This is a genomic window from Enterobacter cloacae complex sp. 2022EL-00981 (genome assembly GCF_028737495.1).
Taxonomy (GTDB): Bacteria; Pseudomonadota; Gammaproteobacteria; order Enterobacterales; family Enterobacteriaceae; genus Enterobacter; species Enterobacter cloacae.
In genome coordinates this window covers 1-43,589 of sequence record NZ_JAQZRK010000039.1, presented here as the reverse complement: position 1 = coordinate 43,589, position 43,589 = coordinate 1, and the positions used below count along the sequence as shown (strand labels likewise).

The window sequence follows — 43,589 nt, the reverse complement described above, 5'->3', positions numbered from 1 at the left end:
GATCTACGATACAGGTTCGTGGCCTAAGGCCGGGTACGGCATGTGGACTGCCTGACAGAAAGAACTGGCCGGTTCTTTCTGTACGGGAGGATAATACAAGGCCGGGTAAGCGCAGCGCCACCCGGCACTCTCTCACAACGGCACGAAGAACCTGAATCGCGCCCCGCTCACCGACTCCATCAGCCTGATCCCTCCCCCGTGTAGTTCCAGCATCCGTTTGACAATCAACAACCCTAACCCACCGCGATTCTCCCGCGATGCTTGCGGATTCAACGCGGAAGGCCGCTGGAACAGATCGTCGCGCAGCGCGGCATCCACACCGGTTCCTGAATCGGCCACCTCAACCTGTAGCTTTTCATTCTCCTGCCATACGGCGAGACGGATCTTGCCGCCGGTAGGGGTATGGCGGATGGCGTTATCCAGCAGATTGGTCACCACGCGCTCTATCATCGAGACATCGGCATACACCAGCGGCAGCGGCCCGGGAACGTCTATCTGGAGCTGAAGCTCGCGCGTGCGCGCCGTGAGCTCAAACTTTTGCGCCACGTCGGAAATAAGCTCTCCCATCGCAAAACGCTCGCGCTGGGGCTTGATGCCGCCGTGCTCAAGACGCGCAAGCTCAAACAACTGCTGTGACAGATGACGCACCTTTTGCCCCTGACGCAACGCCGTGGTGAGGTATTGCTGATGCTCCTGCGGCGTCAGGGTGGCGGATTTCAGCGACAGCGTTTCCAGATAGCCCAGCAGCGAGGTCAGCGGCGTGCGTAAGTCGTGGGAAATATTGGCGATAAACTCCCGACGCTGGCGGTCGCTGTCGGCCAGCTGATCCCACTGGTGGGTGATTTTGCGTGCCAGCTCGATAAAACTGTTACGCAGGAGCGCCACTTCATCTTTTGCTGCCACATCCGGCTGTTGGACCGCCAGCGCGCGTATCGCGCTCATGCTGTCATGCTCCAGCCCGGCCACTTCACGCGTCAATCGTTTAACCGGACGCGTGACCCAGTACCAGATCAGTAAGCCCGCCAGCAGGCCAAACAGCGCCACCCACAGCATTGACCAGAGCACCGTACTCCACAGCGCCTTGTGCCAGGCCATGTCCGCCAGCGCGTTCGACTCCTCGCCCTGTAAAATAATATACAGATAGCCTTTAAGCTCGCCGTCCTGACGTAACGGCGTCGCGCTGAACACTTTCTTGTTCTGGCTACGCGGATCGTCGCCAAAAACCGGCATGGCCGCACCGCTGAGGAACTCCTGTACCGGCGCGAGATCGATGCTTTGTCGCTGAATATGGCCAGGCGGGGCGGCATCGGCCAGAATATCGCCATCCGGGGAGACGACGTACAGTTCCACGCTCGGGTTGAAGGTCATCAGCCTGTCAAAGAGCGGTTTCAGCGCGGTACGGTCGACCCTGCCCTGGGCGTTCAGAATTGGTTCGCGCTGCACGATCTGTTGCGCCAGGCCGCCAGAGAGACGCTGAACCATGGCGTTACCATACTGCATGCTGCTGTAGAGCTGGACGGCGCAGGCGACGACGGCACAGAGCATCATCAATAAAATAAACAGCAGCGTCAGGCGCTGGCTCAGGCTAAAGCGGCGCATCATGGTGCGGCTCCGCAAATTTATAACCTTTGCCCCAGACGGTGCGAATGATCTCCGGCTCGGCAGCGTCTTTTTCAATCTTGATGCGCAGGCGGTTGATATGGGTGTTAACGGTATGCTCGTAACCTTCATGCTGATAGCCCCACACCTGCTCCAGCAGCGCCAGACGCGAGAAGACCTCGCCAGGATGGCGGGCAAAGAAGTACAGCAGTTCAAACTCGCGCGGCGTGAGATCCACTATCTGGCCGTGAAGCAGCACGCTGCGGGCCAGCGGGTCGATCGTCAGGCCATGCGCCTGAATATTCCCGGCACTCTGCGCCTGCCCCATCGCCTGCTGGCGGCGGAACAGCGCCTTAATGCGCGCAATCAGCTCCTGCACCGAGAACGGTTTTGCCAGATAATCATCCGCGCCGGTTTCCAGGCCGGTGATCCGATCGGTTTCGCTGCTGCGGGCGCTAATAATGATCACCGGCAGGTAGCGGGTCATCTGGCGAATACGACGGCAAATCTCCAGGCCGTCGACGTTGGGGAGCATGAGATCGAGGATCACCGCGTCCCACGGCTGTTTTTCAAGGCAATGTAGCGCGTTGCCGCCGTCGGGCTCGTGGGTGATGGTGTAGCCTTCATCTTCTAAATTGAGTCGCAGAAGTGCCGCGATATCGTGGTCATCTTCCACCAGCAGGATCTGCTTCATGGGTAAGCCTTATTTCATCTCTTATGACGTAAGCTTACCTGATTTCGCAGGGTTGAAGAGTTCACATTTTGTTGAAGATTTTGCGGATGTCATGCCGGGTGGCGGTTACGCCTTACCCGGGATGCGGGTTAACAACGTCAACACTTCATAATGCGCGGTATGCGGGAACATATCGAAAAGCTGAACGCGTTCAACGCGGTAGCCCGGCAGATGAGCGATATCTGTCGCCATGGTACGGGCGTTGCAACTGGAGTAAATAATGTAATCCGGCGCCATCTGGCTCAGATAGTCGCACAGCGCCTTGCCAATGCCCCGGCGCGGCGGGTTGACCAGCACCAGCTCCGGCACGTTGCCCTGGCCGGTCGCGAACTGCGTGGAGTCCAGCGCCTGGAAGTGCAGATTGGTTAATCCGAGCTCAGCGGCAGACTGTTTCGCGCAGGCAATCGCTTCGGCGGCGATCTCAATCCCGGTCAGCTGCATCTCGGGCGTGGCGCAGTGCAGACCAAATCCCCCGACACCGCAGAACAGATCCCACATATGATGGATGTTTAACGCCCACACCCAGTCGCGGGCGGTGGCATATAACGCACTCGCCACCGTCGGGTTGGTCTGGAAGAAACTTTGCGGGCGGATCCACAGCGGCACGTCGTTGAACGTTTCCGCCAGTGCATGCTGCCCGGTGAAGAAGATCTCTGTCTCCCCCTCCATAATCGCCATATGCACCGGCTGAATATTGGCGGTAATGACCTTCAGCTGCGGAAGCTGCTCCTGCAGCCACGGCAGCGCCGCGCGCAGTTGTTCCAGCTTGGCTTGCGAGCGCAGCACGAAACGCAGCATCATACCGCCGTCCATCTGGCTCTCGGTCAGGAGGAGATATTTCAGCTCGCCGCGCTTACGGGCGACGTTATAAGGCGTTAACCCCGCGCGGGCAATCAACGGTTTAAGCGCCGCAAAGACCGGCTCAAACGAGGCAGGATAAAGCGGGCAGCCGGTGAGATCTTCCGGCGTACCGTCGCGATGCAGCATGCCCAGTAGCGGTTTTTCTACGCTGCCGCTGACCACCATTTTGGCTTTATTACGAAAACCCTGCTCCGGGCCGCTGACGGGGGCGCACCACTCACCCACCGCATGTTCAGCCAGCAGCTGTTGCAGGTCGGCCATTTTGGCGGTGAGTTGTTGAGAGACCGGCTGTTCTATCCACTGACAGGAGCGGCAGCGTCCGGCGTCATAGAGTGCGCACTGCATAGGAAAACCTTAAGAATAACGAGGGCTGCGATTATACACATTATTGCAGGCGGAAGAACCGCCGGCTTGAGGCTGGAGCAAAGAGCAGCAGGAGCACCAGCATATCGGGTAATTTCTGCATGACCAGCGCATGGAAGATCTCACGTTTGGATCCACCGGCAATGCTGAACAGCTCCGGATAACCATAGCCCAGCGAGGCGGCCCACAGATAGCTGGCGGCGGTCACCTGCGTCAGCAGATAGACCCAGCGCGCCCAGTTGCGCCCTTTAACCAGCGAAAACGCGCAGTAGATTTCGATAAACACCAGCACAAGGCTGCTGAGGAATACCAGCGTGAGGTTCCAGGTTTGCACGCTGCGGTGAATGAACTCACCGATGCCGCGCGCCCCCAGGGTGTTGAGGATCATCAGTACATCAAGACAGCGGATCATAATAATAGCGAGCGCCGCCACCTGCACCAGCGCAGGTACGTTTGGACGAGCGTGCGTAAGACGTGATTTTTTTAATAATCCCAATGTTTTACTTCCCTGAAAAACAGTGCCGCGTCATGCGCGGCACATCACTGGAAATAATAATTCCTTCAGCCGCGTCTTGCACGCTGGATATCGCGCACGCGCTGCTTTTCCGCGCGCGCCATCAAATACCAGGCGATAAATCCGACAATTCCGACCACGCCGAGGATAATCGACGCCAGGGCGTTGATCTCCGGGTTCACCCCCATGCGCACGCTGGAGAAGACCAGCATTGGCAGCGTCGTCGCCCCTGGCCCGGAAACAAAGCTGGCGATCACCAGATCGTCGAGCGACAGGGTAAAGGCCAGCAGCCAGCCGGAGATCACCGCAGGCATAATCATCGGCAGCGTGATGATGAAAAAGACCTTCACCGGCGTGGCACCGAGATCCATCGCCGCCTCTTCAATGGAGCGATCCAGCTCGCGCAGACGCGAGGAGATGACCACCGCCACGTACGCGGTACAGAAGGTCACATGCGCCAGCCAGATGGTGAGCATGCCGCGATCCGCCGGCCAGCCAATGGCATGCGCCAGCGCCACAAACAGCAGCAGCAGCGACAGGCCGGTGATCACGTCCGGCATCACCAGCGGCGCGGTGATCATAAAGGCAAAGCCGTTCGAGCCGCGAAAACGCCCGAAGCGCACCATCACCAGCGCGGCAATCGTGCCCAGCACGCAGGCCATTGTGGCCGCCAGCGCCGCGATGGTCAGGCTCAGCCCCACCGCGCTCATCATCGCATCGTCGTGGAATAGCTCGCTGTACCAGCGCGTCGACCAGCCAGCCCATACGGTGACCAGTTTGGAGCTGTTGAACGAGTAGATCACCAGCATCAGCATCGGCGCATACAGGAAGGTAAAGCCGATCACCAGGATCGCAATTCGCCACGGAGAGCGCACTACCGGTAAGTTGTTCATCCGTGGTCTCCCATCTGTTTCTGCTGATGTTTGTGGAACCACATGATCGGCACGATCAGCAGCAGCAACATCACGATCGCCACCGCGGAGGCCACCGGCCAGTCGCGGTTATTGAAGAACTCCTGCCACAACACGCGGCCAATCATGATGCTGTCCGGGCCACCGAGCAGTTCCGGGATCACAAACTCCCCAACCGCCGGAATGAACACCAGCATCGACCCGGCGATAATCCCGCCTTTGGTCAGCGGCACAATCACGCTGAAGAAAGTCTTCAGCGGACGGGCGCCCAGATCCAGCGAGGCTTCCACCAGCGAGTAGTCGATACGCGTCAGCGCCGTATAGATCGGCAGCACCATAAACGGCAGGTAGGCGTACACAATCCCGATATAGACCGCGAGATTGGTGTGCAGAATAGTCAGCGGCTGATCGATAACCCCTAACCACATCAGGAAGTTATTCAGCACCCCGTTATTTTTCAGGATCCCCATCCACGCGTAGACGCGGATCAGGAACGAGGTCCACGACGGCAGGATCACCAGCAGCAGCAGAATGTTGCGCGTCGAGGGCTTACTGTGCGCCACCGCCCATGCCAGCGGGTAGCCCATCAGCAGACAGCAGAGCGTGGAGATCGCCGCCACCTGCAGTGACTGCAGATAGGCTTCGACATAAAGCGGATCTTCCGTCAGCTGCAGGAAGTTGCCAAGGTTAAGCGTCAGCGTCAGCTGGCCGTCTGCCCAGTCCAGCAGATTGGTGTAGGGCGGGATCGCCCGCGCCATTTCCGCCAGGCTTATCTTGAAAACGATCAGGAACGGCAGCATGAACAGCAGGATCAGCCACACGTAAGGCATGGCAATCACCAGCTTGCGGCCGTGGTTCATCTGCATGCGCGCCAGCCAGTGCGCAAAGCCGCCCGGTTTTTCGACGCGGGCTGGCGGTTCAAGTGTACTCATTGGCCGCTCCTTATACCGTCAGCACGACACAACTGTCCGCATCCCAGCACAGACGCACTTCGTCGCCCCAGGTCGGCAGTCCTTTACGGTAGCGATGTTCGTTTTGCAACTGGGCGCTGAGCATCTGCCCGCTCTTCAGACGGACGTGGTAGATAGAGAGATCGCCCAGATAGGCAATGTGCACCACTTCGCCCACGGCAAAGTTAAAGCCATCGGCCGGAGGATCTTCACAGAGCATGATTTTCTCCGGTCGCAGGGCGATATAGACCGGCACGTTGTCTACCACGGAGTTATCCGGGTCGACCTTCAGCGGATGCTGCAGCCCCGGCGATTCGATGATCAGCCCGTCTTCTTCACGCGCTTTCAGCAGCCCTTCAAAAACATTCACCGAGCCGATGAACTCCGCGCTGTATCGGGTAGTCGGGTGTTCATAAATCTCTTCCGGCTCGCCAATCTGCACGAACTTACCGCGGTTCATGATCGCGATACGCCCGGCCATGGTCATGGCCTCTTCCTGGTCGTGGGTGACCATCACGCAGGTCACGCCTACGCGTTCGAGGATATCCACCACTTCGAGCTGCATACGGTCGCGCAGTTTTTTATCCAGAGCACCCATCGGCTCATCAAGCAGCAGCAGTTTCGGGCGTTTCGCCAGGCTTCGGGCCAGTGCCACGCGCTGACGCTGACCACCAGAAAGCTGGTGCGGTTTACGCTTCGCGAACTCCTGCATGTGCACCAGACTCAGCATCTCCGCCACACGCGCGGTGATTTCGGCTTTTGGCAGCTTGTCCTGCTTCAGGCCAAACGCGATGTTCTGCTCCACCGTCATATGCGGGAACAGTGCGTAAGACTGGAACATCATGTTAATCGGACGCTGATACGGCGGTACGCTGGAGAGATCCACGCCATCCAGCACAATCTGCCCGGCGGTAGGTTGTTCAAACCCGGCCAGCATGCGCAGCAAGGTTGATTTACCGCAACCAGACGCCCCGAGAAGGGCAAATATTTCGCCTTTGTAGATAGTCAGGCTGACGTCGTCCACGGCATGCTGGCCATCGAAAGATTTGGTGAGGTTACGAATTTCAAGTAGCGGGGTCAGCGCTTTACGGACTTTCGCCTGCGGGCGGGGGATCGCGTCATTCACGGGGTGTTCTCCGGCATAGATCAAAACTGGTGCAAACGCACCGTCAGGGTGCGCATCGCCGGGCGGCGCGAACGCTTGCCCGGCCTACGGGTTGTGTCGGCCCGGTAAGCGATAGCGCCACCGGGCAACGTTACCAAACGCCGTTATTTCCCGCTTTTCACCTTGGTCCACGCACGGGTACGTACGCGGTCAATTTTTGGATCCTGTACTTTCAGGGTGAAGAGCTTGGCAAACACATCCGCTGGCGGATAGATAGCCGGATTATTACGGATCTCTTCGCTAATCAGTGGCAAGGAGGCCTTGTTACCGTTGGCGTAGTAGACATGGTCGCTGATATGAGCAATCACTTCCGGACGCATCAGGTAGTTTAGGAACTGATACGCTTCATCTTTGTTTTTCGCATCGGCAGGCATGGCGAAGACATCAAAGAAGGCCAGCGCCCCCTCTTTCGGAATGAAGTAGGAGACATTCACGCCGTTTTTCGCCTCTTTCGCGCGGTTAGCCGCCTGCCAGACGTCCCCTGCCCAGCCAATTGCCACGCAGATATCGCCGTTAGCCAGGTCGTTAATGTACTGTGAAGAGTGGAAGTAACGGATATTCGGACGCAGCTTCAGCAGCAGATCGGTCGCCGGGCCGGTGTAATCATCCGCCTTGTTGCTGTTCGGATCTTTGCCAAGATAGTTCAGCACGGTAGCGAAAATCTCTTCCGGGGCATCCAGGAAGGAGACGCCGCAGCTTTTCAACTTGGCGAGGTTCTCCGGCTTCAGCACCACGTCCCAGCTGTCCAGCTTGACGTCCGGGCCCAGCGCCGCTTTGACTTTATCCACGTTGTAGCCAATACCGGTGGTCGCCCACAGATACGGCATGGCGTATTTGTTCTCCGGGTCATGCTTAGAGACCAGCTTCAGCACTTCCGGGTCGAGATTTTTCCAGTTTGGTAACTTGCTCTTGTCCAGCGGCTGGAAAACGCCTGCGGTCAGCTGACGCTCCAGGAAACTTGCGGACGGTACCACCAGGTCAAAACCGGTGCTGCCTGCCATCAGTTTGCCTTCCAGCACTTCGTTGGAATCAAACACGTCGTAGACCACTTTAATGCCGGTCTCTTTTTCAAAATTAGCCACCGTGTCCGGGGCAATATAGTCAGACCAGTTATAAACATGCAGCGTTTTTTGTTCCGCAGCGAGCGTGCCGGCAGAGACGGCCATCAGAGCACCCGCAACCAGACCCGATAACCATTTTTTATTCAAGGCGATCATAGTGTTATTCCTTCTGAAAGCTCGTTAACAAACGAACTAAAACTGTGCAATCTGGATATATGCAAAAATCATGCATAGTTTGTCGCTCTGCTCAAAATAAAAAGAAACCTCTTTACCCGGCAGGATCCGCTCGCTTTTTTAAGCATCGCAAGAATAACTGTAGCCCGTGTCTCCGGCTATAGCCCAGACGAAAAAACGCCTTTTATCAATTTTTTATGCAGGTTATGTCTACGTGATAAGCCGAAATGGCCTTTGGGGAGGTGAAAAATTCTTTAAAGAAAGGTTAAAAGCAGCAGAATAAATGGCGTTATGCAGCCGCTCTGGCAGCGACTGCGCAAAAGTCAGACAGGCTTAGTGAAGAAAATTGGGAGATGCATCATTATTCTCTGCATCGTCTTCCGCGCTGTACAGCAGATGGTGTGCATTGGCTTCCATCATTACCATTGAAATTTGCTCTTCACTCAAACGCATAAACCAGGCGAACTGCTTGAAGGAGAGCCCCGCGCCGGAGAACAAAGACTGGCAAACGACCAGTTTTGGCAGATTATCATCCTGTATATCGAGGAATGCTTTCACCGTCAAAGAACTGGCGTTGATCGCAGAGAGGTCAGAGGCCAGCGCCAGCAGCGCAGACGGCTTAACTTCTGCCAGCGCAGAGAAGAGGATCACGTCGTTAATGAGATCGATTTTGGCATCAAAAATGCCGTCGAAATTCTGCATGTGAGGCAGATGCAGCGCCTGGCAGGAATCACATTCAAAGAAGGTGATACCGGCATCATCAAGCCATTGACGTAACGTATCCAGTGTTGGAACGACCTGTAAATCCATCGCGGTGGAGCCTCTTTAGTAAAAACTTCGCATAGGGTACTCAAAAAGTGCGCGGTAATCCATTTAACCACCCGTTTTAAGACAGTAGCCCGGCGTGGCATGACGCTCAATCCATGCAATCATTTTACCTGCAATATCGACACCGGTGGTTTTTTCTACCCCTTCCAGCCCGGGCGAGGCATTCACTTCCATCACCAGCGGCCCGCGCGTCGCCCGCAGAAGGTCTACGCCTGCCACGTCCAGCCCCAGCGTTTGCGCCGCTTTCACGGCAATCTCCCGCTCGCGCTCGCTGATATCAGCAACCCGCGCAACGCCGCCCCGGTGGAGGTTGGAGCGAAAATCGCCCTCTTTCGCCTGACGCTCAATGGCCGCCACCACCTCATTGCCCACCACGAAACAGCGGATATCGCGCCCTTTGGCCTCTTCGATGTACTCCTGCACCAGAATGTGCGCATTCAGGCCGCGGAAGGCGTCAATCACGCTCTCTGCCGCCTGTCGCGTCTCTGCCAGCACCACGCCAATACCCTGTGTGCCTTCCACCAGCTTGATGACCAGCGGCGCGCCGCCCACCATGTCGATCAGATCGCTGGTGTCGTCCGGGGAGTGAGCGATACCGGTGACCGGGAGATCGATCCCCTGGCGGGCGAGCAGCTGCAGCGAGCGCAGCTTATCCCGGGCGCGGGAAATGGCGACAGATTCGTTGAGAGGATAGCTGCCCAGCATTTCAAACTGGCGCAGCGCGGCCGTACCGTAATAGGTGATCTGCGAGCCGATGCGGGGGATCACCGCATCAAAATGCGGTAGCTTGCGGCCTTTGTAATGGATCGAGGAAGCAGCAGGGTCAATGTTCATATAGCAGGACATCGGATCGAGGATCTCAATCTGATGTCCGCGTTTTGCCGCCGCTTCTCGCAGGCGTTTGCATGAATAGAGCGTTCCATCCCGGGACAAAATGGCAATTTTCACCCTGCACCTCTCTAAAGACATGGGAAAAGCCTGCGTATCATACCGAATGGACTAGCGCGTCGCCCAGCCCTGTTTATGCAGATAATCGAGAATAAACGGGCGATTTTCTTTAATAATGGTGCGGCGGATGTGGTCGCTCCAGGTATCGCGGCGGTTATTGCTGCCGCGCGTCATGTAATAATGCGCCAGCTCTTCATCGTATTGATTCAGAACATCCTGGTCGACCGGCTGGTAGTGGTTTTCATGGACCAGCATCGCCGCAGGCAGGCGCGGCTTGAGATCCGGGTTGTCAGCCGGCCAGCCGAGGCAGAGACCGAACAGGGGCAGGACGTGTTTCGGCAGCTTCAGCAGCTCGGTTACGCTTTCAATATTGTTACGCAGCCCGCCGATATACACGCCGCCTAATCCCAGCGATTCCGCCGCCGTAAAGGCGTTTTGCGCCATCAGCGCGGTATCGACCACACCCAGCAGCAGCTGTTCTGCCAGCCCCAGTTCAGCTTCGGGGCAAATTTGCAGGTGGCGGTTAAAGTCAGCGCAGAATACCCAGAACTCGGCGGCCTGGGCTACATGCTTCTGCCCGCCCGTGAGCGTCACTAGCTGCTCGCGCATGGCCTTGTCGGTAATACGAATAATCGAACTGCACTGCAGGAAGCTGGAGCTGGAGGTGGCTCTGGCGCTGTCGATGATGGCCTCACGCTGCGCCTCGGTAATGGGCTCATCGGTGAAGTGGCGGATAGAACGGTGGGAACGGAGCAGGTCAATTGTTGGCGTCATCGTCTCTCTCTTTGTCTTGCTTAATACGTGTGGCAGCCAGTATAGGCAATGATGCGCGGCATGTAATTGGCGAAACATAGCTCAAGGGTATTAAAGCGACAGGCGAAACCTACTTTAATGACGGCAGGTTATCGTGCACTATACGTGTCATTCGCCGTCAGGCTTGTTTTTTGAGGAGAGAGAAATGTTTGCAGTAATTTTTGGTCGTCCAGGATGCCCTTACTGTGTGCGCGCAAAAGAGCTGGCTGAAAAACTGACTGAAGAGCGTGATGACTTTAACTTCCGCTATGTGGATATCCACGCAGAAGGCATCACCAAAGCCGATCTGGAAAAAACCGTGGGTAAACCGGTTGAAACCGTACCGCAGATCTTCCTCGATCAGAAACACATTGGCGGCTGCACCGATTTTGAAGCTTACGCTAAAGAACATCTGGGGCTGTTTGCCGCTCAGTAATCACTAAGCAAACCCCGCGCCCTGACGTGGGGTTTTATCTATTTGCCAGTTATTGCTTTTTCACTTCATTCAATAGAATTGAACCATATGATGCATGGATTAGCCTGTTAATCCAGCGCGCGTCTTGCGTTTTGCCCTACGATAAATAATGCAATTACTTGATATTAATGCCGATTGTAGGCCGGGTAAGCGCAGCGCCACCCGGCAAGAAAGACGGCTTAAGGGCATTGGGCGCACTACGCGGGATGCTGTCAGTCACGACTGGAAAAGGTAGGTATGGACTGGAATACCGGGCAATCCGTACACAGTACCGTATTTGACGACAATATCTGCGGCAACGGCGTTCTCATTCTTTTTTATTATGTAACCGTTGATGCCGTATCAGAGTGCGAAGAAACAGGAAAAACAGCGCACCGAGCGCGCACCAGAATACGCCGCTCAGCAGCCAGGCCAGCTCCTGCCAGAGGCTTCGCGTGGACACAAAAAGCAACCGCATCAGCACCAGACACAGCGGTGCCGCCAGCATTGCCCCTAACAGCGGCTTAACAACCTCGCCCTCGCGAGAGAGAAAACTCGCGGCCACGCCAGGCAGAATGAAAAAGAGCAGTCCCAGTTCCGGATGCCCGGAGGCTCTGAATGCCCCCTTAACATTAAACGCTAATGACATACAGACAACGGTGAACAGTAAGAAACAGCTTATCGCCCCTGCCCATTTTCCTTTAATGTTCAAATTATCCTCCTGACTTCTCTATCAAATAAAGTTTCGTCGCGTGGACACCCGATCGGATAAAGTTATGCGGCAATCCTTGCCAAAACCCGCATACGGTTATGCGATAATGAGTAGCCGTTGGTAGCTAATGCGATTAAACTATCCAGCTGCTATTGTCTTAGGGAATTTTTTTGGCCGCAGGGAGTGTAGAAGTATTCCTGGCACTGAAAACAGTAGCCCAAAATGTCCTTTCATTCAACAACTTACTGGTAAACAAGAAGTTAGCCTCCGTGAATATAAACGTCGCAGACTTGTTAAATGGGAATTACATCCTGTTATTATTTGTGGTACTGGCGCTGGGCCTTTGCCTGGGTAAATTGCGCCTGGGTTCAGTACAACTTGGTAATTCCATTGGCGTTTTAGTCGTCTCCTTATTATTAGGTCAGCAGCATTTCAGCATTAACACAGACGCGCTTAACTTAGGTTTTATGCTGTTTATTTTTTGTGTTGGTGTGGAAGCGGGTCCTAACTTTTTTTCCATTTTCTTCCGCGACGGCAAAAATTATCTGATGCTGGCGCTGGTGATGGTCGGCAGTGCGCTGCTGATCGCGTTAGGGCTGGGTAAACTGTTTGGCTGGGATATCGGGTTAACGGCCGGTATGCTGGCAGGCTCCATGACCTCGACACCGGTTCTGGTGGGTGCAGGCGATACCCTGCGCCATTCTGGTATGGCCGGGTCACAGCTTTCTACCGCACTCGATCACCTGAGCCTGGGCTATGCCCTGACCTATCTGATTGGTCTGGTGAGCCTGATTGTGGGCGCACGCTACCTGCCGAAACTGCAGCATCAGGATCTTCAGACCAGCGCCCAGCAAATCGCCCGCGAGCGTGGTCTGGACACGGACTCCAAACGTAAAGTCTATCTGCCGGTGATCCGCGCCTATCGCGTCGGGCCAGAGCTGGTCGCCTGGGCGGACGGTAAAAATCTGCGCGAGCTGGGGATTTACCGCCAGACGGGTTGCTATATCGAACGTATCCGCCGTAACGGCATCCTGGCGAACCCGGACGGCGACGCGGTACTGCAGATGGGCGACGACATCGCGCTGGTGGGTTACCCGGATGCCCACGCGCGGCTGGACCCAAGCTTCCGTAACGGTAAAGAGGTATTCGACCGCGACCTGCTCGACATGCGTATCGTCACCGAAGAGATTGTGGTGAAAAACCACAACGCCGTCGGCCGTCGTCTGGCGCAGCTGAAGCTGACCGACCACGGTTGCTTCCTGAACCGCGTGATCCGCAGCCAGATTGAGATGCCTATCGACGATAATGTCGTCCTGAATAAAGGTGACGTATTGCAGGTCAGCGGCGACGCACGCCGCGTGAAAACCGTCGCCGACCGTATCGGCTTTATCTCCATTCACAGCCAGGTCACCGACCTGCTGGCCTTCTGCGCCTTCTTTATTGTTGGCCTGATGATTGGGATGATCACTTTCCAGTTCAGCAACTTTAGCTTTGGCATCGGTAACGCTGCCGGGCTGCTGTTTGCCGGTATCATGCTGGGCTTCCTGCGAGCGAACCATCCAACCTTCGGCTACATTCCGCAGGGCGCGCTGAACATGGTGAAAGAGTTCGGTCTGATGGTCTTTATGGCGGGTGTCGGCTTAAGCGCCGGTAGCGGCATTGGCCACAGCCTGGGTGCCGTCGGCTGGCAAATGTTGGTTTCCGGACTTATCGTCAGCCTGGTACCGGTGGTGATCTGTTTCCTGTTCGGCGCCTACGTGCTGCGCATGAACCGCGCCCTGCTCTTTGGGGCAATGATGGGTGCGCGTACCTGTGCGCCAGCAATGGAAATCATCAGCGATACCGCCCGCAGCAACATCCCGGCGCTGGGTTATGCGGGCACCTACGCTATCGCTAACGTACTGCTTACGCTGGCGGGTACGCTCATCATCATCATCTGGCCTGGACTCGGATAACTCTTAACTTTGCGCGTAACGAAAAAATTTTCGTTATGCGCAGAACTTTTTTATCAGGGGGCAGTCATAACTAGTGCCACTGCTTTTCTTTGATGTCCCCAATTTGTGGAGCCCATCAACCCCGCCGTTTTGGTTCAAGGTTGATGGGTTTTTTGTTGCCTGAAATTCTCTGGCTCGGAAAAACAACCACTTACAATCACATTTTCAGATATCCGAAGATTTCGAAAAATCCGTCTGTTCAAAATCAGCATCCCATTTAATTTTTTTGTCCCTTCCTCATGAAAATCATCGCCCCCTGCCAGCAAAAGAATAAAATCACTAAACAGATCAGCAAGGAAAGCCGCATGTTCGATTTTTATCCCGAGAAAATCTACAGTAGAACGGAAGTGATGAGCAAACCATCACCAGTTCCGCCAGTAAATGGCATCTACTTCTGGTGGTTTAAGGAAATTCCTCCAGGTGTACCGACAGAGGGGTGCGTTACCTCTGACGGCTACACACTGCTGTATGTGGGCATCTCACCCGACCAGCGAGGGAAACCTAACAGCCGTTCGAACTTAAAGAAACGTATCAAAACGCACTATAGCGGCAATGCTGCTGGCTCAACGCTCAGGCGCACGCTGGGTGTGTTATTGAGTAGTTCTAGTGGCTTTCCGCTGCGCCGTGTGGGATCTGGATCCAGAATGACATTTACTCATACTGGCGAGCAGTGGCTTGATGTCTGGATGGAAAAGAATGCCAGGGTTCACTGGATACCTGTCGAAGCGCCCTGGGAGCTTGAGGATAAACTGATCGCATCTATTCCCCTTCCATTAAATATTCAGGGGAATGCTCATGAATTTAAAATTACGCTTTCGGAAATGCGGAGGCTGGCTGCTACCGAGGCAAGATTGATGGAGATTGCTGATGAGAAAGGATTCAAAAGACGTTTAATTACGTGATGAACAGACGGCACGACAATTAGCTGTGAGGTAGTAATAAGCAAGTATAATGTTCCATTTATACTTTTTGTTGAAATGGTGTGTCTCAAAAAGAGTACCAACTCGTTAGTGCTTAAAAAAATACGTTACGTGCCATCTCAGAGAATAGCAATGATAGTGATTAATTGCTAATTTTCGTAAGTTTTTAGAATCCAATGTGTATTTTCGCAATTAATAAATGCTAATAAAATCAAGAGATAGATAAACAAAAAAAGATAACCAGACATCCTGGCTATCTTTTTTCATAATATTGACGAGTAATATTTTTATTTACCACTCATCAAAACATGAGCATACTTTATTAAATCCTGCTCTCTCTGGGCTATAAAGTCCTTATAATCAGCCTTACCATCTCTAAGTCCAGAAGAAATCAAAGCCGAGTCAAATATCTTATCTCTTTCCGCCTCATGAATGTTAGAGAAATACAATGAGGGCTCTGAATCAGATATTTGATTGTTGTCTTGAGCCGTCAGGAAAGCTATATTAGCAATAATATTAGACTCGTGGAAACCGATCCCTTTTTTATTTAAAAAAGCTTTTGGATATATATGATGGAACTGTCTTGCGTTATAAGCTGCGAGTGCAGAACCTAGATCAACGACTTTCCCAGTAATAAAGCTTCGAGGGTTTAATTGCGCAAGAAGACAAATTGTTGCTTTAGCTGCTGAAGAATTGATCCTCCATGCTTTCCTAAAGAATCCAGTCTCAACCTTCATAGGAAATAATATTGCAGCATTAGACTGTAAAAGAGCAGTATCCATCAATTTAATGTCTTCCATTACAAAAGCATTTGTACCTGCTTTGTAACGTTGGGAAAAAGCACAACACCAAAACCATCTTTTAATTGACGTATATTGATAACCTGTAGGCCGTTCAACTTTAGAAAAGAAGTAGACGAGTGGTACTAGCATAATAGGGAAAGGTAAAAATACGGAGTTCTGTATTTTTAAATCTTTCTCAAGAAAATCGACTGCTTTTTTTATACCTTTTTCTAAAGATTCTACTGCTTTGGATAATGATGACGGCTCAACATTTATGATGTGTTTCCGAATCAATTTCTTTGTTTACAATAGAAGTCAAGCATCTCATTAAAAGAGTTTCATCCACTTGAAAACCTTTTGCTGAAAGAAAATCATTTAAATTATTAATTTCAGTTCTCAGATCAAATGTCTCTGTCCAAGTCCATGCCGTTAGTAGTTCTATAGTACTTAAACTAGTTCCCGATGAATTAATTCTTTGGAAGATTCGACAAACTTCTTGGTCTGTTCGCTCTTTAATCGTCACCACTGGGAAATCATAATCTTTGAATTTATCTACAAGATTAGTTATGCGCGCAACTTCCCACTCATTGAATTGATGAAGTTGTCCTATCAGCTTTGTTGTTTCTAAAATAGAATTTAATGCAATTGTTTTTAAATCGTGAGGTTTCGTATAATAATGGTAAAATTTGTCTTCTGAAGGTGAGTAATGAATATTAAATCGCATTGCTAATTCTTCATTATTTGTTTTTTTATCAGAATTAAAAACACCAAACAAAGTTGTCAGCCGTTGTTGCCCATCTAAAATGTAATTAACAGGGTAGTCTTCTTTGATCTCTGGCAAATCAAAACCTCCAACATTTCTTTCGAATTTCAAAGGAGTCTTTGTTGACCAAAGTAACAATGAACCAACAGGGTAACCACAATATATTGAATCTATGAGCCCAAGTATTTGTTCGTCTGTCCATACATATTGTCTTTGAAAGGCTGGTATTTTTATTTGCCCTCTTTTGACGTCGTCCAACAATGATGCAAGTCTTTCGTTCCCAGAATCGATTTTCTTTTTACTTGAATCGCCAACATGCGTAGCAATCTAAACCAACCTTGTCAATAAGAATTGTCCCATCAGTGTATCAACTATGCAGTAAATTGAGTATGTTATCAACGGTTCAGATCACTTAACTTTCTGCTATATCTAATCATTTATGGATTTTGTTCATGCATACCTTTGCATCAATGCGAATTGGTTGCCTGAAATTCTCTGCTCCATCATCCCCCCTCTTCCCACCTCCGCCTCAAACATATATGATTAAACAAATATGTATCAACTACCCGCAGGGTTCAACCATGCTCCACCCGCTCCAGCTTTTCAAAACCCTCTCCGACGAAACGCGGCTCTCCATCGTCATGCTTCTGCGTGAAGCTGGTGAGCTATGCGTCTGCGATCTCTGTTCCGCAACCACGGAGTCACAGCCGAAAGTCTCGCGCCATATGGCCTTACTTCGCGAATCCGGGCTGGTTATCGACCGTCGTGAGGGGAAGTGGGTCTATTACCGTTTGTCTCCGAACATGCCTGCGTGGGCAGCTACCGTCATCGATAACAGCTGGAACTGCCTGCGGGAAGAAACGCGTGCAAGGCTAAAGAATAGCCTTCCAGGGACGTGTTAAATACATTCATTAAAACAGATATAACGGGGTAAGCGATGTTTCTGGCAGGAGCAATTTTTCTGTTTACGCTGGTACTGGTCATCTGGCAGCCCAAAGGGCTCAGTATCGGCTGGAGCGCGACGATTGGCGCCGTGCTGGCGCTGGCCAGCGGCGTGATCCACCTTAACGATATTCCGGTGGTGTGGAATATCGTCTGGAATGCCACGGCGACGTTTATCGCCGTTATTATCATCAGCCTGCTGCTGGATGAGTCCGGCTTTTTCGAGTGGGCGGCGCTGCATGTCGCCCGCTGGGGAAACGGCCGGGGGCGTTTGCTCTTTACTTATATCGTGCTGCTGGGTGCGGCCGTCGCGGCGCTGTTTGCCAATGACGGTGCAGCGTTGATCCTGACACCTATCGTCATCGCCATGCTGCTGGCGCTGGGGTTCAGCAAGCAGGCCACGCTGGCGTTTGTGATGGCGGCAGGTTTTATCGCCGATACCGCCAGCCTGCCGCTGATTGTCTCGAACCTGGTCAACATTGTGTCGGCAGACTTCTTTAAGCTGGGGTTCAGCGAATACGCCTCGGTGATGATCCCGGTTGATATCGCCGCGATTGCTGCCACGCTGGTAATGCTGCATCTGTTCTTTCGCAAGGAAATTCCACCGGAATATGATCTTGCGAAACTCCGGGAGCCCGCCCGGGCCATTCACGATCTCCCGACGTTCAGAACAGGCTGGATAGTGCTACTGCTTCTTCTCGTCGGCTTCTTTGTGCTTGAGCCTCTCGGCATTCCGGTCAGCGCCATTGCAACAGCTGGCGCGCTGATTTTATTCGCCGTTGCAAAACGCGGACACGCGATTAATACCGGAAAAGTGCTGCGCGGCGCACCGTGGCAGATCGTCATCTTCTCACTGGGGATGTATCTGGTGGTCTACGGTTTGCGTAACGCCGGGTTAACCGAATACCTTTCAGGCGTACTGAATGTGCTGTCCACCCACGGTTTATGGGTAACTACCCTCGGAACCGGGTTCATCACCGCCTTCCTGTCATCCATAATGAACAATATGCCCACGGTGCTGATTGGCGCGCTCTCTATTGATGGCAGTACGGCAACAGGATTGATCAAGGAAGCGATGATTTACGCCAACGTGATTGGCTGCGATCTGGGGCCAAAAATCACGCCTATCGGTAGTCTCGCCACCCTGCTCTGGCTCCACGTGCTGGCGCAAAAAAACATGACCATTACCTGGGGCTACTATTTCCGGACGGGCATCATCATGACGCTGCCGGTTCTGTTTGTGACGCTCGCCGCGCTGGCGTTATGTCTCTCCTTCACACTGTAATGAGCCACTGATATGACCAACATCACCATTTACCACAACCCCGCCTGCGGCACCTCGCGCAACACGCTGGAGATGATCCGCAACAGCGGCACCGAGCCAGAGATCATTCTGTATCTGGAGAATCCGCCGTCACGCGATGAACTGATCAAACTGATTGCCGACATGGGCATTTCGGTGCGGGCGCTGCTGCGTACAAACGTGGAGCCCTATGAGCAACTGGGCCTGGCAGAAGATACATTCACTGACGACCAGCTTATCGGTTTTATGCTGCAACACCCGATCCTGATTAACCGTCCGATTGTGGTGACGCCGCTGGGCACCCGTCTGTGCCGCCCGTCTGAAGTGGTCCTTGATATTCTGCCGGATGCGCAGAAAGGGGCATTTACGAAAGAGGACGGTGAAGCCGTCGTGGATGCCAGCGGGAAAAAAATCACTCAGAAATAGAGTCGGGCCTGCAGGCTAGCGGTCCCCCTCGCCTGCAATCCTTCCCACCATCGCCCGGATCTCCTCGCGCGTCAGCGGCGCTCTGTCGGTGACAAAGTGTAGCGTCATTCCTTCGATAAAGGCGTCCAGCGCGCGGGTGGTGACCGGGTCAAACCACTGTTCAAGCGTCGTCTGGCTCATCTGCATCCAGTCCTGCATTACCGTTTTCAGCGCCGCGCTGCGGTGCATAAAAGTGTAGAGCTGGTACATCAGCGCCATGTTGTGCGGCGTCGTCACCTGCGAGCTGTGGATCAGCGTGGTGATGGATTCACACGCCATCTCCGGGCTGGTTACCCCCGCGAAGAAATCACGGTACTGCTGCGACATCTGCCGGGTAAACCACGTGAAAGCCTCTTCCAGCAGCGACTCCATGCCGTCAAAATAGTAGGTCATCGACCCCAGCGGAACCCCGGCACAGCTGGCGATTTTACGGTGCGTGACGGCATGGATACCGTGCTCAGCAATGGTGTCCAGCGTCGCCTGCAGGATCTTCTCCCGGCGATGCGGGTCGTTAGGTGGTCTGCTCATACATGCCTCATCTGATTTGTGTACAAATGTACACAAACTTGCTAGTGTTGTCGCTATTGTTGTGCTTCTGGTGCTTATCTCAATGACTCTGACCTCATCCCGTAAGGCCCTGCGGTTGCGCATGTGGGCGCTTTTCATGTTCTTCTTTATTCCGGGTCTGCTGATGGCGTCCTGGGCCACGCGTACCCCGGCAATCCGCGACATTTTGTCGGTCTCCACCGCGGAGATGGGCATCGTGCTGTTTGGCCTGTCGATAGGCTCAATGAGCGGTATTCTCTGCTCGGCGTGGCTGGTGAAGCGCTTTGGTACCCGGGCGGTGATCCGCACCACCATGTGCTGCGCAATACTCGGAATGCTGGTGCTCAGCGTGGCGCTGTGGTATGCCTCGCCGGTCCTGTTTGCCCTGGGTCTGTTGATCTTTGGCGGCAGCTTTGGCGCGGCGGAAGTGGCCATTAACGTTGAAGGGGCTGCGGTCGAGCGCGAGATGAATAAAACCGTGCTGCCAATGATGCATGGCTTTTACAGCCTCGGCACGCTGGCCGGTGCGGGCGTGGGCATGGCGCTGACGGCCTCCGGCGTGAGCGCGAATCTGCATATCCTGCTGGCCGCGCTGATCTCTGTTGTGCCGGTGCTGACCGGTATCCGCGCCATTCCGGACGGCACGGGCAAAAACACCTCTGATGAACACAAAACGGCGGAAAAAGGGCTGCCGTTCTACCGTGATTTCCAGCTGATGCTGATCGGCGTGGTGGTGCTGGCGATGGCGTTTGCCGAAGGCTCCGCCAACGACTGGCTGCCGCTGCTGATGGTGGACGGCCACGGCTTTAGCCCGACCTCTGGCTCGCTGATCTACGCCGGGTTTACGCTGGGGATGACCGTCGGACGCTTTACCGGCGGCTGGTTTATTGACCGCTACAGCCGCGTGGCGGTGGTGCGCGCCAGCGCCCTGCTCGGCGGGCTGGGCATTGCGATGATCATCTTCGTGGATGTGGACTGGATTGCCGGCGTATCGGTGATCCTCTGGGGCCTGGGTGCCTCACTTGGCTTCCCGTTGACCATATCCGCCGCCAGCGATACCGGCCCGGACGCCCCGACGCGCGTCAGCGTGGTGGCAACCACAGGCTATCTGGCCTTCCTGGTCGGGCCGCCGCTGCTGGGCTTCCTGGGTGAGCACTACGGGCTGCGCAGCGCCATGCTGGTGGTATTAGGGTTGGTCATGATTGCGGCGCTGGTGGCGCGCGCCGTGGCGAAGCCGGAAAAAGAACAAACGACACTGGAGAAGGGATATGAGCGTTAAACTGATTGCAGTCGACATGGATGGCACCTTCCTGAGCGACGCGAAAACCTACAATCGCGAACGTTTTCTGGCGCAGTATGCGCGTATGAAGGAGCAAGGTATTCGCTTTGTGGTGGCCAGCGGTAACCAGTATTACCAGCTGATCTCCTTCTTCCCGAAGATTGCGCATGAGATTGCGTTTGTCGCCGAAAACGGCGGCTGGGTGGTCAGCGCCGGAGAAGATGTTTTTAACGGTGAACTGTCGAAAACGCACTTTGACACCGTTGCTACCGTGCTAAACAACGTTCCCGGCATTGAGATTATCGCCTGCGGCAAAAGCAGCGCCTATACGCTCAAAGCCTATGACGATGAGTTCAAAGCTATCGCCGCGAAGTACTATCATCGCCTCGAAATGGTAAGTGATTTCGACAACCTGAACGATATTTTCTTCAAGTTCGGACTCAACGTTTCTAATGATGAAATCCCGCGCATACAGGCCATGCTGCACGAAAAACTCAACGACATTATGGTGCCCGTCACGACCGGCCATGGAAGTATCGATCTGATTATCCCCGGCGTGCATAAAGCCAACGGCCTGCGGATCCTGCAACAGCGCTGGGGCATTGACGACAGCGAGGTGGTGGCTTTCGGTGACAGCGGGAACGATGTGGAGATGCTGCGCCAGTCAGGCTTCAGCTTTGCGATGGCGAATGCCAGACCGCATATTAAAGCAGCGGCCCGCTTTGAAGCGCCGCATAATAACGAGGAAGGCGTACTGGATGTGATTGATAAGGTGCTCAACAGGGAAGCACCGTTTAATTGATTCCGTGCGCTCTGGTGCCCTCACCCTGACCCTCTCCCACCGGGAGAGGGAATAAGAATTATGGCTGCAGGGCGTTCCCGACGCGTTTGTCCTTCAGGAACATCACCATCAGCACAACCCACAGCACGCCGTTGGCGAGGTTAAACAGGCTGAACAGACCGTTGCCGCCGAGCGCATAAGCGTGTTTGCTCACCTCGATCCCGACGGTAAAAATCAGCATCTGCAGCATCCCCATCGCCGCCGAAACGGTGCCTTTGCTCATCTCGCTGGCAAACAGCGTCAGACGCACCAGCCCGGCATTCGCCACGCCAATACCGAAGGCGTAAATACTCAACCCCGCCGTCATCCACAGATAGGCATGAGATGATACCACCGTCGCCACCGCGGCCACGGTAAGGCCCGCCGCAATCGGCCAGCCGCCCATGATGATGAGCGAGCGCACCGTGCGTCGTGATGTCAGACGCGCCAGCACCAGGTTACCGATAATCAGTGCGCCAAAAATCGGCACCTGCAGCAGCCCGTACTCGTAGCTGCTGAGCTGTTCACCGCTGATGATAATGACCGGTGACTGGGCGATCCACGCCAGTAGCGGCAGGCTAACAAAGCCCGTCGCCAGCGCGCCTGCCACAAAGCGGCCGTTTTTCAGCACCGCTTTATAATCCCGTCCCAGCTCTTTCAGCGACAGCGTCTCACCCAGTCGGGTGGCCGTTTCCGGCATTGCGCGGTGCAGGCCAAAGAACGCGATGGCGGCCAGCACGGCGAAGAGCACAAACATGCCTTCCCACGGTGCCACATGCACCCACGCGGCGCCCACCAGCGGCCCCAGCAACGGAGCAATCAGCGCCACGTTCGCCATCAGCGCGGTGATTTTGATACACACCGCCTCCTCAAAGGACTCCTGAATGGCGGCATACCCCACGGCACCGATAAAGCACAGGCTTACCCCCTGCAGGAAACGCAGCAGGGTGAACTGTTCAATGTTTTGCGCCAGCAGCGTGGCGAGACAGGTCACGATAAACCATACCACGCCCGTCAGCATCACCGGACGGCGGCCAATACGATCCGACAGCGGCCCTAACAGCCACTGTAAAAACATGCCGCCAGCCAGATAGGCGGTCATAGAGGTCGGCACCCATTCAATACCTGCGTTGTATTGCGCCACCACGGCCAGCATGCCGGGCTGAATCATATCGTTGCCGATATAGGTAGAGAATTCGTAAAGCACCAGACACAGAGGGAAAAGTAACGCCTGACGACCCAGACGTGTACCCGAAGAAGAACGGTTTAACATGCAATCTCTTTATGATGAAAAAATCGCGATGAGTGTAATGAATTGCCGCTGTCTGAGATAGCAAATTATCCAGAAGAAACAGAAATAAAGCATTTATCGTCGTTGTTTAAGGTTTCCTTAAGTTGACACCAATATGATAGCCATATTTCACGCTGCCAACCAACTCTATGACCCGCATATCCCCTCGTTCAGAATTGTCTAAGTTACAGACAAATAAGACAAAACAACTTTACCGCCTGCCTGTGCGCTTTTATGGTTATCAGCTTTTAGTGCTGATCGCCCTTGCCGTGGTGTTTACCTGGCTTTCTCGTGGCGAAACGCTTGATAAATGGATCACTGGCTTTTGGTATGACGCGGCAACACACCGTTTCCCGCTGCAGAAAAACCCGCTGCTGGATCTGCTGAACCACCGGCTGGCGAAGTACATCGCTATTGCCATGGCGGTGGGTGCGTTGTTTTACGGTGCCTGGAAGCGCAATGCGAGACTGGTCACTGCCGCACTGCTGATGGGGCTTGGCACGCTGGTGGTTGGCGTGCTGAAAAGCCTGAGCCATCACAGTTGCCCGTGGGATCTGGTGGAGTATGGCGGTAAAGCCGTCTCTTACCCCCTGTTCAGTTCCGCTCCGGCAGACAGCGGTCCTGGCCGCTGCTTCCCCGGCGGCCATGCGTCCAGCGGCTTTATGGTGATGGGTCTGTTCTTTGCCTTCTGGCGCGAGCGTCCGCGTCTCGCCTGGAGCTTTGTGGCCTTCGGCGTGGTGTTAGGTCTGGCGATGGGCTTTGGTCAGGTCATGCGCGGGGCGCATTTTTTCTCTCACAACCTGTGGGCTGGGTGGTGGGTCTGGTTTTCCCAGGTAGCGGTCTACGGCCTCGTTTCTGCCTGGTTTGCTAAAGAGTAAAAACGCTATGTTAGAGAATCTGAATTACCAGCTGTTTTATCTGATCAACGCCACCCCGGCCTCGCCTGAGTGGATGATCGATTTGGCCACTTTCCTGGCAAAAGATCTGATCAGTATTGTGCCTGTGCTGGCGGCTATCCTCTGGCTGTGGGGACCGCGCAGCCAGGTCAACGCGCAGCGTCAGCTGGTGATCAAAGTGGCGATGACGCTCGGGGTCAGCGTGCTGGTCAGCTATGTTCTGGGTCTCGCCTTCCCGCACGATCGTCCTTTTGTCGAACACGTCGGCTATACCTTCCTGCACCACGCGCCGGATGATTCGTTCCCAAGCGATCACGGTACGGTGATCTTTGCTTTTGCGCTGGCCTTCCTGTTCTGGCATCGCCTGTGGTCAGGTGCGCTGCTGATGGCCATTGCGGTCGCCATTGCCTGGTCTCGCGTGTATCTGGGCGTACACTGGCCGCTGGATATGGTAGGCGGCTTCCTGGTGGGGCTGATCGGCTGCGTCAGCGCGGCGATCCTGTGGAACCTCTTCGGGCTGGCGCTGTATCGCGGACTCTCGTCTCTCTATCGCACCCTTTTCGCTATCCCGATCCGCAAAGGCTGGATACGTGACTAACCCCGGTATGACAGGTTACACTTGAGCCCCCGCCCTGCGGGGGCTCACTTTTTCATCCTGAGGATCTATGGAAACACGCCGCGATGACCGCATAGCTCAGTTGATACAGGCGCTGAAGCGTAGTGATAAGCTTCATCTTAAGGAAGCCGCTACCCTCCTCGGCGTTTCAGAGATGACCATTCGCCGTGACCTGAACAGCGAGAGCGCGCCCGTCGTGCTGCTGGGCGGCTATATTGTGCTGGAGCCACGTAGCGCCAGTCATTATCTGATCAGCGATCAAAAGACGCGCCTGGTTGAAGAGAAACGCAAAGCCGCCCGTCTGGCGGCCTCTCTGGTGCAACCGCACCAGACGCTGTTTTTTGACTGCGGCACTACCACGCCGTGGATAATCGAAGCCATCGACAGCAGCATCCCCTTTACCGCCGTGTGCTACTCGCTGAACACCTTCCTGGCCCTTCAGGAGAAACCCGAGTGCCGGGTGATCCTCTGCGGCGGTGAGTTCCACGCCAGCAACGCCATTTTTAAACCGCTCAATCTTCAGGACACGCTCAGCAATTTGTGCCCGGATATCGCGTTTTACTCCGCGGCGGGCGTGAGTACCCGTCAGGGGGCGACCTGTTTTAACCTGGAAGAGCTACCGGTAAAACACTGGGCGTTAAGCGCCGCGCAGTACCATGTGCTGGTGGTGGATCACAGCAAGTTCGGCAAGGTGCGTCCGGCACGGATGGGCGAGCTGGTACAGTTCAATGCCATCGTCAGCGATTGCCGCCCGGATGAAGAATACGTGACCTACGCGAAGGCGCAGCAGGTGAAGTTGATGTATTGAGAGGGGTGCGGTCTGATGCCTCACCCCGGCCCTCTCCCACTGGGAGAGGGTGAAAAGCGGGAAGACTTAACTAAACCAGCTGCCAAACCAGCTATGGAATTTCATCATCACGAAGTCCCACATCCGGCTGAAGAAGCCGCCCTCTTCGACCGCTTCCATCACAATCAGCGGACGCTGTTCAATCGACTTACCGTTTAACTGGAAATCAATCGTCCCGACCACCTGGCCTTTTTTCAGCGGCGCGGTGAGCTGCGGATCGGTCAGGGTATAGCTCGCTTTCAGGTTTTTCAGCTGACCACGTGGAATGGTCACCGACCCGGCTTCACCGGCCCCCAGGTTCACCTCACTCTTGTCACCAAACCAGACGCGCTGGCTGACGAACGTGGCATCCGGTTTAATCGGCGTCACGGTTTCAAAGAAGCGGAAGCCCCAGGTCAGCAGTTTTTCTGACTCGTTAAAACGAATACGGTCGGTTTTGGTGCCCAGCACCACCGAGATCAGACGCATGTCACCCTGGGTCGCGGAGGCCACCAGGTTATAACCCGCCCCGGCCGTGGTGCCGGTTTTCATCCCGTCAACGTTGACGTTGCTGCTCCACAGCAGACGGTTGCGGTTCGGCTGGCGGATTTTATTAAAGGTAAACTCTTTCTCTTTGTGGATGGCATATTCGTCCGGCACATCGTGGATGAGCGCCTTGCCGAGCAGCGCCATATCGCGCGCAGTACTGAACTGGCCCGGCGCATCCAGGCCGTGGACGGTTTTAAAGGTGGTATTGGTCAGACCCAGCTTTTGCGCATAGCCGTTCATCAGGCCAATAAACGAATCCTGGCTTCCCGCAACATAATCTGCCAGGGCGATACAGGCATCGTTGCCGGACTGGATAATCACCCCTTTATTCAGATCGGAAACGGAAACCTGATCGCCGGGTTTCAGGAACATGACCGATGACCCGCGCAGCGCCGGGTTACCGGTCGCCCAGGCGTCTTTCCCGATAGTGACTATATCGTCCAGCTTGATCTTACCTGCCTTCAAGGCCTGGCCCACCACGTAGCTGGTCATGATTTTGGTCAAGCTGGCCGGGTCGAGTTTCTCATCCGCATTGCCTTCCGCCAGCACTTTACCGCTGGAGTAATCCATCAGGATCCAGGCACGCGCATCCACCGGCGGCGCTTCGGGCGCAGCCTGTTCAGCCGCATAGAGAGTTGGTGCAAACAGGAAAAGGAGCGCGGAGCCTGCCGCCAGGCTGCGCAGAGAAGTCATTTTTCGCGTCATAAATGCCACCCGAGTGTCCATTCAAAAATTACGTCACATCACCGTGTCGCAAGAAGCGATGAGTAATAGCGCACTAAAACGGTTAATGAAACCCAACGAGGGTAAAGTTATTAAAGTTTATGCAATAACATTCAGATACGCTTTGATTAAGGCGATTTTTTTCTCTTCTGTTGCGTAATTGTTAGGTTTATCTCACCATGGCGAAAAGCTGACTCGGATTCACATCTATCGGGAGTAATTATGATTACGCTGTGGGGCAGGAATAATTCGACCAACGTCAAAAAAGTGCTCTGGACGCTGGAGGAGCTGGATTTACCGTTTAACCAGATAATGGCGGGTTTGCAGTATGGGGTTAATAAAGACGCCGACTACCTGGCGATGAACCCGAACGGCCTGGTGCCGCTGCTGCGCGATGATGAGACGGACGCCACGCTGTGGGAATCCAACACCATTGTCCGCTACCTGGCCGCCCAGTATGGACAAGGCCGTCTGTGGGTAGAAAATCCGGCCCGCCGCGCGCAGGGGGAAAAATGGATGGACTGGGCCAACCAGACGCTCTCCCCCACGCACCGCGTGATCCTGATGGGGCTGGTCAGAACCCCCGAAGCCGAGCGCGACTATCCCGCCATTCATGCGGCGCAGGACGCCTGTGAACATCTGTTTGCGATGATGGACGATGAGCTGGCGAAACACGCCTGGTTCTCGGGTGCGGACTTCGGCGTAGGCGATATTGCCGTTGCGCCATTTGTCTGGAACCTGACCAACCTCGGTCTGACGTGGACGCCGCGCCCTCACCTGGCGCGCTGGCTTAAACAGCTGAGCGAACGCCCGGCCTACCGTAACGTGGTGATGATTCCGGTAAGCTGATCACCTCCCGGACGGGCTGACTTTCAGCAACTGCCCGTCCGTTTCATCGGTCAGAACATACAGATAGCCGTCCGGACCGACGCGCACATCGCGAATGCGCTGTTTCCGGTCGCCCAGGATCCGCCCGTCCTCGGTCACCGTGTTGCCGTTCACGCTCAGCACGATCACGTCCTTCTCCTTCAGCGCCCCGATAAACAGCTTGTTTTTCCACTGCGGGAACACGTCACTGTTATAAAACGCCATTCCGCTCACGGCGGGTGAGACTTTCCAGACAAACAGCGGTTTTTCGGTTCCTTCAACGTGTTCACCTTTCGCCTCAGGAATTTTCAATCCGCTGTAGTTGATACCGTGGGTCGCCAGCGGCCAGCCATAGTTTTTCCCTTTCTCCGGAATGTTAATCTCATCCCCGCCACGCGGGCCGTGTTCATTAAGCCACAGCGTGTCGCTCCACGGGTTCATCGCCATCCCTTGCGGGTTACGAATGCCATAAGACCAGATTTCCGGCCGCGCACCGGCGGTGTTCACAAAGGGGTTATCCGGCGGGACTTTGCCATCCTCCGTCAGGCGCACCACTTTCCCCTGGAGTTTATCCAGATCCTGCGCCGTCGGGCGCTGGTTGTTTTCACCCAGCGCAATAAACAGATAGCCTTTGCCATCAAATACCAGCCTTCCGCCAAAGTGGTGACCGGTGGAGAGTTTCGGCATCTGACGGAACACCACCTGGAACGCCTCAAGGCGGGAAAGATCGTCGCTTAAGCGCCCATAACCCACTGCCGTTCCGGCTTTGCCGTCAGCGCCTGCCTCGGCGTAGCTCAGCCAGACGCGGCGCGAGGTGGCAAAATCCGGCGCCAGCACCACGTCCAGCAGTCCTCCCTGTCCGTTGTCCCAGACTTTGGGCACCCCTGTTATCGGGTCTGACAGCCCTTTCCCGGCCTGCCAGTGTTTCAACTGGCCGCCCTTCAACGTCACGAGCAGCCCTTTGTTATCCGGCAGGAACGCCAGCGACCAGGGGTGTTCGAGTTTGTTCTGCAATACCTCAACCTTAACCGCATCAGGCGCAGCAAGGAGCGAAAACGGAAATAACAACGCAGGCAGGAAAATCAGCGAGGATCGGTGCATAACGCGCTCCTTTATCGGCATATGGCATAAAGATTAGCCACTACGTCCGGGCGCGTTATCACTTTTACAAAAGCTTAATCAGAAGGGGGAGTTGCCTCCCCCGGAATCAGTGCTGTTCAAGCTTCGCGTGCTCGTTCAGACACATGATGCATAGAGAGAGCGTTGTCAGGCAGTTTTCAAGCTTCTCCGCGTTTACAGCGATAAAAGTCGGGCAGTCATGGCGTCCGTTCATCAGACAAACCCCGGCAATCGAGAGCACCTCGGCGGCGCGGCGCAGCGCAATACATTCGCTTTCGGCGTATTCCGCTTTCAGGATGGGTGCTTTTTCACGCATGAAATTGCAAAGTTCAAAGAAATTATCACGCAGATGTTCGCTTTCGCTGACTGACATATACCCTTTCGCCTTCCTCAGCTGCAGATATGCGGCAAGGTCGATTCGGGCGTTGATCAGCTTGTTCAGCAGATCGCGTTTCAGTCTGTCAACGGACATGCTCATTCCTCCTCTGTCAGCCCTGTGCACAGTCAGAATAAGGTTATTTTTTGTACAGTTTAATGCCTGAGATCAATTATTCTTAACTGATTAACATTATTTACAATGTTACAACTTGCGCGGACATCATCTGCACTGCAAAGAGTGTATAAATCCCCCGCGATACGCTGTAAAATCCCGCCCTGATAACTCCATAATTGATGAATTTTTAACCTATGAGCAATGTTACGCACCCGCCGAAAATCGGCTTTGTCTCCCTGGGCTGCCCGAAAAACCTGGTGGATTCTGAACGCATCCTGACCGAACTTCGTACCGAGGGCTACGACGTGGTGCCAAGCTACGACAACGCCGACATGGTGATCGTGAACACCTGCGGGTTTATCGACAGCGCGGTTCAGGAATCCCTGGAAGCCATTGGTGAAGCCCTGACGGAAAACGGCAAAGTGATTGTGACCGGCTGCCTGGGCGCAAAAGAGGACCAGATCCGTGAAGTGCACCCGAAGGTGCTGGAGATCACCGGTCCACACAGCTACGAGCAGGTGCTGGAACATGTTCATCACTACGTACCCAAGCCTAAGCACAACCCGTTCCTGAGCCTGGTGCCGGAACAGGGGGTGAAGCTGACGCCGCGTCACTACGCTTACCTGAAAATTTCCGAAGGCTGCAACCATCGCTGCACCTTCTGCATTATCCCGTCCATGCGTGGCGATCTGGTGAGCCGCCCAATTGGCGAAGTGCTGGCAGAAGCCAAACGTCTGGCCGATGCGGGCGTGAAGGAGCTGCTGGTGATCTCCCAGGATACCTCCGCCTACGGCGTGGATGTGAAGCACCGTTCCGGTTTCCACAACGGCGAGCCGGTGAAAACCAGCATGGTCGGCCTGTGCGAACAGCTCGCTAAACTGGGCATCTGGACGCGTCTGCACTACGTTTACCCTTATCCGCACGTTGACGACGTCATCCCGCTGATGGCCGAAGGCAAAATCCTGCCGTACCTGGATATCCCGCTGCAGCACGCCAGCCCGCGTATCCTGAAGCTGATGAAACGCCCAGGCTCCGTTGACCGCCAGCTGGCGCGCATCAAGCAGTGGCGCGAAATCTGCCCGGATCTGACCCTGCGTTCGACCTTCATCGTTGGCTTCCCGGGTGAAACCGAAGAAGACTTCCAGATGCTGCTCGACTTCCTGAAAGAGGCGCGTCTGGACCGCGTAGGCTGCTTCAAGTACAGCCCGGTTGAAGGCGCAACCGCTAACGAGCTGGCGGATCAGGTGCCGGAAGAGGTAAAAGAAGAGCGCTGGAACCGCTTCATGCAACTGCAACAGCAGATCTCTGCTGAACGTCTGCAGGAGAAAGTGGGCCGCGAAATTATGGTCATCATCGACGAAGTTGACGAAGAAGGCGCGATTGGCCGCAGCATGGCGGATGCCCCTGAAATCGACGGCGCGGTGTACCTGAACGGGGAAACCAACGTCAAGCCGGGCGACATCATTCGCGTGAAAGTGGAAAACGCCGACGAGTATGACCTGTGGGGTAGCCGGGTTTAATCTCGCTGCACCTCATTTTCAGGCCGGGTTAGGCGTAGCCGCCACCCGGCACATTCCACTGCCCTACCCCTTAATCCGCGGATCCAGCGCATCGCGCAGCCCATCCCCCAGCAGGTTGAACGCCAGCACGGTCAGGAAAATCGCCAGACTCGGGAATATCGCCACGTGCGGCGCAATCACCATATCTGCCCTCGCCTCGTTGAGCATCGCGCCCCACTCCGGCGTCGGTGGCTGGGCCCCTAATCCCAGAAACGACAGGCTGGCGGCGGAAATTATCGACACGCCAATACGCATCGTAAAATAGACAACAATCGACGACACCGTACCCGGCAGAATATGGCTGAACAGGATGTTGGCGTCGCTGGCCCCCATACTGCGGGCGGATTCAATAAAGGTCTGCTGCTTCAGTACCAGCGTATTGCCGCGCACCAGGCGGGCAAACGCCGGGATCGAAAAGACCGCGACGGCGATGATGACATTCGCCATGCCGCTGCCCATAATGGCGACAACCGCAATTGCCAGCAAAATGCCGGGGAAGGCAAACAGCACGTCGCAAATGCGCATAATGATCCGGTCCCACCAGCCCTCGTAATACCCTGCCACCAGGCCCAGAACGGTACCGATGACCGCACCGATAAGCACCGCAAACACCCCGGCGGCGAGCGATATCTGCGCGCCCATCAGCACGCGGCTAAAAATATCGCGTCCCAGAGAGTCCACGCCGAACCAGTGCATCATCGACGGTCCGTCATTCAGGCGGTCGTAATCAAAGTAGTTTTCCGCATCATACGGTGCCACCCACGGCGCAATGGCCGCCACCACAATCAGCAGCAGTACAAACAGCCCCGCCGTCATGGCAACAGGCTGGCGACGAAAGCGCCGCCAGAATTCAAACCATGGGGTGCGGATATGGTCCGGCTTCAGCCCCGGCATAGCGTTTACAATGGCCTGACGACGCCAGTTCAACAATCGCATCTTACTTATACCTGATGGCCGGATTAATGGCGGCGTACAGCACATCCACCACTAAATTGATAAGAATAAATTCCAGCGAGAAGAGCAGAACTTCCGCCTGAATGACCGGATAGTCGCGCATCTCGACCGAATCCACCAGCAGGCGCCCCAGCCCCGGCCAGTTGAAGACCTTTTCCACCACGATAGAGCCCCCCAGCAAGAAGCCGAACTGCAGCCCCATCATGGTCACTACCGGGATCATCGCGTTACGAAAACCGTGCTTGAGGATGACCCACTTCTCGCTCACCCCTTTCGCCCGTGCGGTACGGATGTAATCTTCACTCAACACGTCAACGAACGACGCGCGTGTGAAGCGCGCCATCACCGCGGAGACGGCCGCGCCCAGCGTCATGGACGGCAGGATGTAGTGCTTCCAGGTATCGGCCCCGACGGTGGGCAACCAGCCCAGCTCCACGGAGAAAATCTGCATCAGGAGCATCCCCAGCGCAAAGGCAGGGAAAGAGATCCCGGTCACCGCCAGCGCCATGCCGAGCTTGTCCGGCCAGCGGTTGCGCCAGACGGCAGCGACAATCCCGGCGCCAAGCCCAAACACCACCGCCCAGCACATGCTGGCAATCGTTAACCAGAACGTAGGCATAAAGCGGCTGGCAATCTCTTCCGATACCGGGCGACGCGACACCATCGAGATACCAAAATCGCCCTGCAGCACGTTGCAAATATAATGGAGAAACTGCATGTACAGAGGCTGGTCGAGACCAAGCTGTTTGCGCACCAGTTCAATGACGGTGGCATCCGCTTCTGGCCCGGCCACCAGACGCGCCGGATCGCCCGGCAGCAGATGGACAAACAAAAACACCAGTACCGCCACAATCAGCAGCGTCGGGATAAGCCCCAGCAGGCGTTTACAAACATAATTGAGCATGAGTGTTATTTTAAATCCGCATCGTCAAAGCTAAAGCCCGTATCCGGCATGATGTAAAACCCGGTCAACGCTTTGTTATGCGCCGAAACCAGTTTTTCCACCACCAGCGGTACCCACGGCGACTCTTTCCAGATGATATCCTGTGCGTCTTTGTAGAGGCGCGCTTTCTCATCCGGTTTGGTGGTTTTCAGCGCATCGGCAAGATCTTTATCCACCTGTGGGTTGCTGTAGAATGCCGTGTTGAACAGGGTCGGCGGCCAGTTCTGTGAGGCGAACAGCGGCGACAGCGCCCAGTCTGCCTCACCGGTAGAGGCCGACCAGCCGGTGTAGAACATCCGCACGCCGCTCTCTTTCTGCCCTTTCCCTTCCACTTCTGCTGCACGCTGCCCGACATCCATCGCGGTGACCTGCACCTTAATACCGACCTGCGCCAGCTGCTGCTGGGTAAACTGCAGCACCTTCTGCGCGGTACTGTGATTATGGGATGACCACAGCGTGGTGCTAAAGCCGTTCGGGAAGCCCGCCTCTTTTAACAGTTCACGGGCTTTCGCCGGATCGTATGGCCACGGCTGATAGCTTTGCGCATAGGCAATAGCCGGTGGCAGCACGCCGGTGGCCGGGGTGGCGAAGCCCGCGAAGGCCACTTTTACCAGCGCCTGACGGTTAATCGCGTAATTGATGGCCTCGCGCACTTTGGGATTATCAAACGGTTTTTGCGTCACGTTCATGCTGATGTAACGCTGCATAATCGACGGACTGGCCACCAGCTCCAGCTTGCTGTTCTTCTGCAGGATCGCCGCCTGCTCGTACGGGATCGGGAAGGCAAACTGCGCTTCGCCGGTTTGCAGCATCGCCGCGCGGGTGTTGTTATCCACCACCGGACGCCAGGTGATGGTGTCGAGCTTCGGCAGCCCCTGCTGCCAGTAGCCGGCGAATTTCTTCACCTTTACAAAGTCCGTCTGGTTCCAGGTAACCAGCTCATACGGGCCGGTACCGACCGGATGGAACCCAATCTCTTTCCCGTATTTTTTCAGGGCCGCAGGTGAGATCATCGCCGTCGCCGGATGCGCCAGAATATTAATAAAGGCCGAGAACGGCTCTTTCAGGGTAATTTTTACCGTTGTCGGATCGACGGCCTCGGTGCTGGCAATATTTTTATAGAGGTTGTAGCGCTTGAGGCTGTTTTCCGGGTTGCTGGCGCGGTCGAGGTTAACCTTCACCGCCTCCGCGTTGAAATCGGTGCCATCCTGGAACTTCACGCCGGTTCTGAGCTTAATGGTATAGACCAGCCCATCATCCGAGACGGTGTACCCCTCTGCCAGCACATTTTTCAGCTTCATCTCTCTGTCCAGGCCAAACAGCCCCTGGTAGAACGACTTGGCGACCGCCTGCGACAGCGTATCGTTGGCGTCATAGGGATCAAGGGTGGTGAAATTGGAGCCGACGGCAACCACCACATCTTTGGCAGCGAACGCGGGAGAGGCGGCCAGGGCTGCCGTCACGCTCGCGGCTAACAGCCATGTACGAGCAACAAATTTAACCATTGTGTTCTCCTGCCTGTTGTACGTTATAACCGCGAAAATGCATTGTCCTGACGCGGAGGGGCAACAAAATGTCCGGGGCCCACTTCACGCAGCGTGACCCGCTCCATGACCTCACCCCGTTTACGAATATTGCTCGGCATCTCATCCTGCAACAGCACGCGCTGCCCGTGACGGTGTTCGGGATCGGCAACCGGTACTGCAGACATCAGCTTACGGGTGTACGGGTGCTGCGGGTTCTCAAACACCGCCCGCCGCGGACCAATCTCGACGATTTGCCCCAGATACATCACCGCCACGCGATGGCTGATGCGCTCCACCACCGCCATGTCATGGGAAATAAAGAGAAAGGCAATCCCCAGATCCCGCTGTAAGTCGAGCAATAAATTGATGATTTGCGCGCGGATAGAGACATCCAGCGCCGAGACAGATTCGTCTGCGATCACCACTTTTGGGTTCAGGGCCAGCGCGCGGGCAATACAGATACGCTGTCGCTGGCCGCCGGAAAACTCATGCGGGTAACGCCAGGCATGTTCCGGCTTCAGACCCACGCGTTCCAGCAGCCACGCCACCCGACGCTGTGCGGCTTCGCCGTCGAGCAGGTTATGTACCCGCAGCGGCTCCATAATCGAATACCCCACCGTATGGCGCGGGTCCAGAGACGCATACGGATCCTGAAAAATAAACTGGATATTCCGCCTCACCGCCTGAAGCTTACTGTCAGGAAGGGTGTCGATACGTTCGCCGTTAAAGGTAATGCTCCCTTCCTGCGACTCCACCAGCCGAAGTAACGCGCGTCCGGTGGTGGATTTGCCGCAGCCCGACTCCCCCACCAGCGCCAGCGTTTCGCCTGGCCATAAATCAAAACTGACATTTTCAACCGCGTGCACTTCACGCTTTACGCGGTTGAAAATGCCGCTGCGCAGAGGAAAACGGGTCACCAGATCCCGCACCTCCAGAATGGGCTTGCCGGGGACCACGGTGTCCTGCTCGGTTTCCTCTTCCTGGCGGCCCGCCGCCTCAAGGGAAATCAGCGGGAAACGGCGCGGAAGATCGCTGCCGTTCATCGCCCCCAGACGCGGAACCGCCGCCAGCAGCGCTTTGGTGTAAGGATGGGCGGGCGCATGGAAAATCTGCTCTACCGTGCCGGTTTCTACCGCCCTGCCCTGGTGCATCACCAGCACGCGATCGGCAATATCCGCGACCACGCCCATATCGTGGGTGATAAACATCACCCCCATCTCCATCTCCTGCTGCAGCACTTTGATAAGCTGCAGGATCTGCGCCTGAATGGTGACATCCAGCGCCGTCGTCGGCTCGTCCGCAATCAATACCGCCGGACGGCACGAGAGCGCCATGGCAATCATCACCCGCTGACGCATCCCGCCGGAGAGCTGATGCGGATAGCGGCCGAGTATGGACTGCGACTCCGGGATACGTACCAGCTCCAGCATCCGTTTGGCTTCCAGAAGGGCTTCATCGCCGCTCAGCCCCTGATGCAGGCGGATGGATTCGGCAATTTGCTCTCCAACCGGGAAGACCGGGTTCAGCGAGGTCATCGGCTCCTGGAAGATCATCGCGATATCCGCCCCGCGCACGCCCTGCATCTGTGCTGCGCTCAGCTCGTTTAAATCAATGACCTGACGATTGCGACGGCGCAGAAGCATCTTCTCGCTGCTGATTTGCCCGCCCGTCTGTTCCAGCAGGCGCATCAGCGCCAGCGCGGTGACCGATTTCCCGGAGCCGGACTCACCCACAATCGCCAGCGTTTCGCCGCGGTTGAGTGAGAACGATAAATTCTCTACTGCGGGGATGAACTGCCGCTCCTCCTGAAACGCAATATTCAGCTGATGGACAGCCAGCACTTCGCGGTTATCCAGCTCTTCACTGTGCGGCACGCGTTGCCCCCTTATTCACGATAGATCCCGGTGCTGGGTTCATCACCGGCATAGCCCCAGGCGCGGTACATCCCTTCGCTGTTGAACGGCAGGGCTACGTTACCCTCACGGTCCACCGCAATGAGTCCACCCTCACCGCCCAGCGCGGGCAACTTTTCCATTACCACACGCTCGCAGGCTTCACTCAGGCTGAGCCCGCCGTAATCCATCAGGGCGGTAATGTCGTATGCGGCGAGCGCACGAATAAACACTTCGCCGGTCCCGGTGCAGGAGACCGCCGCCGTGGCGTTATTGGCATAGCACCCGGCGCCCGGCAGCGGACTGTCGCCAACCCGGCCCGGTAGCTTGTTGGTCATACCGCCGGTTGAGGTGGCCGCCGCCAGATTACCGGCCTTGTCGAGCGCCACTGCGCCAACCGTGCCCATTTTGGTGGTTTCATTGAGCGGTGCGGAGTGGTCCAGCTGGGTCATGCCCGCCGTACGGGCTGCCAGCAGCTGCTGGTAGCGCTCGTCAGTGGAAAAAAGATCCGGCGATACCCGCTCCATCCCGTGTGCGAAGGCAAAGTTCTCCGCCCCAACGCCCGTCAGTAGCACATGAGGACTCTCTTCCATCACCAGTCGCGCCGCCAGAATCGGGTTGCGTAGATGGCTCACGCCCGCCACGGCCCCTGCTTTCAGGGTGACGCCATCCATCACGCAGGCATCCAGCTCGTGCGTCTCGTCACGCGTATACACGGAACCTATCCCCGCATTGAACAGCGGACATTCTTCCAGCAGACGCACCGCTTCGGTCACCACATCCAGCGCGCTTTCGCCCGCCTCCAGCATTCGCTGGCCCGTTTCGACAATGGCGTAGAGCGCATCAATGTAGCGCTTCTCCTGCTCAGGACTGAGCTGTGCACGGGTAATAGCCCCGGCGCCGCCATGAATTGCGATTACCGCATTAACCATTTCGCCTCACCTGTCAGCCTGCATGGCGGCTTTTTCTATAAATATCATTATCGTTGATGATTCTTCAGATAATTTTTGAATATAGAAAGACGCAACTGCGATGTAAAGGGTACTCATGGTGGGTCATACAGTTAGCCGCACTTTTCTGCCATAATGAGCGCTTTCGTTGTTACTGTGCTGGAGCCCACCATGGATTTTACCGCCGGACTGATGCCGCTTGAGACGGCACTCACGCAGATGCTTGACCGACTTTCCCCGCTGCACGACGTAGAGACGCTGCCGCTGGCGCGCTGTTTTGGTCGTATTGCCGCACGCGACATCATTTCCCCGCTTAACGTGCCGGGGTTTGATAACTCAGCGATGGACGGTTACGCGGTACGCCTGGCGGATCTCCAGACGGGTCAGGCGCTGCCTGTCGCAGGAAAAGCCTTCGCCGGTCAACCGTTTGACGGAGAATGGCCTGTGGGCACTTGCGTGCGCATCATGACCGGCGCGCCGGTTCCTGCAGGCTGCGATGCGGTAGTGATGCAGGAAGAGACCGAACAGACCGCTGACGGCGTGCGCTTTACCGCCAGCGTCAAAGCAGGCCAGAACATCCGCCGCACCGGCGAAGATATTGCTCTTGGCGCAACGGTATTCGCTGCGGGGCAGAAGCTGACGGTGGGCGAACTGCCGGTGCTGGCCTCGCTTGGTATCGCGGACATTGAGGTGATCCGTCAGGTGCGCGTCGCGCTCTTTTCTACCGGTGACGAATTGCAGCTTCCGGGCCAGCCGCTGCAGGACGGGCAGATTTACGACACCAACCGTCTGGCGGTACACCTGATGCTGGAACAGTTGGGCTGTGAAGTGATCAACCTTGGCATTATTCCTGATGACCCGGAAAAACTGCGCGCCGCCTTTATTGAGGCAGACAACGCGGCCGACGTGGTGATCAGCTCCGGCGGTGTTTCGGTGGGTGAGGCGGATTACACCAAAACCATCCTGGAAGAGCTGGGTGAAATCGCCTTCTGGAAGCTGGCCATCAAGCCGGGCAAACCGTTCGCTTTTGGCAAGCTTAAGCACAGCTGGTTCTGCGGCCTGCCGGGTAACCCGGTCTCTGCCGCCCTGACCTTCTACCAGCTGGTGATCCCGCTGCTGGCGAAGCTTTCGGGCAACCGTGCCAGTCCGTTGCCGGTACGCCAGCGCGTGCGTGCCGCTACGCGCCTTAAGAAATCCCCCGGTCGTCTTGATTTCCAGCGCGGTATTCTGACACGCAACGCGGAGGGCGAGCTGGAGGTGAGCACCACCGGCCATCAGGGCTCGCACATTTTCAGCTCCTTCAGCCAGGGCAACTGCTTTATCGTGCTGGAGCGCGAGCGTGGCAATGTGGAAGCAGGCGAATGGGTTGAGGTGGAGCGCTTTAACCACCTGTTCGGAGGCTGAGATGGCGGCGGAACTGAGCGATGAAGAGATGATGCGCTATAACCGCCAGATTGTCCTGCGCGGTTTTGATTTTGAAGGCCAGGAAGCGCTCAAGGCGGCCAGCGTACTGGTCGTCGGCCTGGGCGGTCTGGGCTGCGCCGCCGCGCAATACCTCGCCGCGGCGGGTGTGGGCAAGATGACGCTGCTGGACTTTGATACCGTGTCGGTGTCCAATCTGCAGCGCCAGACGCTGCACAGCGATGCGACACTCGGCCAGCCGAAGGTGGACTCTGCCCGCGCAGCGTTAACGCGCATCAACCCCCACGTTCAGTTCACTCCGATTAACGCGATGCTGGATGACGAGGCGTTATACGCGCAAATCGCAAAGCACGATCTGGTGCTGGACTGTACTGATAACGTTGCCATCCGCAACCAGCTAAACGCCGGCTGTTTTACCCACAAAACGCCGCTGGTTTCTGGCGCGGCAATCCGCATGGAAGGACAGATCAGCGTCTTTACCTATGCTGAAGGCGAACCGTGTTATCGCTGTCTGAGCCGCCTGTTTGGTGAGAATGCGCTCACCTGCGTCGAGGCGGGCGTAATGGCGCCGTTAGTCGGGGTGATCGGGTCACTGCAGGCGATGGAAGCGATCAAAGTGCTGACCCGTTACGGTACGCCAGCGGCGGGGAAAATTGTGATGTATGACGCAATGACCTGCCAGTTCCGCGAGATGAAGCTGATGCGTAATCCGGGGTGTGAGGTGTGCAGCCAGTAAAAAAAGTCGGGTGGCGGCTTCGCCTTACCCGACCTACAACAGCGCGAACGTAGGCCGGGTAAGCGCCAGCGCCACCCGGCAACAGCGTCAGAGAGCCGTCCGTCCAAACGCCCCCTGCCAGTCCTGCTCAAACTTCACGATCGCCGCATCCACCGCCGGAGAGGTAATAAACTGCTGCGCCACGTCCAGCGGCAGCGTGATGGACTCACAGCCGGCCAGCAGGCAATCCAGCGCCTGACGCGGAGTTTTGAAGCTCGCCGCCAGCACTTTTGATTGCGGGGCATGCAGCGTCAGCAACTGCTGTAATTCCACAACGGTCTGGATCCCGTCTCCGCCCTGCGCATCCACGCGGTTAACGTAAGGCGCGACATACTCTGCCCCCGCCAGCGCGGACAACATCCCCTGTGCGGCACCATATACCGCGGTCCCCAGCGTCGGGATCCCTTCTGCTTTCAGCATTTTGATCGCCGCCAGCCCTTCCGCCGTCACCGGCACTTTCACCACCAGGTCGTTAATGATGGCACGCAGCTTACGCGCATCGTCCACCATGCCTTCGGCGGTCGTGGCCATCACCTGCGCGAACAGACGGCCTTTGCCACCCAGCGCGTCGTGCAGTTCTGGCAGCAGAACCTCAAGCGGCGTTTTGCCTGCCGCCACAATGCTGGGGTTGGTGGTTACGCCCGCCAGCGGGAAGATACGTGCGAGCTTTTTCACTGCCGCAACGTCAGAAGTGTCGAGATAAAGTTCCATGATGTCGCCCTCAATTTTAGCCTGCACTTACCCTATCACGACAAAACCTGCTCAGGAGTTGACCTGCATCAAGATAACTTTCATTCGAAAGTAATTTAATCTTCATATGCAAGATGAGAGGCAAAATCATGATCTTCAATATTCAGCGTTACTCTACCCACGATGGCCCCGGGATCCGTACCGTGGTGTTCCTGAAAGGCTGCTCGCTGGGCTGTCGCTGGTGCCAGAACCCGGAAAGCCGGGCCCGCACGCGGGACGTGCTGTTTGATGCACGTCTTTGCCTGGACGGCTGCGATCTGTGCCAGCAGGCGGCACCGGGCTGTATCGAACGTGCGCTGAACGGGCTGGTCATCCACCGTGAGAAACTAGACGAACAGACGCTTAACGCCCTTACCGACTGCTGCCCGACACAGGCGCTCACCGTATGTGGTGAAGAACGTCAGGTGGAGGAGATCATGGCGACCGTCCTGCGCGATAAGCCGTTTTACGACCGCAGCGGCGGCGGAATCACCCTCTCCGGCGGCGAGCCGTTTATGAACCCCGATCTGGCACTGGCGCTGTTTAAAGCCAGCCATGAACAGGGTATTCATACCGCCGTCGAAACCTGCCTTCACGTGCCGTGGCACTATATCGCGCCTTCACTACCGTATGTCGATCTGTTCCTCGCCGACCTGAAGCATGTGGATGCAGAGGTGTTCAAACAGTGGACGGACGGCTCGGCAAAACGCATCCTGGACAACCTGAAACGCCTGGCGGCGGCCGGGAAAAAAATCATCATTCGCGTGCCGCTGATCCCGGGCTTTAACGCCGATGAAGCCTCTGTTACCGCCATTACCAATTTCGCCGCCGACGAACTGAACGTTCGCGACATTCACTTTCTGCCGTATCACACGCTGGGCATGAACAAATACACCCTGCTCGGCCAACCTTACACTGCCCCTGACAAACCGCTGGATAACCCTGCGCTACTGGACTTTGCACAGCAGTATGCCTGCCAGAAAGGGTTAACCGCGACCTTACGAGGATAAAACGATGACTACCCTGAATCTCAACACCCTCAGCGAGCGCATTAAAGCGCACAAAATGGCCCTGGTGCATATCGTGAAGCCGCCGGTCTGTACCGAGCGCGCGCAGCACTACACGGAAATGTACCAGCAGCATATGGATAAACCGATCCCGGTGCGTCGCGCGCTGGCGCTGGCGCATCATCTCGCGCAGCGCACCATCTGGATCAAACACGATGAGCTGATCGTCGGTAACCAGGCAAGCGAAGTGCGCGCCGCGCCGATCTTCCCGGAATATACCGTCTCCTGGATTGAGAAAGAGATTGACGATCTGGCGGACCGTCCCGGCGCGGGCTTTGCGGTCAGCGAAGAGAATAAGCGCGTTCTGCATGAGATCTGCCCGTGGTGGCGCGGCCAGACGGTACAGGATCGCTGTTACGGCATGTTCACCGACGAGCAGAAAAGCCTGCTGGAAACCGGCATTATCAAAGCCGAAGGCAACATGACCTCCGGCGATGCCCACCTGGCGGTGAACTTCCCGCTGGTGCTGGAAAAAGGGCTCGACGGCCTGCGTGCTAAAGTGGCCGAGCGCCGCTCGCGCATCAACCTGACGGTGATGGACGACCTGCACGGCGATCAGTTCCTGAAAGCGATAGATATCGTGCTGGAGGCGGTAAGTCTGCATATCGAACGTTTTGCAGCCCTGGCGCGTGAAATGGCAGCTACCGAATCCCGCGTCAGCCGCCGCGACGAGCTGCTGGCGATAGCGGAAAACTGTGACGCGATTGCCCATGAACCGCCAAAAACCTTCTGGCAGGCGCTGCAGCTGTGCTACTTCATTCAGCTTATCCTGCAGATTGAGTCCAACGGCCACTCCGTGTCGTTCGCCCGCATGGATCAATATCTCTACCCGTACTACCGTCGCGACGTAGAGCTGAACCAGAGCCTTGACCGCGAGCACGCCATCGAGCTTCTGCACAGCTGCTGGCTGAAGCTGCTGGAAGTGAACAAGATCCGCTCCGGCTCGCACTCCAAAGCCTCCGCAGGCAGCCCGCTGTACCAGAACGTCACCATCGGCGGTCAGAAGCTGGTCAACGGTGAGCCAATGGACGCCGTCAACCCGCTCTCTTACGCGATTCTGGAGTCCTGCGGTCGTCTGCGCTCCACCCAGCCAAACCTGAGCGTGCGTTATCACGCAGGGATGAGCAACGACTTCCTCGACGCCTGCGTGCAGGTGATCCGCTGCGGCTTCGGCATGCCAGCGTTCAACAACGATGAAATCGTGATCCCGGAATTCATCAAGCTCGGCGTAGAAAAAGAAGATGCGTACGACTATGCCGCCATCGGCTGCATCGAAACCGCCGTTGGCGGCAAATGGGGCTACCGCTGCACCGGCATGAGCTTTATTAACTTCGCCCGCGTGATGCTCGCCGCGCTGGAAGGCGGCCGCGACGCCACCAGTGGGAAAGTGTTCCTGCCGCAGGAGAAAGCGCTCTCTGCCGGTAACTTCAGCAATTTCGACGAGGTGATGACGGCCTGGGATACCCAGATCCGCTATTACACCCGTAAATCCATCGAGATTGAGTATGTCGTGGACACCATGCTGGAAGAGAATGTCCACGATATCCTCTGCTCGGCGCTGGTGGATGACTGTATCGAGCGGGCGAAAAGCATCAAGCAGGGCGGCGCGAAGTATGACTGGGTCTCCGGCCTGCAGGTGGGGATTGCCAACCTCGGTAACAGCCTGGCGGCGGTGAAGAAACTGGTGTTCGAGCAGGGCGTCATCGGTCAGCAGCAGCTGGCGGCGGCGCTGGCGGATGACTTCGACGGGCTGACGCACGAGCAGCTGCGTCAGCGTCTTATCAACGGTGCGCCGAAGTACGGCAACGATGACGACAGTGTGGACATGCTGCTGACCCGTGCTTATCAGACCTACATTGACGAGCTGAAGCAGTATCACAACCCGCGTTACGGCCGTGGCCCCATTGGCGGTAACTACTACGCGGGCACATCCTCCATCTCCGCAAACGTGCCGTTTGGTGCAGCGACAATGGCGACTCCGGACGGACGCAAAGCGCACACCCCGCTGGCGGAAGGCGCCAGTCCGGCCTCCGGTACCGATCACCTCGGTCCAACGGCGGTAATCGGCTCCGTGGGTAAATTGCCGACCGAAGCGATTCTTGGCGGCGTGCTGTTAAACCAGAAGCTGAACCCGTCAACGCTGGAAAACGACAGCGACCGTCAAAAGCTGATGGTGCTGCTGCGTACCTTCTTCGAGGTGCATAAAGGCTGGCATATTCAGTACAACATCGTTTCACGCGAAACGCTGCTAGACGCGAAGAAACACCCGGACCAGTATCGTGACCTGGTGGTACGCGTCGCAGGCTACTCGGCGTTCTTCACCGCCCTGTCGCCGGATGCACAGGACGATATCATTGCGCGTACGGAGCATACGCTGTAAAAAAACGCCCGGTGGCGCTGCGCTTACCGGGCCTACAATTATCCCCGTAGATACTGTTATGCCACGCAAGCATTTTTCTCGTGCAGTGTGGCATCGAACGGGCGTCCTGATTTCAGGACGCCATACGCCACCT

General features: G+C 55.9%; 41 protein-coding genes and 1 pseudogene. 17 read left to right on the top strand and 25 right to left on the bottom strand.

The window, feature by feature from the left end:
- Positions 1-132: 132 nt before the first annotated feature.
- The 11 genes from PUZ33_RS22755 to nfsA form a co-directional block, all read right to left on the bottom strand.
- A complete protein-coding gene (locus PUZ33_RS22755; RefSeq protein WP_058681093.1) occupies positions 133-1,602 on the bottom strand; it encodes a sensor histidine kinase in 1,470 nt (489 codons plus the stop codon).
- Positions 1,586-2,293, bottom strand: a complete 708-nt coding sequence (locus PUZ33_RS22750) for a response regulator transcription factor (RefSeq protein ID WP_058681092.1) — start codon at positions 2,291-2,293, stop codon at positions 1,586-1,588. The genes PUZ33_RS22755 and PUZ33_RS22750 overlap by 17 nt, the downstream gene beginning before the upstream one ends.
- A 105-nt stretch (positions 2,294-2,398) precedes the next feature.
- A complete protein-coding gene (rlmC, locus tag PUZ33_RS22745; RefSeq protein WP_058681091.1) occupies positions 2,399-3,538 on the bottom strand; it encodes a 23S rRNA (uracil(747)-C(5))-methyltransferase RlmC in 1,140 nt (379 codons plus the stop codon).
- Positions 3,539-3,578: 40 nt separating this feature from the next.
- Positions 3,579-4,052 carry a YbjO family protein gene (locus tag PUZ33_RS22740; RefSeq protein WP_020689898.1) on the bottom strand — a complete coding sequence of 158 codons (474 nt, stop codon included), beginning with the start codon at positions 4,050-4,052 and terminating at the stop codon, positions 3,579-3,581.
- 65 nt (positions 4,053-4,117) lie between these two features.
- A complete protein-coding gene (potI, locus tag PUZ33_RS22735; protein ID WP_013097369.1) occupies positions 4,118-4,963 on the bottom strand; it encodes a putrescine ABC transporter permease PotI in 846 nt (281 codons plus the stop codon).
- Complete coding sequence (gene potH / locus PUZ33_RS22730) at positions 4,960-5,913, bottom strand: putrescine ABC transporter permease PotH (RefSeq protein WP_020689896.1); 954 nt, start codon at positions 5,911-5,913, stop codon at positions 4,960-4,962. Before potH ends, potI begins: the two co-directional genes overlap by 4 nt.
- 10 nt (positions 5,914-5,923) lie before the next feature.
- Positions 5,924-7,057: a putrescine ABC transporter ATP-binding subunit PotG gene (gene potG / locus PUZ33_RS22725; protein WP_013097371.1), complete on the bottom strand. Its 1,134-nt coding sequence runs from the start codon at positions 7,055-7,057 to the stop codon at positions 5,924-5,926.
- 143 nt (positions 7,058-7,200) lie between these two features.
- Positions 7,201-8,313: a spermidine/putrescine ABC transporter substrate-binding protein PotF gene (gene potF, locus PUZ33_RS22720; protein WP_013097372.1), complete on the bottom strand. Its 1,113-nt coding sequence runs from the start codon at positions 8,311-8,313 to the stop codon at positions 7,201-7,203.
- Positions 8,314-8,664: 351 nt separating this feature from the next.
- On the bottom strand, positions 8,665-9,141 hold the full coding sequence (locus PUZ33_RS22715; RefSeq protein WP_003858385.1) for a YbjN domain-containing protein: 477 nt from the start codon (positions 9,139-9,141) through the stop codon (positions 8,665-8,667).
- 63 nt (positions 9,142-9,204) lie between these two features.
- A complete protein-coding gene (rimK, locus tag PUZ33_RS22710; protein ID WP_013097373.1) occupies positions 9,205-10,107 on the bottom strand; it encodes a 30S ribosomal protein S6--L-glutamate ligase in 903 nt (300 codons plus the stop codon).
- 51 nt (positions 10,108-10,158) lie between these two features.
- Positions 10,159-10,881, bottom strand: coding sequence for a nitroreductase NfsA (gene nfsA, locus PUZ33_RS22705; protein ID WP_013097374.1), 723 nt, complete (start codon positions 10,879-10,881; stop codon positions 10,159-10,161).
- 184 nt (positions 10,882-11,065) lie between these two features.
- Between nfsA and PUZ33_RS22700 the strand changes: the two genes are divergently transcribed.
- Positions 11,066-11,335, top strand: coding sequence for a GrxA family glutaredoxin (locus tag PUZ33_RS22700; protein WP_006809455.1), 270 nt, complete (start codon positions 11,066-11,068; stop codon positions 11,333-11,335).
- A gap of 346 nt (positions 11,336-11,681) precedes the next feature.
- On the opposite strand, the gene PUZ33_RS22695 is transcribed toward PUZ33_RS22700, so the two are convergent.
- The gene (locus tag PUZ33_RS22695) at positions 11,682-12,065 is read right to left on the bottom strand and encodes an inner membrane protein YbjM (RefSeq protein ID WP_013097375.1); all 384 of its coding nucleotides are present in this window, start codon (positions 12,063-12,065) and stop codon (positions 11,682-11,684) included.
- 269 nt (positions 12,066-12,334) lie between these two features.
- Between PUZ33_RS22695 and PUZ33_RS22690 the strand changes: the two genes are divergently transcribed.
- Both PUZ33_RS22690 and PUZ33_RS22685 read left to right on the top strand, forming a co-directional pair.
- Positions 12,335-14,020 (top strand): aspartate:alanine antiporter, encoded by a 1,686-nt coding sequence (locus PUZ33_RS22690; protein WP_014831222.1) that lies wholly within the window; start codon positions 12,335-12,337, stop codon positions 14,018-14,020.
- Positions 14,021-14,298: 278 nt separating this feature from the next.
- Entirely contained in the window at positions 14,299-14,961 is a 663-nt protein-coding gene (locus PUZ33_RS22685; protein ID WP_235836509.1) for a GIY-YIG nuclease family protein, read from the top strand.
- A 305-nt stretch (positions 14,962-15,266) separates the two neighbouring features.
- Here the strand turns inward: PUZ33_RS22685 and PUZ33_RS22680 are convergent, their stop codons facing one another.
- Together PUZ33_RS22680 and PUZ33_RS22675 are read right to left on the bottom strand one after the other, a co-directional pair.
- A complete protein-coding gene (locus tag PUZ33_RS22680; RefSeq protein WP_205247005.1) occupies positions 15,267-16,055 on the bottom strand; it encodes a hypothetical protein in 789 nt (262 codons plus the stop codon).
- Positions 16,027-16,785, bottom strand: coding sequence for a DUF262 domain-containing protein (locus PUZ33_RS22675; protein ID WP_252107866.1), 759 nt, complete (start codon positions 16,783-16,785; stop codon positions 16,027-16,029). Before PUZ33_RS22675 ends, PUZ33_RS22680 begins: the two co-directional genes overlap by 29 nt.
- 320 nt (positions 16,786-17,105) lie before the next feature.
- On the opposite strand from PUZ33_RS22675, the gene PUZ33_RS22670 reads away from it, so the two are divergent.
- Genes PUZ33_RS22670 through arsC form a run of 3 tightly spaced genes read left to right on the top strand, consistent with a single transcriptional unit; the run spans position 17,106 to position 19,195 of the window.
- Positions 17,106-17,426, top strand: a complete 321-nt coding sequence (locus PUZ33_RS22670; RefSeq protein WP_029882880.1) for a metalloregulator ArsR/SmtB family transcription factor — start codon at positions 17,106-17,108, stop codon at positions 17,424-17,426.
- Positions 17,427-17,461: 35 nt separating this feature from the next.
- Positions 17,462-18,751 (top strand): arsenic transporter, encoded by a 1,290-nt coding sequence (locus tag PUZ33_RS22665; RefSeq protein WP_058681089.1) that lies wholly within the window; start codon positions 17,462-17,464, stop codon positions 18,749-18,751.
- A gap of 12 nt (positions 18,752-18,763) precedes the next feature.
- Positions 18,764-19,195, top strand: a complete 432-nt coding sequence (gene arsC, locus PUZ33_RS22660; protein ID WP_058679297.1) for a glutaredoxin-dependent arsenate reductase — start codon at positions 18,764-18,766, stop codon at positions 19,193-19,195.
- Positions 19,196-19,210: 15 nt separating this feature from the next.
- On the opposite strand, the gene PUZ33_RS22655 is transcribed toward arsC, so the two are convergent.
- Entirely contained in the window at positions 19,211-19,762 is a 552-nt protein-coding gene (locus PUZ33_RS22655; protein WP_014831216.1) for a TetR/AcrR family transcriptional regulator, read from the bottom strand.
- A gap of 82 nt (positions 19,763-19,844) precedes the next feature.
- On the opposite strand from PUZ33_RS22655, the gene PUZ33_RS22650 reads away from it, so the two are divergent.
- Both PUZ33_RS22650 and PUZ33_RS22645 read left to right on the top strand, forming a co-directional pair.
- A complete protein-coding gene (locus PUZ33_RS22650) occupies positions 19,845-21,059 on the top strand; it encodes an MFS transporter (RefSeq protein WP_057071203.1) in 1,215 nt (404 codons plus the stop codon).
- Positions 21,049-21,861 (top strand): Cof-type HAD-IIB family hydrolase, encoded by an 813-nt coding sequence (locus tag PUZ33_RS22645; RefSeq protein ID WP_274205371.1) that lies wholly within the window; start codon positions 21,049-21,051, stop codon positions 21,859-21,861. The genes PUZ33_RS22650 and PUZ33_RS22645 overlap by 11 nt, the downstream gene beginning before the upstream one ends.
- Before the next feature lie 58 nt (positions 21,862-21,919).
- Here the strand turns inward: PUZ33_RS22645 and PUZ33_RS22640 are convergent, their stop codons facing one another.
- Entirely contained in the window at positions 21,920-23,152 is a 1,233-nt protein-coding gene (locus tag PUZ33_RS22640; protein ID WP_014831213.1) for an MFS transporter, read from the bottom strand.
- A 167-nt stretch (positions 23,153-23,319) separates the two neighbouring features.
- On the opposite strand from PUZ33_RS22640, the gene PUZ33_RS22635 reads away from it, so the two are divergent.
- The 3 genes from PUZ33_RS22635 to deoR all read left to right on the top strand — a co-directional run bounded on the left by PUZ33_RS22635 (position 23,320) and on the right by deoR (position 25,490).
- Positions 23,320-24,048: a phosphatase PAP2 family protein gene (locus PUZ33_RS22635; protein WP_029882876.1), complete on the top strand. Its 729-nt coding sequence runs from the start codon at positions 23,320-23,322 to the stop codon at positions 24,046-24,048.
- Between the two features lie 7 nt (positions 24,049-24,055).
- Positions 24,056-24,664: an undecaprenyl-diphosphate phosphatase gene (gene ybjG / locus PUZ33_RS22630; protein WP_020689884.1), complete on the top strand. Its 609-nt coding sequence runs from the start codon at positions 24,056-24,058 to the stop codon at positions 24,662-24,664.
- Positions 24,665-24,731: 67 nt separating this feature from the next.
- Positions 24,732-25,490, top strand: coding sequence for a DNA-binding transcriptional repressor DeoR (gene deoR, locus PUZ33_RS22625; protein WP_058681087.1), 759 nt, complete (start codon positions 24,732-24,734; stop codon positions 25,488-25,490).
- Between the two features lie 66 nt (positions 25,491-25,556).
- Here deoR and dacC read toward each other — a convergent pair whose 3' ends face one another.
- Positions 25,557-26,762 (bottom strand): serine-type D-Ala-D-Ala carboxypeptidase, encoded by a 1,206-nt coding sequence (gene dacC / locus PUZ33_RS22620; protein WP_047362591.1) that lies wholly within the window; start codon positions 26,760-26,762, stop codon positions 25,557-25,559.
- Positions 26,763-27,002: 240 nt separating this feature from the next.
- On the opposite strand from dacC, the gene PUZ33_RS22615 reads away from it, so the two are divergent.
- Entirely contained in the window at positions 27,003-27,629 is a 627-nt protein-coding gene (locus tag PUZ33_RS22615) for a glutathione S-transferase family protein (RefSeq protein WP_058681086.1), read from the top strand.
- On the opposite strand, the gene PUZ33_RS22610 is transcribed toward PUZ33_RS22615, so the two are convergent.
- On the bottom strand, positions 27,630-28,748 hold the full coding sequence (locus PUZ33_RS22610; RefSeq protein ID WP_040020711.1) for a PQQ-dependent sugar dehydrogenase: 1,119 nt from the start codon (positions 28,746-28,748) through the stop codon (positions 27,630-27,632).
- Between the two features lie 106 nt (positions 28,749-28,854).
- Complete coding sequence (gene bssR / locus PUZ33_RS22605; RefSeq protein ID WP_013097430.1) at positions 28,855-29,238, bottom strand: biofilm formation regulator BssR; 384 nt, start codon at positions 29,236-29,238, stop codon at positions 28,855-28,857.
- Between the two features lie 215 nt (positions 29,239-29,453).
- On the opposite strand from bssR, the gene rimO reads away from it, so the two are divergent.
- Positions 29,454-30,779, top strand: coding sequence for a 30S ribosomal protein S12 methylthiotransferase RimO (gene rimO, locus PUZ33_RS22600; protein ID WP_013097432.1), 1,326 nt, complete (start codon positions 29,454-29,456; stop codon positions 30,777-30,779).
- 63 nt (positions 30,780-30,842) lie between these two features.
- Here the strand turns inward: rimO and gsiD are convergent, their stop codons facing one another.
- The 5 genes and pseudogenes from gsiD to iaaA form a co-directional block, all read right to left on the bottom strand.
- On the bottom strand, positions 30,843-31,754 hold the full coding sequence (gsiD, locus tag PUZ33_RS22595) for a glutathione ABC transporter permease GsiD (protein ID WP_029882874.1): 912 nt from the start codon (positions 31,752-31,754) through the stop codon (positions 30,843-30,845).
- Position 31,755: 1 nt separating this feature from the next.
- Positions 31,756-32,676, bottom strand: a complete 921-nt coding sequence (gene gsiC, locus PUZ33_RS22590) for a glutathione ABC transporter permease GsiC (protein ID WP_020689877.1) — start codon at positions 32,674-32,676, stop codon at positions 31,756-31,758.
- A 5-nt stretch (positions 32,677-32,681) separates the two neighbouring features.
- Positions 32,682-34,220: a glutathione ABC transporter substrate-binding protein GsiB gene (gene gsiB / locus PUZ33_RS22585; RefSeq protein WP_058681085.1), complete on the bottom strand. Its 1,539-nt coding sequence runs from the start codon at positions 34,218-34,220 to the stop codon at positions 32,682-32,684.
- A 23-nt stretch (positions 34,221-34,243) separates the two neighbouring features.
- On the bottom strand, positions 34,244-36,115 hold the full coding sequence (gene gsiA / locus PUZ33_RS22580; protein ID WP_040020707.1) for a glutathione ABC transporter ATP-binding protein GsiA: 1,872 nt from the start codon (positions 36,113-36,115) through the stop codon (positions 34,244-34,246).
- Positions 36,102-37,065 (bottom strand): annotated as a pseudogene (iaaA, locus tag PUZ33_RS22575) (beta-aspartyl-peptidase). The gene gsiA and the pseudogene iaaA overlap by 14 nt, the downstream one beginning before the upstream one ends.
- A gap of 189 nt (positions 37,066-37,254) precedes the next feature.
- On the opposite strand from iaaA, the gene moeA reads away from it, so the two are divergent.
- A complete protein-coding gene (gene moeA, locus PUZ33_RS22570) occupies positions 37,255-38,487 on the top strand; it encodes a molybdopterin molybdotransferase MoeA (protein ID WP_045901364.1) in 1,233 nt (410 codons plus the stop codon).
- Position 38,488: 1 nt separating this feature from the next.
- Complete coding sequence (moeB, locus tag PUZ33_RS22565) at positions 38,489-39,241, top strand: molybdopterin-synthase adenylyltransferase MoeB (protein WP_058681082.1); 753 nt, start codon at positions 38,489-38,491, stop codon at positions 39,239-39,241.
- Positions 39,242-39,328: 87 nt separating this feature from the next.
- Here the strand turns inward: moeB and fsa are convergent, their stop codons facing one another.
- On the bottom strand, positions 39,329-39,991 hold the full coding sequence (gene fsa, locus PUZ33_RS22560) for a fructose-6-phosphate aldolase (protein ID WP_029882869.1): 663 nt from the start codon (positions 39,989-39,991) through the stop codon (positions 39,329-39,331).
- 128 nt (positions 39,992-40,119) lie between these two features.
- Here fsa and PUZ33_RS22555 point away from each other — a divergent pair, with 128 nt between their 5' ends.
- Together PUZ33_RS22555 and PUZ33_RS22550 are read left to right on the top strand one after the other, a co-directional pair.
- Positions 40,120-41,019 carry a glycyl-radical enzyme activating protein gene (locus tag PUZ33_RS22555; protein WP_058681081.1) on the top strand — a complete coding sequence of 300 codons (900 nt, stop codon included), beginning with the start codon at positions 40,120-40,122 and terminating at the stop codon, positions 41,017-41,019.
- A 4-nt stretch (positions 41,020-41,023) separates the two neighbouring features.
- On the top strand, positions 41,024-43,456 hold the full coding sequence (locus PUZ33_RS22550; RefSeq protein ID WP_058681080.1) for a formate C-acetyltransferase/glycerol dehydratase family glycyl radical enzyme: 2,433 nt from the start codon (positions 41,024-41,026) through the stop codon (positions 43,454-43,456).
- Positions 43,457-43,589 lie beyond the last annotated feature (133 nt).

Bases quoted from the DNA above. Each gene is read 5' to 3' on its own strand.
- PUZ33_RS22755 (WP_058681093.1), bottom strand. From the start codon at position 1,602: ATGATGCGCCGCTTTAGCCTGAGCCAGCGCCTGACGCTGCTGTTTATT.
- PUZ33_RS22750 (WP_058681092.1), bottom strand. From the start codon at position 2,293: ATGAAGCAGATCCTGCTGGTGGAAGATGACCACGATATCGCGGCACTT.
- rlmC (WP_058681091.1), bottom strand. From the start codon at position 3,538: ATGCAGTGCGCACTCTATGACGCCGGACGCTGCCGCTCCTGTCAGTGG.
- potI (WP_013097369.1), bottom strand. From the start codon at position 4,963: ATGAACAACTTACCGGTAGTGCGCTCTCCGTGGCGAATTGCGATCCTG.
- potH (WP_020689896.1), bottom strand. From the start codon at position 5,913: ATGAGTACACTTGAACCGCCAGCCCGCGTCGAAAAACCGGGCGGCTTT.
- potF (WP_013097372.1), bottom strand. From the start codon at position 8,313: ATGATCGCCTTGAATAAAAAATGGTTATCGGGTCTGGTTGCGGGTGCT.
- PUZ33_RS22715 (WP_003858385.1), bottom strand. From the start codon at position 9,141: ATGGATTTACAGGTCGTTCCAACACTGGATACGTTACGTCAATGGCTT.
- nfsA (WP_013097374.1), bottom strand. From the start codon at position 10,881: ATGACGCCAACAATTGACCTGCTCCGTTCCCACCGTTCTATCCGCCAC.
- PUZ33_RS22700 (WP_006809455.1), top strand. From the start codon at position 11,066: ATGTTTGCAGTAATTTTTGGTCGTCCAGGATGCCCTTACTGTGTGCGC.
- PUZ33_RS22685 (WP_235836509.1), top strand. From the start codon at position 14,299: ATGAAAATCATCGCCCCCTGCCAGCAAAAGAATAAAATCACTAAACAG.
- PUZ33_RS22670 (WP_029882880.1), top strand. From the start codon at position 17,106: ATGCTCCACCCGCTCCAGCTTTTCAAAACCCTCTCCGACGAAACGCGG.
- PUZ33_RS22665 (WP_058681089.1), top strand. From the start codon at position 17,462: ATGTTTCTGGCAGGAGCAATTTTTCTGTTTACGCTGGTACTGGTCATC.
- arsC (WP_058679297.1), top strand. From the start codon at position 18,764: ATGACCAACATCACCATTTACCACAACCCCGCCTGCGGCACCTCGCGC.
- PUZ33_RS22655 (WP_014831216.1), bottom strand. From the start codon at position 19,762: ATGAGCAGACCACCTAACGACCCGCATCGCCGGGAGAAGATCCTGCAG.
- PUZ33_RS22650 (WP_057071203.1), top strand. From the start codon at position 19,845: ATGACTCTGACCTCATCCCGTAAGGCCCTGCGGTTGCGCATGTGGGCG.
- PUZ33_RS22645 (WP_274205371.1), top strand. From the start codon at position 21,049: ATGAGCGTTAAACTGATTGCAGTCGACATGGATGGCACCTTCCTGAGC.
- PUZ33_RS22640 (WP_014831213.1), bottom strand. From the start codon at position 23,152: ATGTTAAACCGTTCTTCTTCGGGTACACGTCTGGGTCGTCAGGCGTTA.
- PUZ33_RS22635 (WP_029882876.1), top strand. From the start codon at position 23,320: ATGACCCGCATATCCCCTCGTTCAGAATTGTCTAAGTTACAGACAAAT.
- ybjG (WP_020689884.1), top strand. From the start codon at position 24,056: ATGTTAGAGAATCTGAATTACCAGCTGTTTTATCTGATCAACGCCACC.
- deoR (WP_058681087.1), top strand. From the start codon at position 24,732: ATGGAAACACGCCGCGATGACCGCATAGCTCAGTTGATACAGGCGCTG.
- dacC (WP_047362591.1), bottom strand. From the start codon at position 26,762: ATGACGCGAAAAATGACTTCTCTGCGCAGCCTGGCGGCAGGCTCCGCG.
- PUZ33_RS22615 (WP_058681086.1), top strand. From the start codon at position 27,003: ATGATTACGCTGTGGGGCAGGAATAATTCGACCAACGTCAAAAAAGTG.
- PUZ33_RS22610 (WP_040020711.1), bottom strand. From the start codon at position 28,748: ATGCACCGATCCTCGCTGATTTTCCTGCCTGCGTTGTTATTTCCGTTT.
- bssR (WP_013097430.1), bottom strand. From the start codon at position 29,238: ATGTCCGTTGACAGACTGAAACGCGATCTGCTGAACAAGCTGATCAAC.
- rimO (WP_013097432.1), top strand. From the start codon at position 29,454: ATGAGCAATGTTACGCACCCGCCGAAAATCGGCTTTGTCTCCCTGGGC.
- gsiD (WP_029882874.1), bottom strand. From the start codon at position 31,754: ATGCGATTGTTGAACTGGCGTCGTCAGGCCATTGTAAACGCTATGCCG.
- gsiC (WP_020689877.1), bottom strand. From the start codon at position 32,676: ATGCTCAATTATGTTTGTAAACGCCTGCTGGGGCTTATCCCGACGCTG.
- gsiB (WP_058681085.1), bottom strand. From the start codon at position 34,220: ATGGTTAAATTTGTTGCTCGTACATGGCTGTTAGCCGCGAGCGTGACG.
- moeA (WP_045901364.1), top strand. From the start codon at position 37,255: ATGGATTTTACCGCCGGACTGATGCCGCTTGAGACGGCACTCACGCAG.
- moeB (WP_058681082.1), top strand. From the start codon at position 38,489: ATGGCGGCGGAACTGAGCGATGAAGAGATGATGCGCTATAACCGCCAG.
- fsa (WP_029882869.1), bottom strand. From the start codon at position 39,991: ATGGAACTTTATCTCGACACTTCTGACGTTGCGGCAGTGAAAAAGCTC.
- PUZ33_RS22555 (WP_058681081.1), top strand. From the start codon at position 40,120: ATGATCTTCAATATTCAGCGTTACTCTACCCACGATGGCCCCGGGATC.
- PUZ33_RS22550 (WP_058681080.1), top strand. From the start codon at position 41,024: ATGACTACCCTGAATCTCAACACCCTCAGCGAGCGCATTAAAGCGCAC.